50 protein-coding genes (2 of these 50 running past the window's edge) are annotated in these 57,169 nt (G+C 66.1%); 17 read left to right on the top strand and 33 right to left on the bottom strand.

The window, feature by feature from the left end:
- Both ACI1V7_RS09425 and ACI1V7_RS09420 read right to left on the bottom strand, forming a co-directional pair.
- On the bottom strand, positions 1-1,485 hold the 5' portion of the coding sequence (locus tag ACI1V7_RS09425; protein ID WP_014703524.1) for a ParB/RepB/Spo0J family partition protein. The gene continues 573 nt to the left of window position 1, outside the view; 1,485 of the gene's 2,058 nt are visible here — the first part of the coding sequence; the start codon lies at positions 1,483-1,485; its stop codon lies beyond the left edge, outside the window.
- Between the two features lie 74 nt (positions 1,486-1,559).
- Positions 1,560-2,390 carry a DUF932 domain-containing protein gene (locus tag ACI1V7_RS09420; protein ID WP_023110659.1) on the bottom strand — a complete coding sequence of 277 codons (831 nt, stop codon included), beginning with the start codon at positions 2,388-2,390 and terminating at the stop codon, positions 1,560-1,562.
- 414 nt (positions 2,391-2,804) lie between these two features.
- Here ACI1V7_RS09420 and ACI1V7_RS09415 point away from each other — a divergent pair, with 414 nt between their 5' ends.
- Complete coding sequence (locus tag ACI1V7_RS09415) at positions 2,805-3,173, top strand: hypothetical protein (RefSeq protein WP_014703521.1); 369 nt, start codon at positions 2,805-2,807, stop codon at positions 3,171-3,173.
- 5 nt (positions 3,174-3,178) lie between these two features.
- Here the strand turns inward: ACI1V7_RS09415 and ACI1V7_RS09410 are convergent, their stop codons facing one another.
- The 6 genes from ACI1V7_RS09410 to mblB form a co-directional block, all read right to left on the bottom strand.
- Complete coding sequence (locus tag ACI1V7_RS09410) at positions 3,179-3,568, bottom strand: hypothetical protein (protein WP_014703520.1); 390 nt, start codon at positions 3,566-3,568, stop codon at positions 3,179-3,181.
- Positions 3,569-3,836: 268 nt separating this feature from the next.
- Positions 3,837-4,343: a JAB domain-containing protein gene (locus ACI1V7_RS09405; RefSeq protein WP_014703519.1), complete on the bottom strand. Its 507-nt coding sequence runs from the start codon at positions 4,341-4,343 to the stop codon at positions 3,837-3,839.
- Positions 4,344-4,744: 401 nt separating this feature from the next.
- Positions 4,745-5,602: a DUF6685 family protein gene (locus tag ACI1V7_RS09400; protein ID WP_270798158.1), complete on the bottom strand. Its 858-nt coding sequence runs from the start codon at positions 5,600-5,602 to the stop codon at positions 4,745-4,747.
- Between the two features lie 351 nt (positions 5,603-5,953).
- Complete coding sequence (locus ACI1V7_RS09395) at positions 5,954-7,024, bottom strand: ComEC/Rec2 family competence protein (RefSeq protein ID WP_014703517.1); 1,071 nt, start codon at positions 7,022-7,024, stop codon at positions 5,954-5,956.
- A 45-nt stretch (positions 7,025-7,069) separates the two neighbouring features.
- Complete coding sequence (gene cap2-3, locus ACI1V7_RS09390) at positions 7,070-9,325, bottom strand: anti-phage 6A-MBL system cap2_3 protein (RefSeq protein WP_014703516.1); 2,256 nt, start codon at positions 9,323-9,325, stop codon at positions 7,070-7,072.
- Complete coding sequence (gene mblB / locus ACI1V7_RS09385; RefSeq protein ID WP_023110661.1) at positions 9,322-10,515, bottom strand: anti-phage 6A-MBL system MBL-fold protein; 1,194 nt, start codon at positions 10,513-10,515, stop codon at positions 9,322-9,324. Before mblB ends, cap2-3 begins: the two co-directional genes overlap by 4 nt.
- Before the next feature lie 88 nt (positions 10,516-10,603).
- Here mblB and ACI1V7_RS09380 point away from each other — a divergent pair, with 88 nt between their 5' ends.
- The gene (locus ACI1V7_RS09380) at positions 10,604-11,506 is read left to right on the top strand and encodes a WYL domain-containing transcriptional regulator (protein WP_014703513.1); all 903 of its coding nucleotides are present in this window, start codon (positions 10,604-10,606) and stop codon (positions 11,504-11,506) included.
- A gap of 6 nt (positions 11,507-11,512) precedes the next feature.
- The gene (locus ACI1V7_RS09375) at positions 11,513-12,301 is read left to right on the top strand and encodes a hypothetical protein (RefSeq protein ID WP_014703512.1); all 789 of its coding nucleotides are present in this window, start codon (positions 11,513-11,515) and stop codon (positions 12,299-12,301) included.
- Positions 12,302-12,378: 77 nt separating this feature from the next.
- On the opposite strand, the gene ACI1V7_RS09370 is transcribed toward ACI1V7_RS09375, so the two are convergent.
- The 6 genes from ACI1V7_RS09370 to ACI1V7_RS09345 all read right to left on the bottom strand — a co-directional run bounded on the left by ACI1V7_RS09370 (position 12,379) and on the right by ACI1V7_RS09345 (position 17,576).
- Complete coding sequence (locus ACI1V7_RS09370) at positions 12,379-13,662, bottom strand: hypothetical protein (RefSeq protein WP_014703511.1); 1,284 nt, start codon at positions 13,660-13,662, stop codon at positions 12,379-12,381.
- Positions 13,663-13,675: 13 nt separating this feature from the next.
- Positions 13,676-14,494 (bottom strand): TIGR02391 family protein, encoded by an 819-nt coding sequence (locus ACI1V7_RS09365; protein WP_014703510.1) that lies wholly within the window; start codon positions 14,492-14,494, stop codon positions 13,676-13,678.
- Between the two features lie 22 nt (positions 14,495-14,516).
- Positions 14,517-14,819: a helix-turn-helix domain-containing protein gene (locus tag ACI1V7_RS09360; RefSeq protein ID WP_014703509.1), complete on the bottom strand. Its 303-nt coding sequence runs from the start codon at positions 14,817-14,819 to the stop codon at positions 14,517-14,519.
- A complete protein-coding gene (locus tag ACI1V7_RS09355; RefSeq protein WP_014703508.1) occupies positions 14,803-15,186 on the bottom strand; it encodes a type II toxin-antitoxin system RelE/ParE family toxin in 384 nt (127 codons plus the stop codon). The genes ACI1V7_RS09360 and ACI1V7_RS09355 overlap by 17 nt, the downstream gene beginning before the upstream one ends.
- A 138-nt stretch (positions 15,187-15,324) precedes the next feature.
- Entirely contained in the window at positions 15,325-16,527 is a 1,203-nt protein-coding gene (locus ACI1V7_RS09350; protein WP_023110663.1) for a tyrosine-type recombinase/integrase, read from the bottom strand.
- Positions 16,528-16,736: 209 nt separating this feature from the next.
- Positions 16,737-17,576, bottom strand: a complete 840-nt coding sequence (locus ACI1V7_RS09345; RefSeq protein ID WP_404531474.1) for an outer membrane protein assembly factor BamD — start codon at positions 17,574-17,576, stop codon at positions 16,737-16,739.
- 129 nt (positions 17,577-17,705) lie between these two features.
- On the opposite strand from ACI1V7_RS09345, the gene ACI1V7_RS09340 reads away from it, so the two are divergent.
- On the top strand, positions 17,706-18,710 hold the full coding sequence (locus ACI1V7_RS09340) for an RluA family pseudouridine synthase (protein ID WP_404531473.1): 1,005 nt from the start codon (positions 17,706-17,708) through the stop codon (positions 18,708-18,710).
- Positions 18,710-19,495: a peptidoglycan editing factor PgeF gene (pgeF, locus tag ACI1V7_RS09335; RefSeq protein ID WP_404531472.1), complete on the top strand. Its 786-nt coding sequence runs from the start codon at positions 18,710-18,712 to the stop codon at positions 19,493-19,495. Before ACI1V7_RS09340 ends, pgeF begins: the two co-directional genes overlap by 1 nt.
- A 15-nt stretch (positions 19,496-19,510) precedes the next feature.
- Here pgeF and ACI1V7_RS09330 read toward each other — a convergent pair whose 3' ends face one another.
- Complete coding sequence (locus ACI1V7_RS09330; protein WP_404531471.1) at positions 19,511-19,714, bottom strand: hypothetical protein; 204 nt, start codon at positions 19,712-19,714, stop codon at positions 19,511-19,513.
- 48 nt (positions 19,715-19,762) lie between these two features.
- On the opposite strand from ACI1V7_RS09330, the gene phaC reads away from it, so the two are divergent.
- The 4 genes from phaC to ACI1V7_RS09310 all read left to right on the top strand — a co-directional run bounded on the left by phaC (position 19,763) and on the right by ACI1V7_RS09310 (position 25,192).
- A complete protein-coding gene (gene phaC / locus ACI1V7_RS09325) occupies positions 19,763-21,574 on the top strand; it encodes a class I poly(R)-hydroxyalkanoic acid synthase (protein ID WP_404531470.1) in 1,812 nt (603 codons plus the stop codon).
- A 183-nt stretch (positions 21,575-21,757) separates the two neighbouring features.
- The gene (phaR, locus tag ACI1V7_RS09320) at positions 21,758-22,321 is read left to right on the top strand and encodes a polyhydroxyalkanoate synthesis repressor PhaR (RefSeq protein WP_404531469.1); all 564 of its coding nucleotides are present in this window, start codon (positions 21,758-21,760) and stop codon (positions 22,319-22,321) included.
- 197 nt (positions 22,322-22,518) lie between these two features.
- On the top strand, positions 22,519-23,922 hold the full coding sequence (rimO, locus tag ACI1V7_RS09315; RefSeq protein ID WP_404531468.1) for a 30S ribosomal protein S12 methylthiotransferase RimO: 1,404 nt from the start codon (positions 22,519-22,521) through the stop codon (positions 23,920-23,922).
- A 103-nt stretch (positions 23,923-24,025) separates the two neighbouring features.
- Positions 24,026-25,192: a cystathionine beta-lyase gene (locus tag ACI1V7_RS09310; protein ID WP_404531467.1), complete on the top strand. Its 1,167-nt coding sequence runs from the start codon at positions 24,026-24,028 to the stop codon at positions 25,190-25,192.
- 98 nt (positions 25,193-25,290) lie between these two features.
- On the opposite strand, the gene ACI1V7_RS09305 is transcribed toward ACI1V7_RS09310, so the two are convergent.
- The gene (locus tag ACI1V7_RS09305) at positions 25,291-25,653 is read right to left on the bottom strand and encodes a DUF4870 family protein (RefSeq protein WP_404531466.1); all 363 of its coding nucleotides are present in this window, start codon (positions 25,651-25,653) and stop codon (positions 25,291-25,293) included.
- A gap of 65 nt (positions 25,654-25,718) precedes the next feature.
- Positions 25,719-26,162, bottom strand: a complete 444-nt coding sequence (gene trxC, locus ACI1V7_RS09300) for a thioredoxin TrxC (protein ID WP_404531465.1) — start codon at positions 26,160-26,162, stop codon at positions 25,719-25,721.
- Positions 26,163-26,263: 101 nt separating this feature from the next.
- Here trxC and ACI1V7_RS09295 point away from each other — a divergent pair, with 101 nt between their 5' ends.
- The 3 genes from ACI1V7_RS09295 (at position 26,264) to ACI1V7_RS09285 (ending at position 28,293) form a co-directional block, all read left to right on the top strand.
- Positions 26,264-27,013, top strand: coding sequence for a DUF72 domain-containing protein (locus ACI1V7_RS09295; protein ID WP_404531464.1), 750 nt, complete (start codon positions 26,264-26,266; stop codon positions 27,011-27,013).
- A 10-nt stretch (positions 27,014-27,023) separates the two neighbouring features.
- Positions 27,024-27,779, top strand: coding sequence for a Mut7-C RNAse domain-containing protein (locus tag ACI1V7_RS09290; protein ID WP_404531463.1), 756 nt, complete (start codon positions 27,024-27,026; stop codon positions 27,777-27,779).
- A 103-nt stretch (positions 27,780-27,882) separates the two neighbouring features.
- A complete protein-coding gene (locus ACI1V7_RS09285; protein ID WP_404531571.1) occupies positions 27,883-28,293 on the top strand; it encodes a hypothetical protein in 411 nt (136 codons plus the stop codon).
- A gap of 30 nt (positions 28,294-28,323) precedes the next feature.
- Here the strand turns inward: ACI1V7_RS09285 and ACI1V7_RS09280 are convergent, their stop codons facing one another.
- Entirely contained in the window at positions 28,324-29,625 is a 1,302-nt protein-coding gene (locus ACI1V7_RS09280) for a TonB family protein (protein ID WP_404531462.1), read from the bottom strand.
- Positions 29,626-29,828: 203 nt separating this feature from the next.
- Between ACI1V7_RS09280 and ACI1V7_RS09275 the strand changes: the two genes are divergently transcribed.
- Entirely contained in the window at positions 29,829-30,395 is a 567-nt protein-coding gene (locus tag ACI1V7_RS09275) for a hypothetical protein (RefSeq protein ID WP_404531461.1), read from the top strand.
- Positions 30,396-30,431: 36 nt separating this feature from the next.
- Here the strand turns inward: ACI1V7_RS09275 and ACI1V7_RS09270 are convergent, their stop codons facing one another.
- Both ACI1V7_RS09270 and ACI1V7_RS09265 read right to left on the bottom strand, forming a co-directional pair.
- Positions 30,432-30,881 (bottom strand): PucR family transcriptional regulator, encoded by a 450-nt coding sequence (locus ACI1V7_RS09270; RefSeq protein WP_404531460.1) that lies wholly within the window; start codon positions 30,879-30,881, stop codon positions 30,432-30,434.
- Complete coding sequence (locus ACI1V7_RS09265; protein WP_404531459.1) at positions 30,860-31,591, bottom strand: CdaR family transcriptional regulator; 732 nt, start codon at positions 31,589-31,591, stop codon at positions 30,860-30,862. Before ACI1V7_RS09265 ends, ACI1V7_RS09270 begins: the two co-directional genes overlap by 22 nt.
- 237 nt (positions 31,592-31,828) lie before the next feature.
- Here ACI1V7_RS09265 and ACI1V7_RS09260 point away from each other — a divergent pair, with 237 nt between their 5' ends.
- Positions 31,829-33,166, top strand: a complete 1,338-nt coding sequence (locus ACI1V7_RS09260) for an MFS transporter (protein ID WP_404531458.1) — start codon at positions 31,829-31,831, stop codon at positions 33,164-33,166.
- Positions 33,167-33,176: 10 nt separating this feature from the next.
- The gene (locus tag ACI1V7_RS09255) at positions 33,177-34,418 is read left to right on the top strand and encodes a glycerate kinase (RefSeq protein WP_404531457.1); all 1,242 of its coding nucleotides are present in this window, start codon (positions 33,177-33,179) and stop codon (positions 34,416-34,418) included.
- Here ACI1V7_RS09255 and ACI1V7_RS09250 read toward each other — a convergent pair.
- The 7 genes from ACI1V7_RS09250 to ACI1V7_RS09220 all read right to left on the bottom strand — a co-directional run bounded on the left by ACI1V7_RS09250 (position 34,393) and on the right by ACI1V7_RS09220 (position 43,497).
- Positions 34,393-35,271, bottom strand: coding sequence for an EamA family transporter (locus tag ACI1V7_RS09250; RefSeq protein ID WP_404531456.1), 879 nt, complete (start codon positions 35,269-35,271; stop codon positions 34,393-34,395). The two genes, ACI1V7_RS09255 and ACI1V7_RS09250, sit on opposite strands and share 26 nt — an antisense overlap.
- Complete coding sequence (locus ACI1V7_RS09245) at positions 35,261-35,989, bottom strand: ABC transporter ATP-binding protein (protein ID WP_404531455.1); 729 nt, start codon at positions 35,987-35,989, stop codon at positions 35,261-35,263. The genes ACI1V7_RS09250 and ACI1V7_RS09245 overlap by 11 nt, the downstream gene beginning before the upstream one ends.
- 9 nt (positions 35,990-35,998) lie before the next feature.
- Positions 35,999-37,963: a branched-chain amino acid ABC transporter ATP-binding protein/permease gene (locus ACI1V7_RS09240; RefSeq protein ID WP_404531454.1), complete on the bottom strand. Its 1,965-nt coding sequence runs from the start codon at positions 37,961-37,963 to the stop codon at positions 35,999-36,001.
- A gap of 2 nt (positions 37,964-37,965) precedes the next feature.
- The gene (locus ACI1V7_RS09235; RefSeq protein ID WP_404531453.1) at positions 37,966-38,856 is read right to left on the bottom strand and encodes a branched-chain amino acid ABC transporter permease; all 891 of its coding nucleotides are present in this window, start codon (positions 38,854-38,856) and stop codon (positions 37,966-37,968) included.
- 105 nt (positions 38,857-38,961) lie between these two features.
- Complete coding sequence (locus tag ACI1V7_RS09230; protein WP_404531452.1) at positions 38,962-40,131, bottom strand: ABC transporter substrate-binding protein; 1,170 nt, start codon at positions 40,129-40,131, stop codon at positions 38,962-38,964.
- Positions 40,132-40,362: 231 nt separating this feature from the next.
- The gene (locus ACI1V7_RS09225; RefSeq protein WP_404531451.1) at positions 40,363-40,806 is read right to left on the bottom strand and encodes a hypothetical protein; all 444 of its coding nucleotides are present in this window, start codon (positions 40,804-40,806) and stop codon (positions 40,363-40,365) included.
- 186 nt (positions 40,807-40,992) lie between these two features.
- Entirely contained in the window at positions 40,993-43,497 is a 2,505-nt protein-coding gene (locus ACI1V7_RS09220; protein ID WP_404531450.1) for a TonB-dependent receptor plug domain-containing protein, read from the bottom strand.
- A 343-nt stretch (positions 43,498-43,840) separates the two neighbouring features.
- Between ACI1V7_RS09220 and ACI1V7_RS09215 the strand changes: the two genes are divergently transcribed.
- Positions 43,841-46,801 carry a hybrid sensor histidine kinase/response regulator gene (locus ACI1V7_RS09215; RefSeq protein WP_404531449.1) on the top strand — a complete coding sequence of 987 codons (2,961 nt, stop codon included), beginning with the start codon at positions 43,841-43,843 and terminating at the stop codon, positions 46,799-46,801.
- A 275-nt stretch (positions 46,802-47,076) separates the two neighbouring features.
- Here ACI1V7_RS09215 and serB read toward each other — a convergent pair whose 3' ends face one another.
- From serB to ACI1V7_RS09185, 6 genes are all read right to left on the bottom strand, one after another.
- Positions 47,077-47,925 (bottom strand): phosphoserine phosphatase SerB, encoded by an 849-nt coding sequence (gene serB, locus ACI1V7_RS09210; RefSeq protein WP_404531448.1) that lies wholly within the window; start codon positions 47,923-47,925, stop codon positions 47,077-47,079.
- Positions 47,926-47,938: 13 nt separating this feature from the next.
- On the bottom strand, positions 47,939-51,397 hold the full coding sequence (mfd, locus tag ACI1V7_RS09205; RefSeq protein ID WP_404531447.1) for a transcription-repair coupling factor: 3,459 nt from the start codon (positions 51,395-51,397) through the stop codon (positions 47,939-47,941).
- A gap of 91 nt (positions 51,398-51,488) precedes the next feature.
- Positions 51,489-52,484 carry an HDOD domain-containing protein gene (locus ACI1V7_RS09200; protein WP_404531446.1) on the bottom strand — a complete coding sequence of 332 codons (996 nt, stop codon included), beginning with the start codon at positions 52,482-52,484 and terminating at the stop codon, positions 51,489-51,491.
- A gap of 163 nt (positions 52,485-52,647) precedes the next feature.
- A complete protein-coding gene (locus tag ACI1V7_RS09195) occupies positions 52,648-52,899 on the bottom strand; it encodes a hypothetical protein (protein WP_404531445.1) in 252 nt (83 codons plus the stop codon).
- 178 nt (positions 52,900-53,077) lie between these two features.
- Positions 53,078-55,477, bottom strand: coding sequence for a penicillin-binding protein 1A (locus tag ACI1V7_RS09190; RefSeq protein ID WP_404531444.1), 2,400 nt, complete (start codon positions 55,475-55,477; stop codon positions 53,078-53,080).
- A 207-nt stretch (positions 55,478-55,684) separates the two neighbouring features.
- Complete coding sequence (locus tag ACI1V7_RS09185) at positions 55,685-56,614, bottom strand: NAD-dependent epimerase/dehydratase family protein (protein WP_404531443.1); 930 nt, start codon at positions 56,612-56,614, stop codon at positions 55,685-55,687.
- A 157-nt stretch (positions 56,615-56,771) separates the two neighbouring features.
- Between ACI1V7_RS09185 and ACI1V7_RS09180 the strand changes: the two genes are divergently transcribed.
- Positions 56,772-57,169: the beginning of a LysR substrate-binding domain-containing protein gene (locus tag ACI1V7_RS09180; protein WP_404531442.1), read on the top strand. The gene runs 514 nt beyond the window's last position; 398 of the gene's 912 nt are visible here — the first part of the coding sequence; its start codon is at positions 56,772-56,774; the stop codon falls past the right edge of the window.

The raw sequence follows: 57,169 nt of genomic DNA, 5'->3' as shown, positions 1-57,169 counted from the left end.
CAAGTCGTGGCCGTAGTGGCTGCCCTGCAAAACGGTCTGCACCATGCCATGCACCACGGCGGCCAGCGCGGCTTGCGGATGCCGGGCGACTTCGATTTGCAGCGCGGCGGTGCGGTGGGCGCTCAACTTCTGCGCCAGCCGGTCGGACATGGCGGCGGCCTTGGGCTGCCTGTCGTCGTCTCCGTCCTCGCCTTCCTCGTCGTTCGCGGCTTCGCCTTCGCCGCCGAAACCCTGCCGAATCCTTTCCAGTGTGCGCAGCGCCTTGGCTTCGGCTTCGCGCATCAGGCCGCGATGAATGACGGCCTCGCCGTTGCGGTCGATGGTGACGATGGCTCCGGCTGCGGCCTTCACGTTCGCGCCGTAGTCTTGCAAGCCATCTTCTAGCGCTTGCAACTGCTCGCCCACGGCTTCGCCTTCCTCCTGCAAGGCATCGGCCTTTTCCTCGTCGTCGGCGTCCAATGCGGCATCCACGGCTTCGGCCAGTTCGTGCATCCGGGCTTGCAGCTTCTCGATGCGTGCGGCTTCGCGCTTGTTCGGTTCGCGGCGCTCCCTCGGGGCGCGTTGGAAGGTGTGCAGGTCGGCATGGGTCGCGCCCGGCGTGGCATCCACCCACGCCCAACCTTCGGCGCGAACATTGGCGGCAATGCCTGCCAGCCGGGTTTGCGCCAGTCGTTCCAGCAGCGCGGCATCGGTCAGATACACGCCCGCATCGCCTTCCGCAAACAGGTCGCGGCGGATGCCACCGCCTGCGGCTTCGTAGGTGTCCAGCCCTACGAACCGCACCAGCGGATGCCGGTAGGCGTCGATTTCGCGCTCGGTCAGGCGTTCGCGCAAGTGGGACGGATGCCGCTGCCACTGCGGGGCATCGTAGAACGCGGCTTCCTGTGCGGCGTGGTCATCGGTGATGGCAAGCGCCATCAACTGATCGAGCGTGACGGCATCGGCGCGATAGTCGGCCATCAGGCGCGGCGACACGTTCGCCAGCTTCAAGCGGCGTTGCACCACCAGCGGCGTGACGCTGAAATCCGCCGCAATGTCCTCGATGGGCCGGCCTTCGGCCACCAGCGCGGCGAATGCCTCGAACTGGTCGGCGGGGTGCATGGCTTCGCGCTGTACGTTCTCGGTGAGGCTGGCCGTGCGGGCGGTGCCATCGGCTACCAGCAGGCAAGGAACCTCCCATTCCTTGCTGATGCGGTGCTTTTTCGCCAGCAGCTTCAACGCGGCGAGGCGACGGCCACCGGCGACGACTTCGTAATGCTCGCCATCGGCGGATGCAATCACGATCAGGTTTTGCAGCAGGCCGACACGCTGGATGGATGCGGCGAGTTCGGGGATGGACATGCGCGGGGTCTTGCGCACGTTGCGGCCCGTGGGGCGCAACACCAGCCGCGACAGCGGAACCAGAATCAGGTTCTTGGTCGGGTCGGCAGCTTCCAGCGCGGGGGCTTGGATGGCGCGGGCTTCGGTAGTGGTAACGGCGTTCATGGTGTATCTCCAATCAAGTGAAACAAGGGAATGGAGGGGAACCGCCCCTCCGGCGGGTAAAAGATCGGAAGGGTTCAGGCTTTCAACTGGCGCAGGCCATCGGCCAGCATCCAGAGGGCGCGATTGAGGCGCACATCGGAATCAATGCCTTGCACCGGGCGGGTCTGCTGGCGGCGCCCGTTGGCGCTGCGGCCATGCAATCCGCCTTTGGTCAGGTTTTCTTGGGTGCGGTTGAACACGCTCCACAAGTCCGGGCGGCGGTCGTCGAACCGGCGCGGCATCAGGATTTGCGATTCGGTGATGGGCGCTGGCTTGTTGTCGGTGGGGTCGTACTTGAGGGCCAGCGCGGAACGGGCGAACACTTCGGCCTCGCCTTCGTCCAGCGTGATCGCGCGCATGGCATCGCGGGATTCCTTCACCCGCTCGAAGCCGCTCAACACCTCGAAAGCGCCTTCGATGACGGAGCCGGCTACGTCGCCTTTGTGGGGCACGCGCACGTCCGCCACGGTGTCGCCGCAGACAAGACCATTGCTGCACACGAACCGGAACATGCCGGCCAGCATCTGATAGCTGCTGGTGCCGTCATGCGAGTTCAGCAGCACGATTTCGTTAGCCTCCGCGCCGTTGATCTGGCTGGCGTGGCGCAGGCGAATCATGTGTTTCGTGTGCTCGCGCTTGCCTTCATCGCGCACGCGGGTCTGCGTCACCATGAAGGGCTGGAAGCCTTCTTTCCGAAGCTCGGTCAGCACGGCGGCGGTGGGGATGTAGGCGTACCGCTGCGAACGGCTCTCATGCGGGGCGTCCGCGAAGATGGACGGCGCGACACGGTGAATCTGGTCATCGGTCAGCGGGTATTCGCTGCGCAGTGCCGGGGAACGGGAAGCGAAACGGGATGCGAGTTGCATGGTCTTTCTCCTGACAAAAAGAGGTTTGCTGTTCACACCGCACACCGGATTCCTAGATTCGGAGCCCAGCCTTTCAGCTGTTCGGTGCGGTCGGCACGAGGAACCCGGTTAGCCCTGTTGCCACCGTCTTTCCTGAGTTCATCGCCCGCGACGGTCAGGAGCGCGCGAACGGGTGCCGTCAAGGAGGCAAGCGCAGGGTTGGTGCGGCCCGCAGGCGCAGCCGAGGACACGGCCCTGCGTGCCTTGACGGCACACGGGCGCGGGCTACAGTCGCAGACAAGGTGATGAGGTCAGGGAAGACGGCTGGACATGGCAACGGCCATCCCTATGTGCCGAACCGCACGGCAAGCGAAGCGCGCAGGCCCGGATCTAGAAGCCGGGCCGGAGGCGTCAGCCGAGCGGAGCGAGGGAACGATGGAAGCCCGTCAGGGGCGAGACGCCGCAGGCGGCTCGATGCGCAACGCGCACGACAGCGCGACCGGCCATGTCTTCTTGGCCGGGGACGCCCTGACTTCGATGCTCGATGAACATCACGCCCAGGACAGCCCTCATGCACAAGGCATCGAGAAATTGCTTCTGCTGCTGGGACTGCGATTGGCTTCTGGCCGATCCGGCGCAGCCGGTTCGGCGGTCTTCCAGGGGCGCCAAGCATCGCGCGGCGGGGATAGCCCGCAGGGCTTTCCCCTGGAGGCAAGCGAAGCGCCGCGGGCGCGAAGGCATCGGCATCGGGCGCAGCAAAAAGAATGGCGCGTCGCCCGAAAGGACGACGCGCCGGGTTGTTAGCGCGATCAGCTCGTCGCCGGCGACACCATCGCTTCAAGCTGCTCTATGACGCCCGGCTTAACGAAGACGCAAGGCTGGTTGGCCTCGATCGGCACGTTGAACACCTTGGCGAACACATGATGCTTCAGGTGCGCCAGCCGGCCCGTGCGATAAGCCTGCTCGGGCTTCAGGCGGCCACCCGGCGAGCCGCTGCGCTGCGGGTCGCATTCGACTAGCGCGACGAAACCATCGTCGGCCAGCTTCTGGTGCTCGGGGCATAGGCCCCAGCCCGTCTTCGTATGGTGCTCCATGCTTGCACGCAGGCGCTTGTCGAGCAGGATGGTGCCGGTATCGAACGCTTTGCCGCAGACCAGGCAAACGTGCTGTTCGAGGGAAACATGTGATTTATCGTTCATGACGATCTCCGGTTACACAGGCGGAATTGCCCGGAACCGTCACCAGCACGGCGCAGCGCAAGCGGTCAGGGGTCAAGGACGGCCGGGAGGCCGCAAGCGTGCTTGCACGCGCAGCCCTTGACGGCGAGAACGCCGTGATACGGTGAAGGGAACAGCAAGACCGCCTCACACCACCACCTACGCACACCTGTCTTCAGCAAGCGCAGGCCCGCGAGGGCCGTAGCTGCGCCACCGGGCGCAGCAAAAAAGGGGCCGCAGCCCCCCTGTGTCAGATCAGGCCACGCTCAGCGAATGACGTAGTGGCCTCGCCGCCGACGACGATGTGATCCAGCGTGCGCACGTCCACCAGCGCCAGGGCTTCCTTGAGGCGTTGGGTCAGCAGCTTGTCCGCCTGGCTCGGCTCGGAATTGCCGCTCGGATGATTGTGCGAAAAGATCACGGCCGCTGCGTTGTGTTGCAGTGCCGTTTTCACGACTTCGCGCGGATACACCGATGCCTGGTCGATGGTGCCGCGAAACATCTCCACGTATTCGATCAGACGGTTCTGGCTGTCGAGGAACAGCGTAGCGAAAACCTCATGCTCGAAGTTGGCCAGCTTGGTGCGCAGGTAGTCCTTGACCAGCGCCGGCGAAGTGAACAGCGTCCCGCGCGGAGTTTTCTGGTCGATAACGTACCGCGCAGCTTCCAGAATTTGGTCGGCAGTCGCCGGCAGATAGCGCCCCTGGTCGTCACGCACCAGCAGCGAGGAATCGAGAGACAGAGAAAGTTGCGACATGATCATGCTCCGGTTGCTCGGGCGGAATTGCCCGGAACCGGCCTCAGCACGGCGCAGCGCAAGCGGTCAGGGGTCAGCGACGGCCGCCAGGACGCAAGCGCGCAAGGCGCGCGCAGCCCTTGACGGCGAGAACGCCGTGATACGGTGAAGGGAACAGCAAGACCGCCCACACCCCGCCCGCAGAGACGACGGATGGGCAAGCGCAGCGCGCAGGCCCACAGGGCCGGAGGCGTCAGGGATCAAAGCCGGATGGCCATGACTCGGTACGAGGCATGGGGCGTAGCCCGCGAGCCCGACGGCGGAACGCCGGGACGCTCTTTTGTCGCTAAGTTCCTATGAAATGTGGAGCTTCAACTCGCGATCTATAGGTAACGACGTGACCACACGCATTTAGAGCATCGTCAGCAGGTTGGAGATGAAAATTGCTTTGTCCATAGAGCCGTCGATTCAGTCAAGAACCGCTGTTGCGCAGTCAGCGCTTCCCTCAAATCATTGCCCAAATCGTGGTGCCCCTGACTCAATAGTTCTGCCATCACGGACTCGGCGATTTGCGAACCCCGGGGGAATGCCAAAAGCGTGCCTTCGGCCAGTACAGGCGGGAACTCCATGTTCGAACCAGAACCTACCAAGCTCTTCACAGTCCATAGCATCTGTCCGGCCAAATCCTTGGGGAGCAATACCAGATGAAATCCATCGAGCAGCCATTGCACAGTCAAATGGTTGCGCTGGTAGAGATAGAGTTTCGAGGCGAGGTGAATGCGCGCGCCAATGCGCTTAGCGACATGCACGGCGCCCGCAAGATGGTGAGATCCGCCACTGTTGTCAAGGAACAAACGGCCATCCCAAGCTCGCACGCTAAACGTGTCGGAGCCACGTCCGTGCAGTAGCCGAATTTCGCCATGAGAACAAAGCTCTTTTAAGCTCGCATCATCCAGTCCGAGCGGGGGCTTTCCTTTTCTGGCATATCGATTCTGCTCATCAATATAGTAGGCACCAAAGACATCCACACTTTCGTGTGGCATATCTGCCGACTTGCTTGCGGAGATGCCCTCTATATCGCTTGCGTCGCATTCAAAGTGAGGCACCATCGTCACTTGCACTAGCGATCCATGAGGACTTTGGAAAGCCTCCTTAGCGCCCGAGGCTAAGCCCGAAAATCGGCTCCGCAAAGTAAAGTTGCTGCGATTAAGATTGTCCAGGATGTCCCATCGACGGCGTGAGTCATCAAAAATCTTCGATTTTGCGGTGTTGAGGAGCACATTTTTTCCTGCCGACTCCTTGAGCCCCAATAGCTCACGCCAAGCTTCACACCGCTTCCGTACAAGCGCCGGCGGTCGATTCCAAAATCTTCGCCACCACGGCCATGTGTGGAGTTCAAGCACAGAAATTGGAAACTCAGAGAGCGACATCGCATGCATAGGTTGCAAGTACCTGGTAGTTAGGCAAGCGCAGGCCCGCAAGGCCGGAGGCGTCAGGAATCAAAGCCGGGTGGCCGCGACTCGGCATGAGGCGCGGGGCGCAGCCCGCGAGTCCGACGGCGGAACGCCGGGACGCTCATAACGTAGGCGGCAGAAAGCCAATGAACAGCACGTCACGCTCAAACTGCCCGCTCAACTCTCTTGCTCTTCGGGGTACTCTGCTTGAGGAATTGATACCCAGCCATCGCGGGTAATGCCCGCCCCAATGCGGAGATTCTTGCTTTCGGTTGCCGCCCAGTGCCCACCCCGGTGCAATACAGCGCGAATTACGGACTTCCGCGGGTGATCCTCATCGGCTTTGGCAGAACTGCAAATGGCATTCCAGGTATGCTTGTCCGGCATGCTGTCCAATCGTGGACCAACCAGTTGATCCAGAATTTCAGTCGAGACATTGTGTCGCCCGCCATGATGAGGCACCTGGAAATACCGAATGCCTGGCAACGCGAGTCCGGCAAAAGGCGCGTAGTCAATAACCTCTTGCAGCGCTTCACGCCCGGCATCGCCAGTAAGCATGACACGATGACCGTTCAGAACAGCCGACTGGACCACACTCATTTCATTTTCACGGCTGGTAGGCTCCGGCGGAAAATATTCCTCGCCCCACAGGGACTTGATGTAGGCGGTCGCGGCCTTCACCACCCGGAATATGCTGCTCAGCGCGCTATCCAAAGCACTTTCTTCAACAGCTTCCGGTGTCTTCGCGGAGTCCACGATCAGGTCGAAGTAGCGATCTAGTGTGGGTGCCATCACCATGAAGGGACCGATGTTCTGCCCCTGAAGAGGGGCATGGATTGGAATTCCCTTCTCAACCGCAAGATCCTCAAGAATTGCCGTGGCATCGTAGATGGAGCGCAATTTCCGTCTCAGTGCTTCAACTGATTCATAGGTCTCGAATCGATCAATCAACTGATCTGCATAGATCCACGGCCTGTTGATCCAGAGATTTTTGACTGTGCATTGCTCCAGGACTTTTCGCAGCCCATTGGCGTGATCGCGATCGGGGTGTGTGAGGATCACATGGTCGATGACTGTTGTTCCATAGTACGTCTTCAGGTGCTCGACGAGCTGATCTCCCGTATCCAGATACCCACCGTCAACGACGTGCACGCCCTCTGTGCCATTCACCGAATAGCGTAGCGTGATTGCATCCCCGCTTTTCGCTGTTTCGACGCCAAGAAAATCGATCTCGAAGTAGTCAGCCATACATCCCTTTCGTTTTATGCCAAGAAAGTGCCGGCGGCTTTGCCTTTACCAGCGATCCACCGCACACCTGAGTCCTGTCGGAGTCCATACCAACGACACGGCGGGAAGGCCGCCAGCATCCTCGGCGATGCCGCGCAACGTATTTCGGTCTATGCCCGAATGTGCGCCGCCTTTCGGGTGGCTATGCCAAGTGCCGATGAAGGCCAGATACCCCAAAGAGGTTCCATTCGCTGTGCGCAAATTTTGAACAAGCCCATTCGTCCCAAGGACGAAGCGGGCGGCCTCCCGAATGCTGTCAGGCGGCGCATCCACGAGGCCAGCAATGGTGATGGTTCGATTCTCAAACGAGATACGACCGACCAAGGCTCCACCTGTTTCCAGAGCGCCCCAGCGCAGCGCATCAGCATGGATCGCTTGCACGACAGGGTGCAGAATCCGAATGTTCCAGCCACCATCGTCTGCTACGTTGAGCACAGTGGTCGGGCCGAGGCTGGTGCTGGTCCATGCCATGCCGAGGCCTTCGGTATCCGAGACCCCGGCGCAAAGCGTCGCCTCCTTCGGGAGTCCGCCAACGAGCCAGCGTTCCAGTTGCAGGCCAGCTAATGAAGCAGAACGCGAAACAACGGCATCGGACATTGGCATCGTCAGTGAACGGCAGTTGTCGCCCACAAAAATACGCGTCGGCTCAGACGTATCGCCAGCAATCGACGCCCGCAGTTCCGGCACAAACCGACAGCACTCGAACAAGAATGCCGTAAGATCGTCAACCCGACCGGCGCGACCAGGCCCTTCAAGCAAAACCGCGACACAGCGCCCCTGGCCATACATGACGATCCGTGCCAACCGCGCAGGGGATTGGTTCAGCGCCGTTGATTGCGTTTCTGCGGCCAACACCTGAAGTGAGGCTGTCGCATCCACGATGAGGGCCGCATCCTGCGGAACGGTTGCAGCAAACTGCGCAGCATCGACCAAGAGAGTCACTGCGTCGGTGTCGAACGCTTGCGATTGAAGATGCGACAGCGACTCAAAGGCCGTCTTCATCAGCGCCGACTTCCGAGGTGGGACCAGCACCGATGCCCGCTCAATGAGTGCATGCCGGGCCGCGTTGTGAGGCGACATGGACTCGTTATCGACGAAGGTCATTGAGCCGAAACCCGCTCGCCCCAGTTGCATCGCGATTTTCGACCCCACGCTTCCGCAGCCGAGCAAGACCAGCGGCTGCGATGTGGCCGCAGATGGAATGCCGGACGTTCTTGCCAGCAGTTCGGGAGACAACGCATGTGCGTGAAAAGCCGGGTGAACCGTGGCGTTTCGCTCCAGGAGCGATTGAGCGTTGAGTTCATAGCGCACCACGTAGGGCAATACCTCGATACTTCTCCCCGGTGAGCCCACAAGCGACGCTGGCCTTTGAACAGTCAGAATCACAATCGCATACAAGCCATGCGTCCAGCCACGCGAGTCTTGCTGCATATCCAGAATCGAACGTCCATAGTAGCCGTCCAAGCCTTGAGCCAAAGCGTCACGATCGACGCCGAGTTCCGCTGCTCGATCAAGCAACGTCGCGAGATCGACAACCGTCTCGGGTTGATAGTGGCCGACCACATGCGGGTTGCCGTCGGTTATTGGAGCCCGCGCAATGAAGGCTGCGGTATGGCCATTTCCCCATTTACCCAACTTGTCGTTGTGAACCTCCTGATAGAACACAGGATCGACTTGAGCAGTCAGTTCGGCATTGACGATGGCGTATAGCCCGCCATCAATCGTCACGTAGCCTGCGGGAACCACCAAAATCGTGCCGTCAGCGGGAGCGGCGGCCGCGACATTCTCGGCACTGAATACAAGGGTCGAAGGACAACTGTCTCGACGAGTCGGCTCCCACCCCTGTTCAAGGTCCAGCAACGTCCCGGCTGCGGCCTTGTGCAACCAAACGATCAACTGATCGACGATGGCGTCCAGACCAAACCGATGCAGCAGCTCGTCCAACGATCCCTCGAACAGACAAGGCGAGACCAACTCGCCTTCGCGATGAGGATTGATGTGCGGCAAGTTGAGTGGGAAGTCCGCACGCAAGAAAGGCTTGGGTGCAGACATGGGCCAGTCACTGCCGAATACCAGAACGCATGTCTCGACCGAGCGCACTCCGGTCCCGGATACGCCATTGCGCCGAGACCTGCTCGGCAATTCAACAGCAACATCGACTTCAATCTGCGTCGATTCACCACTTTTCCTTGGCTCGCCAACGCGGACAAGGCCCCTGTGCCGCTGAAGTTGATGCAGTGCGTCCGCGATGGTGCCCGTCATGATGCCCCGTGTGGCATGGGCGCGCGCGCGGAGGTGATCACGGCGGCGGCCTTCGATCCGGCTTCCTTCTTCGAGGGAGGCTGCACACCCTGAGCGGTGACGGTGAAAACGAGGGGCTCCACGGATTTTTCGCTCGGATATTCGCCCGTGCAGTAAAAGTCGCCTTTTACTTCGTCCACGATTGCTACGTATTCACGCTTTGCGCGGATGCAGGGCGGATCGCTGTCGTCGTCTGCGATCGGCTTGCAACTGGCGACGATGACGGCACCGTTGCGGGTCTGCGAAAGCGCCTTGCGAGCGTCGGCATCAAGTTTGGCCTTTTCGCGGTAGTCCGACCAACTGTCATAGGACAGCGAATGCCAGGAACAGTGATGTGGCGCCTGCATGATGTCGTACTCAAGCACATCGGCTTCGGCCTTGTGGCGCTGCCACTGGCGGTTCCAGATAAATACTTCGGCATCGCCACCAGTAAGGAATTTTGCGCCATCCGGCGTCTGAGCATCAGCGGCCAATGTGAAGTTCAAGATCACGCTGGACTGGTTCTTGACCAGGCACTCTTCCTCTTCTTCGTCGTCCTGGGCGTCCAAGGGTGCCAGAAGAATCGCGGAGAAGAATGCGGAACTCTTGCCATTGATCGTCGAGAAGCGCGTGTCCACCTTCCGCACAATCGAGGTGAGATCATCGGTTTTTCCGTCGATGTCCTCGCCCATGATCTGAATGCGGTCGCCGTTCCCGACGACGAAATTCTTGTCGCGGTTCAGCTGTACGCGCCGACGCGCCTCCGTGTTGAATGCCTTGGCGTCGTCACTCAAGGTGTGCGTCTTGCTGGCGCGTCGAAACACGATCGGAGACGACCATATCTCGCGGATCACGATCTTCTTGTCCTTGTCGTCCTTCTTGTCATCCGGATACTTGTCCAGCGGCCCCAGGTGGAAGTGCCGCGTCAGGCCTCGGCAATGGTCCTGGTCCGGGTGGCTCAGCAGGAACGCATCGACATACGGCCTGCCGTTCTCATCTTTCTTCAGTCGGTCGCGCAGATCCTTGGCGACATCGCGCGCCTCACCGTCAGGGTCGTCGGCGTCTTGCCTGATGTTTACGTCGATCAGCAGGGTGGTTGCGTCGAGGTCGCCGAACTTGATGAGGGTCATGTCCCCGTTGTCGACGGGAAAAAACGTGATGGTTGTGGGCATTGGGGCTCCGGGTAGACGACCGAAGGATGATCGCGTATAGTTAATGTACGACTATTTTTTATATCCGTCTACTTTTTAGGCGCAACTGATGCAAGAGCCCTCTGTCACTGCCGCCAATCCTGCTGAGCCCAAAGGGCTAAGTTGGGGGTTGGAAAGCAGACTTCAATTCATCGATTTCCGTTTGCGCTGGGAACGGCACATTAATCGAATGGATCTCACTGAGCACTTCGGCATATCGGTTCCCCAGGCGTCACTGGACATTGCCAAGTACACGGAGTTGGCGCCGAGCAACCTAACTTACGACCGCAGTTCCAAGACCTACACGGCAGCGCCGAGTTTTCACCCGCTTTACCAACGAAGTTCGGCGCAACACTATCTAGCGGAGCTGCTGGCCACCAAGATGGGAGTCATCGAGCCTGCGGCCAGCTTTATCGGCTCAGCACTTGAGGCAGATTGGGCGCCGTCCCCCTGGCGCACGATCAATGAACAGACCGTCGAAGCAGTGGTCCGGGCAATTCGGCAGCAGGAAGCCATTTGGGTGAGCTACCAGTCCATGACGTCCATGGACGAATCGGTTCGTCTGCTGTCTCCCCACGCCCTTGGTAATGACGGTTTTCGCTGGCACATGCGCGCGTTTTGCCACAAACGCCAGCGCTTCAGTGATTTCGTCCTCGCCCGAATCCTGCGCATCGACGGCTTCGAAGCGAGCCAAGTGGACGCCAGCCAAGATTCGCACTGGCAAACTCTCTTGACGCTGGTGCTTGCACCGCACCCCGATTTGCCCGCTGCCAAGAAACGAGTCCTGGAGTTGGACTATGGAATGGAAGACGGACAGGTCAAACTTCCATGCCGCCAAGCGTTTTTGTATTACACGCTGAGGCGTTTGGGCTTGCATACTAAGGAAGCACCCGACCCTCTCGCGCAGCAGATCACTTTAAAGAACCGCGATGAAATTCAACCCTATATTGATGCCTTGTCGGCCCAAAGCTGAACGCCCATGACAACTATTTTTGAACTGGTCAAAGACCCCTATGAGCGCAAGGCGCGCGTAATCCCAGGACTTCTTGTAGCGTTACCGCTGCTCGTTCCTTTGTTGTGCGTCTACGGCGCAAAGCACCCGGTACTTACAGGCGTGATCGGCTTGCTTGGTGGCTGCGGTGCCATTTATGCGCTTGCGAGCGTAGCTCGCGGGCGCGGGAAGAAGCTTGAAGAGATCCTGGTTGCAAGGTGGGGCGGTATGCCGACAACCATCGCGTTACGCCATCGCGACAAGTTTCTCGATGGTGTCAGCAAGCAGCGCTACCACACGGCGATCACGGCCAAGCTGGGCATCGCCATGCCAACGGCAGAAGAAGAATCAGCAAGCCCTGACAAGGCAGACGACATCTACGTTGGCGCCACAAAGCGGCTTCGCGAACTCACGCGTTCCAACAAGCAGCTCTTGCTGAAAGAGAACATCGCCTACGGATTTCACCGCAATATGCTGGCAATGAAGCCTGCCGGCATCGTGTCGTGCCTCCTGGGCATCGTCTACGGATTGCTGATTGCAAAGATTCTGCAGGTAGTACCTCCTCATTTTAACCTAGAGCACCTTGCCGATCCGGGGCTTGCCGCAGGCTTGACACTGCTCATTTCGCTGGCATTACTTGCCGCTTGGCTGCTGTATTTCGATCAGGGCGCGGTCAGACGGATGGGGTTCGTCTATGCAGAACGCTTGTTTGAGTGCTTGCCGTCTTTGCCTTCTTCGGCCCCGCGGAAAAGAGCCTCAAAACCGACTACGGACTGAGATTCAATGCTCTTTGCAAATAGGCGCGTAACTCCGCAGGAATGCTTGCCTATCGGCTGACTTCCGACGGGGGATGGTCACGCCTCTTGGCTGGCAGCCGCGTGATTGCGATGCAGGTCCGAAACCACCGCGATCAATCTGTTGATCGGTTCAGCCAGCCGCTTCGGCAAGACGCGATGCTGGGTATGGGTTTTCAAGTCGGCGATCCAGCGATGCGCAACCCACACGTCTTCTTCAGGGTGGTGGTTGTCTACGCCGTTGCAATACTTGTAGCCAACGAGCGAATCAGTGTGCGACAGCAGGATGCGCGCCATCGTCATGTGGAAGCGATGGGCCTGGAGATCCGCCGGGCCTTTGGGACGCGGCAGGGTCAGTCGTAGGCATCGCTGGCCGTTGAACTCGCTCCAGTCGGGGCCAACGACTTGTCCCGCGCGTTCCAGCATCTTGCGCGACTGTTCGTTCTTGCCATTGACCAAGGCAACGGCGACCGTACCCTTCGGGTACTCCAGCTTTTCGGCGAGCAGGTTCATCCAGCGCACCAACTTGTTCAGGGTCTCATCGTCGGCAAACACAAGGAACTGATGGCGCTGCTCGTCGTCCAGAAACGCCGGCAATTGCGCGTAGAGGGGGTACAGCAGGTCGTGGAGATAGATGTAGGTCTGCCGGCGTCCTTGCTCGTGGCTCCGCGTGGTCGCAGTCAATACCTGCCGTGCCCACTCGGGCGTGAGTTCGTCCAGCGTCATCTCGGTGATGTCGATGGAGATGAGCGGGAATCCGAGCGACTTCCCGATAAGAGCCTTGCGCCCGTCGAAGGCGTGGCCGAGTTCGATTTCAACGCCGCCCAGCACCATCGGTTCAGCCTGGACCGGGGGGCCGAGCACGGCAACGTCGAGCCGGAATTTGCTGCCGAATGGCGTCTCCAGGGGATGCTCGGTTGCCACCTGGTCGGCGCCGAGCAACAAGTTGCCTTCCAGCGGATAGTCCGACGCATCCATATCCTTGAACGCCCACGGCATCGCAAGCCCGGCATTCAAACGTCGTGAGAGTTCGGCCGCGACAAGTTCTTTCGCCCGCCGGTGTTCAGGACTTTCCTGCACGGCGCGCCATCGGCTGGCTTCTTCATCGTCGAAGTGCGCTTTGGGGTTAAAGGTGTGCTGGGCAGGAAGTACGCGGAAATGGGATCGCCGACGCAGCTTCCCGCTTTCAAAGGAGGGGCTGACCCATGTCACCATCTGGCGCTCTGCGCCTGGAGACACCAAGGGCCACAGCTTGCGCGCATGTTCCCGGCTGCGAACGTCGCGCGCGGCAATCGTGGTCTGGAAAATCCCTTTTCGAGAGAAGACAACGATCGCCTCGTCCATTCCTGTCTCTCACTTACGGCGATACGGCCGCTAATTTCGTGGTGCCATCCAGCTTGCGGTGAATCAGCGATACCAGCGTCAGGATGTCCAGTGCGTCCTGTTCGGACATGGGCCAATTCGTCTTGGGCGCATGGGCCAGCGGATTGCGCACGGCGCCAAATAAGCCGATCAGCAGGTTGGCAAAGCCTTTCTGCTCGCTCTTTTCGGACTCGGTGGTGAGCGGTCCCAAGGCGAGAACGGGTTGCTGGCCTGCGAATGCCTTGTTCACCAAGTCCGCGCCGTCGCCGTTCAGGCCCGACAGCAGGCGAATCCGCTCCGCAACACCTTTCGTTGCCTCGAACACGGCATGGAAGTAGTTTTCCTCCAGCAACTCGGCGCGGCAGTAGTTCAGCACTTCCGCATGGACGACGCGGCTTTCCAGTGCGGCCTTGAGTCGTCCCGCGCGGGCGCGGGCGGCATCAAGCGTCGTGGCCTTATCGGCGTGAGCAACCTTGCCGTCATCGCGCACGTAGAAACCGGAGAAGGCAAGGACGACATTGAGTTCGTCGCGCCGCCAAGCGAACGTCGCGGGATCGCGGGCGTAGTTCACCGGGTTCATCGCGCGGTTGATGAACATGATGAGATGGTTGCCGATCTGGTGGTGGTTCTGCGCACCGGCCAGCGCATTGAACAACCGCTTCCACTTTGTCATGCCGGGCGACGTGTCGGCAACCTCGATTTCCTGCAGCAGCCGCTCGATCTGTGTACCGCTCAGACCGCGTTCGGTATCGGCGAGCACGCGGCAGGCGGCTTCAAGATGCTGTGAGTTGAAAGGGGTAATTCGCGTCGCCAATGCCTGTCTCCCTCGTCAGGCATCAGATGATGGCCTGCAGGCCCTTGTCGGCGATGACGTTGAGCAGTTTGAGCGCTGGCCCCGTGGGATGGGTTTCGCCTTGTTCCCACTTGCGCACGGTCGAGGCCGACGTGTGTAGATGAAGAGCGAACACCGGCTGGCTAAACTTCAAGGCTTCACGCAGCCGCTTGATATCGAAAGCACTGAACTCCCGCACCGGCGGCGGGCAGATTGCGTCGAACTCGCGCATCGTTACCTTGCCGATCGCTCCCGCTTCGTGGAGCGCGGCCAGATCGCCACGCAGGGATTCAATGATCTTGCTCACAATGCACCTCCAATAACACGCCTGACTGCAACGCCTTCGACAATGCTTCGGCGGACAGTTCCAGGAACACCTTGCCGGCGAATTGCAGTGCCTTCTTCTCGTCCTGCGTAATGTTCGCCTTGTCGCTCTTGGGGAACCCATGCAGGAACACATAGCGGCTGCCGATCCGGGCCGACAATAACGTGCGGTAGCCGCCACTCTTGCCACCACCAGGGCGGGCAACCCGTTTCTTGTAAAGGAAGCCGCCCAAGTCCGCGTCAATCAGACCGCTTTCCATCTCCTGAACCGCTTTGCACAAGGCGGCATCGGACAGCTTTTCGCCCGCCTGCCACCGCGCAAAATCCTTTCGTTTGAGGATGCGCGTCATCTTGACCTTCAAACTATACCCGAAACGGGCACACTTTTCCAGTGCTTAGTACGATACGCAGGCGGTGATGGCCACTGAGCCAATTGTCGTAGCGGTGATACGACAATTGGGGCGGCAAGGTGGATTGCTGGCCTCTGATCATGCGGTCACCTCTTTCGGTTCTTGATGCATGCTGACGACCGACTTGCGTCGATTCGCCACCAGTTCGGCGGCTTCCCGCACGGGCTTGTCCTCGGTGTGGACGTAGCGCATGAACATCACCACGGTCTTGTGCGCCGTCAGGGCCATGCCGACCTTGACCGGGATACCCGAATTGGCAATGTCGGTCGCCGAGCGGTGGCGGATGCCGTGCGTCCCCACATGCGTTGCCCCCGCCGCTTTGAGCGCACGGCTCCAGCCGCCGTAATACTCGCCCGTGGTCAGGTGTTGCCCTGGATGGCGCGGCGACGGCAGGACGTAAGGATTGCCTTCCTGCCTCGGCGCCGTCGAAAGCAGCCGGTAGGCTTCCTCGCTGATGGGCTTGGACATACCGCCGGTCTTGCTGTCAGGCCAGACGACGCGGCGGTTTTCCAGATCGATCCATTCCCATTCGAGCGAGACGATTTCGCCACGGCGGCCGGCAAACTCGAATTGCAGGCGGATCGCCAACGGGATGACGTAGTTCTCCAGCCCCTCGGCCTCGATCTTGTCGAGCTGCCGGAAAAGTTTTCCCATGTCCTCGTCGCTGATAAGGTGGGTGGACTTGCCGGCAGGGAACATTGGGACATGGCGGCAGGGATTGGTGCCGTCAGGCCGATAGCCCCACACCTCAGCCAAATTGAACATCTTGCGCAGGATGCTGAACGCCTTGTTCGCCTCGGTCTGCTTGTAGGAAAGCTTTTCCATCAGTCCGGCAATGTCAGGCCGCTTCACGTCGTGGACCTTCTTGCGGCCCAACAACGGGATGATGCAGCGGTCGATGACACCTTGATAGCCGACTCGGGTGCTGGGCTTGTTGCGCTTCTTGGAGTGGTCCTCCATGAACTTCTTGCACAACTCTTCGACGGTGGGCGCTTTGCGTGCTTCCGTCTTGGCTGCGCCGGGATCACCACCCCGGCGTACCTGGGCCAGCCATTCTTGCGCGAGCGAACGGGCCTGTTCGACGGTCAGTTCCCCGTACTGACCCAAGGCGGGCTTGCGGCGCTCGCCAGCGTTCGTCCGGTACTGGAGCATGAACACCTTGCGGCCCGACGGGGTAATCTTGCACAAGAAGCCGGGAACCAACGTATCCCGGAGTTCGACGGCCTGCGCCTGGGGGTGTGCCGCATCGACAGCGGACTTGGTGAGTTTGATTTTTGCCATGATGACTCCTTGGAAAGACCCGGTTCCCAGGAGCCTTCTAGGGGCCAGTAGAGGGAAAGTCAGGTCAAGTTTCGGAAAGCACCGGCATATGATGAACTCGCCTAAGTCATTGATAAACCTGCTGTATCAAGCCTTGGCGTAGTCCAGCGCAGTACCGGGCTGGAGTCATGGTGAAATAAAAAATGCCCGCATCTGCGGGCATTGTATGTTTACTTCACGGCGTCCTTCGGACCCGGCTGCGAGCCCCACTTGGCCCAGAATTTCCACCACGGCGCGTCGCCCGTGCCCTTGCCGCCCATGAAGCGGCTGTCCGGGTAGTTCTGGGTGAACACGCGCTGGGTGTCGTCGCGCAGTTCCGGCATGCCCAGCTTGTCGTAGCAGCGGATCATGATGAATAGCGCTTCCTCGCGCGCAGGCGACTGGCTGAACTGGGTGACGGCGCCTTGGGCGCGGTTCAGCGCAGCCAGGTAGGCGCCGCGGCGGTAGTAGTAGTTCGCGACGTGGACTTCGTACTTCGCCATCGCGTCGACCAGGTAGTTCATGCGGTCGCGCGAGTCCGGCGCGTATTTGCTGTTCGGGAACTTGTCGACCAGTTCCTTGAAGGCGGCAAACGCTTCGCGGGTCGCCTTCGGGTCGCGCTCGGACGGATCCTGCGAATAGATGATGCTCAGGAAGCCGATCTGGTCGTTGAAGTTGATCAGGCCGCGCAGGTAGTACATATAGTCCACGTTCGGGTGGTTCGGGTGCAGCTTGATGAAGCGCTCCACGGCCGCCAGCGCCTCGGCCGGATCCTGGGCCTTGTAGTGGGCGTAGGCGATTTCCATCTGCGCCTGGGCGGCGTAGGTGCCGAACGGGTAGTTCGATTCGAGGCGTTCGAACAGCTTGATGGCGGCTTCGTAGTGGCCGCCGGCCATTTCTTCTTGCGCGTCAGCGTATAATTTCGATGCTGACACGTTCTTGTTTTCGTCGGTTCTCTCCGGTAACAAACCGCAAGCGGACAAACCTAGCAGGGCGCCAGTCACTACCAATACAGACAATTTTTTTTGCATAAGCGTTTTGCAAGAGAATTTTACCGAGAGGGCGTCGACCGATTCCGGCACGCCCTGAGCATCAACGAACGGCTGATTATAGCCGATGGAACCGACGTGATATTACCTGCTGCGCCGAATTCGGCGGAAATGCCTTTTGATACCGACCTGGACGATGATCTGGACACCGAGCTGGACACCGGCTCGGGCGCGCCCGACTATTCCCCGATCACCCTCGCGCTGGAACCCGAGCACTGCGGCCAGCGCCTCGACAAGGTCGTGGCCGGCCTGGTGCCGCAGTTCTCGCGCAGCCGCCTGCAGCAATGGTTCGAGGAAGGCCACATCACCGTCGACGGCAAGCCGGCCAAGGGCAAGGGGACGGCCTACGGCGACGAGACCGTCGTCGTGACGCCGCAGCCGGCGCCGGAAGACACGGCGTTCGCGCCGGAAGCGATGGCGCTGGACATCGTCTACGAGGACGAGGCGATCATGGTGATCAACAAGCCGGCCGGCCTCGTCGTCCATCCCGGCTCGGGCAACTGGTCGGGCACGCTGCTCAACGGCCTGCTCGCGCATTGCCCGCAGCTGGTGTCCGTGCCGCGCGCCGGCATCGTGCACCGCCTGGACAAGGACACGAGCGGCCTGATGGTGGTCGGCAAGACGCTGGAAGCGCAGACCGACCTCGTGCGCCAGTTGCAGGCGCGCACCGTCAAGCGCGAATACCTGGCGCTCGTGTGGGGCACGCCGCGCCCGTACGGCACCATCGATTCGCCGATCAGCCGCGACCCCAAGGACCGTGTCAAGATGGCCGTGTCGAACGCGCCGATGGCCAAGCCGGCCATCACGCACTACGAGCTGCTTGAATCGGGCGAGCTGGATCGCCGTCCGGTCAGCCTGGTGCAGTGCCGCCTGGAGACGGGCCGCACCCACCAGATCCGCGTGCACATGCAGTCGCTGGGCTACAGCCTGGTCGGCGATACGGTCTACGGCAAGCAGCACCTGCGCTCCTTCTTCCACCGCCAGGCGCTGCAGGCGCGCCGCCTGGGCCTGACGCATCCGGTCACGGGCGAGCACGTCGAATGGGTCGTCCCGCTGGCGGCCGACTTCGCCGGACTGCTGGAACAGGCAGGCATCCCCGAGCCGGAAGCCGTCTGATGGACAGCCTCTTCGCCGCCGGCGGCGTGCTGGTGCCCGACTGGCCGGATGCGCCGGACACGATCGGCGCGCTGGCCACGACGCGGCGCGGCGGCACCAGCGCAGCGCCCTGGGACGACGGCCGCGGCAGCGGCGGCCTGAACCTGGGCCGCCACGTGGGCGACGATCCGCAGGCGGTCGAGGCGAACCGCGCGCGCTTGGGGGCGCTGCTGCCGGGCCGCCCGGCCTGGATCGCGCAGGTGCACGGCTGCGACGTCGTCGACGCCGCGCTGGTGGGGCCCGATGCGCCGGTGCAGACGGGCGATGCGAGCATCGCCACCGGCGCCGGCATCGTGTGCGCGATCCTGACGGCCGATTGCCTGCCGGTGCTGTTCGCCGACCTGGAAGGCAAGGTGGTCGGCGCCGCCCACGCGGGCTGGCGCGGCCTCGCGGGTGGCGTGCTGGGAACGACCGTGGCGGCCATGCGCCGTGCCGGTGCCGGCGAGATCACGGCCTGGCTCGGGCCGGCGATCGGGCCGGATGCCTTCGAGGTCGGGACCGACGTCCTGGCCGCGTTCGAGGTGGCCCTGCCTGGCGAGGCGGCACACGCCTTCCGTCCCTATCCGGGGCGAGAAGGTAAATATCTCGCCGACATGAATGCGCTGGCGCGGCGCATGCTGGCCCGCGACGGCGTGACCCGCGTGCACGGCGGCGGGCGCTGCACGGCGAGCGAAGCCGACACCTTTTATTCCTATCGCCGCGATGGGGTCACGGGCCGCCAGGCCAGCCTGATCTGGATCAAATGATCCGTCGGCGAACGTTCATTCCTCCGGGCGTTCGCTATGCTGCGTGTCTTTGCCCGCCTGTCGGCGCCGCGCGCGCCGGCCGGCGCCCATGAGGTAGAGCACGAGCGACAAGGGCAACACACCGTAGCCGAAAAAAGTCATAATGCCCCCAACAACAGTGGGCTCAGTCGCCGCCATCAGGGTTACGACGTACATCCATCCTATGACCACGATCCACATGCGATTCTCCTGCTGCTTGATCAACCGATTCTACACAATGGATGCCCGATGAATTCGACCGACGCTTCGCAGATGTTCGCCGCACCCTGGATGTCGCAGTTCGCGCAGTTCACCGATCCCGCCGCCTGGCAGGCGTGGATGCCCCTGCCGCAGGCCGCCAACGGGGGAGGGCAGGCGCCGGGGATAGGCGCGATGCCGGGCGCAATACCGGGAACAATGGCGGGTCCGATGCTGGGCATGCTGGGCGATATCGGCGCCAGCCTGTCGCCGGCCAAGCTGGAGGCGCTGCGCGACGATTACCTCAAGAAAGCGATGCAGTTGTGGCAGGATTTCATGGTCGGCAAGCTGCCCGAACTCCATGACCGCCGCTTCTCCTCGTCCGAATGGACGTCGAACCCGATGTCGGCCTACAGCGCCGCCACCTACCTGCTGAATTCCACGTTCATGCTGGCGCTGGCCGATGCCGTCGAGGTGCCACCGAAAGACAAGCAGAAGATCCGGTTTGCAGTGCAGCAGATCGTCGATGCGCTTTCGCCCGCTAATTTCCTGGCGACGAATCCGGAAGCCCAGCACAAGATGCTGGAGACGAACGGCGAGAGCCTGACCAAGGGCTTGCAGAACATGCTGGCGGACATGCAGAAGGGCCGCATCTCGCAATCCGACGAATCCGCGTTCGAAGTGGGCCGCAACGTCGGCGTCACGCCGGGCACGGTCGTGTTCGAGAACGCGCTGTTCCAGCTGATCCAGTACACCCCGAGCACGCCGACCGTGCATGCGGTGCCGCTGCTGATGATCCCGCCCTGCATCAACAAGTACTACATCCTCGACCTGCAGCCGGAAAACTCGCTCGTGCGCTATCTCGTCGAGCAGGGCAATACCGTGTTCATGATGTCATGGCGCAATCCCGACCAGGGCCTGGCCGGGACTACCTGGGACGACTACGTCGACCAGGGCGCGATCCGCGCGCTGGACGTGGTGCGGGAGATTTCCGGCCAGGACAAGGTGAACGTGTTCGGCTTCTGCGTGGGCGGGACCATCGCCGCGACGGCGCTGGCCGTGCTGGCGGGGCGCGGACGCCACCCGGCGGCGAGCCTGTCGCTGTTCACCACGCTGCTGGACTTCTCCGACACGGGCGTGCTGGACGTGTTCGTCGACGACACCCAGGTCATGCTGCGCGAACAGCAGCTGGCGCGCGGCGGGCTGATGCCGGGCCGCGACCTCGCGACGACGTTCTCGTCGCTGCGCCCCAACGACCTCGTGTGGAACTACGTCCAGCAGAACTACCTGAAGGGCAAGACGCCGCCGGCCTTCGACCTGCTGTACTGGAACGCCGACAGCACGAACCTGCCTGGCCCCATGTACTGCTGGTATCTGCGCAATACCTACCTGGAAAACAAGCTGAAGGTGCCGGGGGCGCTGACGGTGGCCGGCGTGCCCGTCGACCTGGGCGCGATCGATTGCCCGACCTTCATCTATGGTTCGCGCGAAGACCATATCGTGCCATGGGAAGCGGCGTTCGCCTCGATGGGCCTGCTGAATCCGAAGAAGGGAAAGGCGGCGGGCAAGCCCAATCGCTTCGTACTGGGCGCCTCCGGCCACATCGCCGGCGTGATCAATCCGGCCTCGAAGAACAAGCGCAGCTACTGGGTCAATGAAGCGGGCGGCAAGAACCGTCCGAAGACGGCGCCGGAGTGGCTGGCCGGGGCGGAAGAACGAAAAGGCAGCTGGTGGCCGGAATGGGCCCGCTTCCTGGCCGAATACGGCGGCGCGGACGTGGCGCCGCCGGTCCAGCCCGGCAGCACGGCCTACGGGCCGATCGAGCCGGCGCCGGGCCGCTACGTCAAGCAGCGTGCGGATTGAATGCACGCGATTCGAGATTGCGAAAAAAATAACTGACTTGCACGCGATACAATGCGGAATATGCTGCGTCGCAATGCGCAACGTGGTATTTTTAGGAATATCCTCTTGGAATCGGAGACGCCACGAACCCCGTTCGTGGATGCCAGATAATAAATGCGCCACGGCGCTGTACATGGAAACGAGATGAGCAGTACGAAAAAAAGCACCGACCGCCTGATCAAGAAATATCCGAACCGCCGGCTCTACGATACGCAGACGAGCTCCTACATCACGCTGTCCGACGTCAAGCAGCTCGTGCTGGACGCCGATGAATTCACCGTCGTGGACGCCAAGACGAACGAAGACCTGACCCGCAGCATCCTGCTGCAGATCATCCTGGAAGAGGAAGCGCACGGCGTGCCGATGTTCTCCAGCAATGTCCTGGCGCAGATCATCCGCTACTACGGCCATGCGATGCAGGGCATGATGGGCTCCTACCTGGAAAAGAACGTCCAGGCCTTCACCGATATCCAGAGCAAGTTCGTCAACGCGTCCACGGGGGCGCTGGAGGGCAAGCCCTTCAATACCGAGATGTGGACCCAATTCATGAACATCCAGGGCCCGATGATGCAGGGCATGATGAACAGCTATATCGACCAGAGCAAGAACCTGTTCCTGCAGATGCAGGAGCAGATGCAGAACCAGAGCAAGGCGATGTTCGGCGCGGCGTTTCCGTTCGTGCCGCCGACGGGGCAGGAAAAGAAATAGATGCAGCGTCGCCCCTGCGAAGGCAGGGGGCCAATTTCTGCGCGTTCGACAGGTAGCGCGAGAAATTAGGCCCCTGCCTTCGCAGGGGCGACGGCTGGGCGTGGTGCCCAGCCGTCAATTTTTACCCCGCTCCACCTGCAATACCCCTCTTGCTGTAAAATCGCGGATTGCCCAAAATTTTTTGCCGCACTCCGACAATGCAAGAACTCCGCCGCAATCCTCTCCCCACGACCCTGGACGCCACCGGCACCGCCGTCCCGCCGAAGGTCGGCTTCGTCTCGCTCGGCTGCCCGAAGGCGCTGGTCGACTCCGAGCAGATCCTGACGCAGCTGCGCGCCGAAGGCTACGAGACCGCCAAGTCCTATGCCGGCGCCGACCTGGTGATCGTCAATACCTGCGGCTTCATCGACGCCGCCGTGCAGGAGTCGCTGGATGCGATCGGGGAAGCGCTGGCCGAGAACGGCAAGGTCATCGTCACCGGCTGCCTGGGCGCCAAGAAGGATGCCGCCGGCGACGACATCATCACCAAGGTGCACCCGAAGGTGCTGGCCGTGACGGGCCCGCACGCCGTCGCCGAGGTGATGGAATCCGTGCACACGCACCTGCCCAAGCCGCACGACCCGTTCATTGACCTGGTGCCGGACCACGGCGTCAAGCTCACGCCCAAGCACTATGCCTACCTGAAGATCTCGGAAGGCTGCAACCACCGCTGCAGCTTCTGCATCATCCCGTCGATGCGCGGCGACCTGGTGTCGCGCCCGATCCACGAGGTGCTGCAGGAAGCGGAGAACCTGTTCAAGGCCGGCGTGAAGGAACTGCTCGTCATTTCGCAGGACACCAGCGCCTACGGCGTCGACGTCAAGTTCCGCACGGGCTTCTGGAACGGCCGCCCCGTCAAGACGCACATGACGCAGCTGGCCGAAGCGCTGGGCGTGATGGCGAAGCAGTACGGCGCCTGGGTGCGCATGCACTACGTCTATCCGTACCCGCACGTCGACCAGGTGATCCCGATGATGGGCGAGCACGTGCTGCCCTACCTGGACATCCCCCTGCAGCACGCCCACCCGGACGTCCTGAAGCGCATGAAGCGCCCGGCCAGCGGCGAGAAGAACCTGGACCGCATCCTGGCCTGGCGCAAGATGAACCCGGACCTCGTGATCCGCTCGACCTTCATCGCCGGCTTCCCGGGCGAGACGGAAGAGGAATTCGAATACCTGCTGGACTTCCTGCGCGAGGCGCAGATCGACCGCCTGGGCTGCTTCGCCTACTCGCCGGTCGAAGGCGCCACCGCGAACGAGATCGCCAACCCGGTGCCGGAAGCGGTGCGCGAGGAACGCCGCGCGCGCGTGATGCTGCTGCAGGAAGAGATCTCGCTCAAGCGCCAGCAGGCCAAGGTCGGGAAGACCCTGCGCGTGCTCGTCGATGAAGTGGGCCCGCGCGAAGCGATCGGCCGCACGGCCGCGGATGCGCCGGAAATCGACGGCGTCGTCCACATCAAGCGCGCGCTCGCGCCGGGCAAGGCCAAGCCGGCCGTGGGCGAGTTCATCGACGTCGTGGTGACCAAGGCGGACGCGCACGATCTCTGGGCGACCGTCGCCTGAACCCCGTCGTCCCTGCGCAGGCAGGGATCCAATTTTCTTGCCGGTCACGCAAAATTGGGTCCCCGCCTGTGCGGGGACGACGCGTTGTAATGGAGCTTCCAACGTGACCAAGAAATCCATCCAGACCCAGCTCGTCCGCAGCGACTACACCCCGCCGGCCGGCTTCGCCGCCTATCCCACCGCCATCCACCACGCGTCCACGGTCCTGTTCAAGGACGTGGCCAGCATGCGTTCGGGCGACTGGAAAGACAAGAGCGGCTACACCTATGGCCTGCACGGCACGCCGACCACGTTCACGCTGGAAGCGCGCCTGGCCGCCATCGAAGGGGGCAGGCACTGCCTGCTGGCCCCGTCCGGCCTGGCCGCGATCGCGATGATCGACCTGGCGCTGCTCAAGGCCGGCGACGACGTCCTGCTGCCCGATAACGTCTACAACCCCAACCGCGAGCTGGGACGCTGGCTGACGGGCGACTTCGGCATCACGGCGCGCTTCTACGATCCGCTGGTCGGCGCCGGCATCGCCGACCTGATCCAGCCGAACACGAAGCTGATCTGGACCGAGGCGCCTGGATCCGTATCGATGGAAGTGCCGGACCTGCGCGCGATCTGCGCCGCGGCGAAGGAAAAGGGCGTACTGGTCGCGCTCGACAACACCTGGGCCGCCGGCCTGGCGCTGCGCGGCTTCGACGTCGGCGCGGACATCGTCATGCAGGCGCTGACCAAGTACCAGTCCGGCGGTTCGGACGTGCTGATGGGCGCCGTGATCACGCAGGACGAGGCGCTCAATGCCCGCCTGGCCGCATCGCACATGCGGCTCGGCATGGGCGTGGGCGCGGACGACGCCTACCTGGTGCTGCGCGGCCTGGAAACGATGAAGCTGCGTTTCGATGCACACGACGCCGCCGCGCGCAAGGTGGCCACGTGGCTCAAGGGACGGCCGGAAATCGTCAAGGTGCTGCACCCGATGTTCGAGGAATGCCCGGGCCACGCTTCCTGGAAGCGCGACTTCACGGGGGCCGCCGGCCTGTTCTCCGTGATCTTCGACGCGCGCTATACGGAAGGGCAAACCGACCGCTTCGTGGACAGCCTGGCGCTGTTCGGCATCGGCTTCAGCTGGGGCGGCACGCACAGCCTGGCCGTACCGTACCGGATGCAGGGCATGCGCCAGGACTGGACAGACGCTGGCACGCTGGTGCGTTTCAATATCGGCCTGGAAGATCCGGACGATCTGATTGCCGACATCGAGCGGGCATTCGCGGTACTGGCGTAGTCCGCGGCGGCATATCGGGGTCAAATACCGGAGTCAAATACCGGGGTCAGCGTCCAACCTTCAACACCGGACTCCGACCCCTCCCACCATGTCGCCCATTACACGGGCATCGGCCGGTTGTTATTCAGGTCCACGAAGCCGCGGATGATGCGGTAGGCCATCCACAGCCACACGAGCGGCGTCACGATCCACACCACCAGGATGCCGATCAGGCTGACCCACAGGAGGCCGATCACGATCCACCACACGAGGTACCACCAGAACGAGCGGATCATCCACGTGTGGTGGCTGTACACGATGGTGCCCGCCGTGGCCGGCCGCTTGATGTAGTTGGCGATCAGCGGCAGGATCGACAGGGTGCCGAGCGAGAAGAAGAACGTGATGGCATGGACCACGTACATGATGCGGGCGAACTGCTTGGCGTCCTCGGTGCTGTTTTCGTAGACGAGTTCCTGGTTCATCGATTTCCTCCCGTTGTGTTGTTGTTGACTCCATGATAACAGGGTCATGCCCGGCAGCGGCGCATTCAGGCGGGGCGGGCGGTCCGCTGTACCCACGCGACCAGGTTGCCCGCGTCCATCGCCCCGGCCTGGCGCCCGATCTCGCGTCCGCCCTGGAACAGCGCGATGGTCGGGATGCTGCGGATCGCATACCGGGCGGCGAGGTCCTGCGACGCTTCCGTATCCACCTTCAGCAGGCGCGCATGCGGTTCCAGGCGGGTCGCGGCCTGGGCGTAGGCGGGCGCCATCATGCGGCACGGTCCGCACCAGGCCGCCCAGAAGTCCACCACGACGGGGATGTCGTTGCGGCTCACGTGGCGGTCGAAGCGCGCGCTATTGACGTCCAGCGGCTTGCCGACGAAGAGCTCCTGGGCGCACTTGCCGCAGACGGGCTTGTCGGCCAGGCGCTCGGCGGCGACGCGGTTGACGGCGTCGCAATGCGGACAGACGATGTGGAACGGATCGGCCATGCTTGTTCTCCTGCTGGTTCGGTTGTCTGGAAGGGTGCGCCATCGAAGGGCGCGCCGGCATATCATCGGGTGCCGGGCATCTGCCCCCAACATGGGATCCAATGAGCAAATTGCAATCCACCGGTCCCGGAAGGCGCCTGGTCGGCTGCGCCGGCTGGAGCATTCCGAAGGACGCGGCGGCCGCGTTCCCGGCCGACGGCAGCCACCTGGAACGCTATGCGGCCGTGTTCCCGGCCGTCGAGATCAATTCCTCGTTCTACCGTCCGCACCAGCCCAAGACTTATGCGCGCTGGGCCGACAGCGTGCCCGACGATTTCCGCTTCTCCGTCAAGCTACCCAAGGCGATCACCCACGAGGCGCGCCTGCGCGACGCCGACGAGCTGCTGGACCGCTTCGTGCGCGAGGCGGGCGAACTCGGACCCAAGCTCGGCTGCGTGCTCGTGCAGCTGCCGCCCAGCGGCGTATTCGACGAGGACGTGGTGCGCGACTTCCTGCCGCGCCTGCGCGCGCGCTTTCCCTGCATGCTGGCGCTGGAAGGACGCCATCCGACCTGGTTCGGCGACGCGGCCACGGCCGTGCTGCGCGAGCACGGCGTGACGCGCGTGTTCGCCGATCCCGCCGCCGGCCAGCCGGGCGAGCACGTGCCGACCGCCGCCGCCAGCTACATCCGCCTGCACGGCACGCCGCACGTCTATTACTCCAGCTACCCGCGCGAGGCCTTGCGCCGCTTCGCCGGCCAGGTCGACGCGGCCGCCGAGCGGGGGGACGTGTGGTGCATCTTCGATAACACGGCGGAAGGGCATTCGGTGCCGAACGCGCTGGACGTGCTGCAGGGCGTGCCGGAGGAGTGAAAGGAACGTCATGGTCCGCGCCACCTTCCGCTTCTACGCCGACCTGAACGACTTCCTCGCGCCGGTCCGGCGCGGCGCGGCGTTCACGGTGCCGTGCGCGGAAAACGCCACCACCAAGCACATGATCGAGGCGCTCGGCGTGCCGCACACGGAGGTCGAGGTCATCCTCGTCAACGACCGGCCGGCGGGACTGGACGCGCTGCTGGAAGAGGGCGACCGCGTGGCCGTCTACCCGCGCTTCGTGACCTTCGACGTGGCCGACCTGGTCCGCGCCGACACGATGCCGGCGGGGCGCCTGCGCTTCGTCGCCGACGCCCACCTCGGCGGCCTCGCGCGGCTGTTGAGAATGGCGGGGTTCGACACCATCTACTGCAATACGCTGCGCGCGGGCGAGATCGAGGCGGTCGCGCTGGAGGAAGGGCGCGTCGTGCTCACGCGTGACCGCGAACTGCTGAAGCGCCGTGGCATCGACCACGGCGCCTGCGTGCGCGCCCGCAAACCGCAGGACCAGCTGGCCGAGGTGTTCGCGCGTTTCGACCTTGCCGAGCGCGCGCGGCCCTTCACCTTGTGCCTGGACTGCAACGCGCCGCTGCGGCCCGTCGCCAGAGAAGACGTGAAGGACCTGCTGCCGCCGCTGGTGCGCGCGGGCCAGGACGAATTCCGCCGCTGCGACTGCTGCGGCCGGGTGTTCTGGAAGGGCACGCACTGGGAGCGCATGCGCACCATGCTGGACGCCGCCGCCGCGGGCCTGCAGCCGTACGCCTGACGTCGTTGCGTGGCTTGCGCAACGGTGTCGGCGCCCGCTTGATATACACTACTTCTCCGTACGAGTCGCAATGATAGACAGCGTGTCCCCGACCACTGATTCCATGTTGCAAAGAGTATCGATTCCCATCATGCGCGCCGAGTGTCCGCCCGGCGCCTGCGTCTGCGAGCGCGACCAGCTGCTGGACGATCCCGCGGCCGACCTGCGCCCGCTGCAGCTGACCCGCGCCGAAGAGGAGCGCCTCGTCGCGCGCATCGAGCGCGTGGAAACCTTCGAGGAACTGCAGCGCGTGCAGAAGGCGATCCGCCGCAACCTGGGCACCGTACTCACCATCGAACCGGGCCCGAACGAGGTGCGCACGCTGCGCGGCATCGTCATCCGTCTCGAGGACCGCCCCGGGCTGTGCCGCAAGGTGCGCCAGTCGGTGCCGGCCGCGGTGCGCCGCGTGCTGGACCAGCGGCCGGAGATCGCCTGGGCGATCCTGGATGCCGGGGGCTTGTTCGGCTCCCCGTAAGCGTCAGCCGGCGGGCCGTACCGCCAGCCTTTACAGCACGGGCGGCGGAGCGGGAGACGACGTGCATGCCCGCGCGGCCCGGTCGCGGAAGATGCCCACGGAGATCTCGTCCGATCCGCCCTCCGTCCTGCGCGCCTGCACGTATTTCCGGGCGGCGTCGCAGTCTCCGAGCTGCGCACCCTGGAAGTACACCGCCGTCGCCAGCTGGTCGTCGCCGCGCTGCTCCAGCAGCAGGCCGTAGCGATAGAAAGCGGCCGGATAGCGCGCCTGCATGGCCTTGCGGTACAAGGCGGCCGCTTGCTCCTGGTCGGCCGGCCCGGCGCGTCCGGCCTCCACCAGCATGCCGAGCGCGGTGTCGGCGCGGCCGTCGGTCGTGTCGGCTGCCTTGCGGTACAGTGCCGCGGCCCGTGCGTCGTCCTGGACGTTGCCGAGACCCAGTTCGAAGGTGCGGCCCAGGTAGTAATCGGCGAACGCCTGGTGCTGGTCAGCGGCGCGTGCGAGCCATGCCGCGGCCGCAGTGCGCTCCGCGTCGGACGCCGCATGCTGCATCAGAAGCAAGCCAAGCCCCAGTTGGGCGAAGGGGAGGCCTCCTTCGGCGGATTTGCGCATCCAGTACAGCGCCTTGTCGTGGTCCTGTTCCCCGGCCGTCCCCGTCTCGTACATCCCGGCGAGATGCATCTGCGCCCAGCCATGCCCTTGCTCGGCCGCCCTGGCGTACCAGTCGGCGGCCTGCCGCGGGTCGTACGGCACGCCGGCGCCGCGGCCGTACAGCATGCCGAGGCTGTTCTGGGCGGCGGCATTGCCGCCTTCCGCCGCCTGCCGGTACCAGCCGGCCGCCTGCGCGAGATCCGTGGTGCCGTAGGTGCCGCGCTCGAGCCAGGCGCCCAGCTGGTACTGCGCCGCCGCGTCCCCGGCCATGGCGCGCGCCGACGTGCTGGCGTACAGCGCCTGGTCGGGAACGTCCTTTTTCTTCGTCGCGCCGGGGATCCAGACATACTGTGTCTTGAGCCAGCCGGTCGGCACCTGGCCGTTGGCGAGCACCGCGGGGAACGGGCACGCCCGGATCCCCGCCAGCGCCGCCTCGTCGAGGTCCGTCCTGCCGCTGGACGCGGCGATGCGTGCCTCGGCGACGCGGCCGTCGACGCCGATCCTGACCTCGACCGTCGTCTTGCCGCCCGCGCCGGATGCGAGCGCTGCCGCCGGGTAGGAGGGGCGGTAGCAGGCATTCAGGTCGATCACCATGACGTCCTGTGGATCCTGAAGGCGGGCGGCGCCGGCACCGGCGGGGAGGAGGGTGGCCACGGCGGCCAGCAGGGCGAGCGAGGTTTTCATACGGCTAATGTACGCTGCAATACCGCGCCACAAATGCGCGGATTGTCACTGCTACGGCCGCAGGCTTCCATATTGCCGGTGGCACGTGGAGGTAGCGCGCGCCGATGCCCACGGTGCCGCGACACCGTACGATCGCATGGATCGTCGACGTCCGGAAGATGGTTGGCCAGAATGCGCCGTCATCATCCTGCATCGGCCATGCCATGAAACCACCCGCCGTAGCCCTGTTTCTTGCCGTCCTGTTTCGCTGCACCACAGCCGAAGCCGTAACCGTCCCCGTCATCGAGCAGGGCATTTATCGACCGGCGCCCCCTTTCGTCGACCTGAAGCAATCGATCTATGTACGCGAACGCGAACGGCCGGTATTGGGCATGGTGACGGACGCGAGCACCTCCATCGTCCGCTACCTGTTGGAAGTCTTTGCCTCGACCCTGCATGCAGGTGCCCCGATGCCGCACGTGCTGCCGGAGGCGCGCGCTGCGATGCGCTTACCGCCCCTTGTCAGTACCGGCGGCCCCGGCAGATACGTGGCGATGACCTTGTACTGCTGGACCAGCGACCCCGACACCCGGTTGAGCTTCCTGATCGAATGGGCCGACATCACGACGAACGCGCGCTACACGGATTCTTACGTGTTCGAACGGCGTGGCGGGACGTGGTTTTTCGCGGGACACGGGAATATCCGCCCTTGGCACTGGACGCAGACCGAACGCTACTTCCAGCGCGCCTGTCCGGTCGAGGCCAGCAATCCTCACGCCGGTGTGCCGTGAGTCGGGCTGGCGCGCGCGGCCTGCCCGATCGGCGGCTCAGGACGACTCGCCCAGCAACGCCGACACATACAGCAGCAGCCTGTCCTCGCTCCTGCCCAGGTCCAGCCCCGTCAACTCCTCGATCCGGCGCAGCCGGTAATCCAGCGTATTGCGGTGGATGTGCAGGGCGCCGGCCGTCGCCGTGGCGCTTTCGCCGTTGGCGAACCAGGCGTCGAGCGTGCGGCGCAGCTGGCCGCCGCTGCGTTCCCGGGACAGGCGTGCCAGCGGCTCGCGCAGGCGCTCCGCCTGCCAGCCGGAGGCCAGGCTCGATAGCAGCACGGGCAGCGCCAGGTCGTAGTAGCTGGTGTGCTGGCCGCCGGTCACACCCGTCTGGGCGTCGCGGCGGCGGCCGATGCGGGCGGCGCTGCGGGCGCTCTGGCAGGAGATGGCGGCCGCGTCGATGCCGGGCAGCGCCAGTCCCATCGTCAGGCGGAAGGCGTGTCGCACAGTTCCCGCAGCAGCGTGCCCAGCGCCTGGTGGCGGCGCCGCGCCTGCTGCTCGGCGGACACCGGCTCGGCATCGAGCACGTCCAGCAGCACGAGTTCGTCCGTGCCCGTGGCGGCGCTCAGCAGGCCGGGCTCGCGCCCCAGCAGCGCCAGCTGCAGGCTTTGCAGGCTGGACAGCGCGGCGTCGCCGTCGTCCTCGTCCAGCTGGACGAGAAAGACGACCTGCACGCGGGTGAAGTCCAGGCCCAGGCGCCGGGCCCAGGCCTGCAGGTCGGGGCGGTCGCCCGGCTCGTCGCGGATCAGGTTCAGCACGAAGGCTTCGCGGTGGCGGCTGTCGCGCTGCAGTTCGCCCGCCAGGCTCGCCTGTTCCAGGATCATCTCGGCGGTCAGACGCACCAGTTCGCCGAACTGGCGCACGGCGTCCGGTTCGCCTGACAGGCCGACGGCGCCGCACAGCTGCCCGCCGACGACCAGCGGCAGGTTGATCCCCGGCCTGGCGCCGTGCATGCGCGCGGCGGCGGCGCCGTCGACCTCCACCGTCGCCTGGCGGCCCAGCGCCAGCAGGGCGCCGTCGTGCAGTGCGCCGACGCGGCTGGCATCGCCGCTGGCCAGGATCACGCCGCGCGCGTCCATCACGTTGACGTTGAACGGGATGATGCGCATCGTGCGGGTGACGATGTCCTGGGCAAGTTGCGGGCTGATGTCGATCATGCGATGGGGCGGCGATGGGAATGATCCGGCCACTCTAACGGATCGCGCCAGTTGTGCCAAGTGCCGAGCCGCCTGGACGGGATTGGGGCAAACGCGTAACAGCTTTGTGCATTTGCCTGAGAGCGATGCTTGAGTTTCCTGCAACAATCGTGCCGTGCGCTGAGGCTTTGGCGACGCGGGCGGAGGATAATGCCGGTATCGTCCGCCGTGATGGCGGATATATCGGAGACACATATTATGAGCAACTGCATGAGCGCCGGCGCGCCGCGCGAGGCCGCCACGCCCGATCCCGGCATCCTCGAACGGGGCTACCGCAAGGCCACCTGGCGCCTGATCCCCTTCATCTTCGTCTGCTACCTGTTCAATTACCTGGACCGGGTCAACGTCGGCTTCGCCAAGCTGGAAATGCTCGATGCCCTGAAGCTGAGCGAAACCGTGTACGGCCTGGGCGCCGGCATCTTCTTCGTCGGCTACGTGCTGAGCGGCGTGCCGAGCAACCTGATCCTGCACAAGCTGGGCGCGCGCCGCTGGATCGCCGTCATGATGGTGCTGTGGGGCGCGCTGTCCGCCGCGATGATGACCGTCAGCAGTCCCGCGTCGTTCTACGTGCTGCGCTTCCTGACGGGCGTGGCCGAGGCCGGCTTCTTCCCCGGCATCGTGTTCTACCTCACCAACTGGTTCCCGTCGCAGAAACGCGGCCAGGTGATGGCGCTGTTCATGTCCGCGATTCCCGTGTCGGGCGTCGTCGGCGGGCCGCTGTCCGGCTGGATGCTCGCCCACTTCTCGGCGGGCCAGGGCGGCCTGGCCGGCTGGCAGTGGCTGTTCCTGCTGCAGGGGCTGCCCACCGTGGTGCTGGGCCTGGCCGTGCTGTTCGTGCTGTCCGACGGCCTGCGCCAGGCGCCCTGGCTGAAGCCGGAGGAAAAGGCGGCGATGCTCGCCGAACTCGAGGCCGACGAGGCGTCGCGCCGCGCCAGCTCGCACGCCGTGCACTCGTTCTCCGCCGTGCTGCGCAACGGCCATGTATGGATGCTGGGCCTGATCTATTTCAGCATCCAGATGGGCGTATATGCCATCAACTTCTGGCTGCCGTCGATCATCAAGGGCCTGGGCGTCGGCGATGCCACGACGGTGGGCTGGCTGTCCGCCATTCCCTACCTGTTCGCCGGCGTCTTCATGGTCGTCGTCGGGCGCTCGGCCGATGCGCGCCGCGAACGCCGCTGGCACGTGTCCGGTCCCATGTTCGTGGCGCTGGGCGGCCTGCTGCTGGCCGCGAACTTCTCCGCCAACATCGTCATCGTGATGGTCGGCCTCGTGCTGGCGACGATGGGCGCGCTGTCCGCGCTGTCGATGTTCTGGCCGCTGCCGGCCGCCTTCCTGGGCAGTGCCGCCGCGGCGGGCGGACTGGCGCTGATCAATTCGCTGGGCCAGGTGGCGGGCTTCGTCAGTCCCTTCCTGGTCGGCTGGATCAAGGACGCCACGGGCAGCACGGATACCGCCCTGTACATCCTGTCGACGGTGATGCTGGTGGGCGCCTTCCTGGTGCTGCGCATCCCGGGACGCCTGGTCAACCGCTGAGGAGGCAGCCATGAAGATCGTGATCGCGCCGGATTCGTTCAAGGAAAGCCTGACCTCGCTGCAGGTGGCCGGCGCCATCGAGGCCGGGTTCCGCGAGGTATTCCCGGACGCGGACTACGTGAAGGTGCCCGTCGCCGACGGCGGCGAGGGGACTGTGCAGGCCATGATCGACGCCACCGGCGGACGGCGCGTCGCGCAGACGGTGACGGGGCCGCTGGGCGAACCGCTCGCCGCCTTCTACGGCCAGAGCGACGGCCTGGCCGTGATCGAGATGGCCGCCGCCAGCGGGCTCGAGGCCGTGCCGCGCGAGCGGCGCGATCCCTTGACGGCCACCAGCCGGGGCACCGGTGAACTGATCCGCCTGGCGCTGGACGCCGGCGCGCGCCGCTTCGTGCTGGGCGTGGGCGGCAGCGCCACCAACGATGGCGGCGCCGGCATGCTGCAGGCGCTGGGCGTGCGGCTGCTGGACGGGGACGGCCGCGAACTCGGCCCCGGCGGCGCCGCGCTGGCGCGCCTGGCCCGCATCGACGTGGCAGGGCTGGACCCGCGCGTGCGCGACGCCGAGTTCCACATCGCCTGCGACGTCCGCAACCCGCTGGTCGGCCCGGGCGGGGCGTCCGCCATCTTCGGGCCGCAGAAGGGCGCCACGCCCGAGATGGTCGTCCAGCTCGACGCCGCGCTGCGCCACTACGCCGCCATCATCCGGCGCGACCTGGGCCAGGACATCGCCGACCTGCCGGGCGCGGGCGCGGGCGGCGGCATCGCGGCGGCGATGGTCGTGTTCCTGGGCGGGCGCCTGCGCCCCGGGATCGAGATCGTCACCGAGGCCGTGGGGCTGGACGCGGCCGTGCGCGACGCCGACCTCGTCGTCACGGGCGAGGGACGCATCGACGGCCAGACCGTGAGCGGCAAGACCCCGATGGGCGTGGCGAACGTGGCGGCGCGCCACGGCAAGCCGGCGCTGGCCATCGGCGGCTCGCTGGCGCCGGATGCTGACGCCGTCCATGCGCACGGCATCGCCGCCGTGTTCGCGGCCGTGGCGCGGCCATGCACACTGGCCGAGGCGCTGGCCGCGGCGGACGTCAACGTGCGCCGTGCCGCGCGCAACGCGGCCGCCGCGCTGGCGCTGGGCATGCGGATGGGCGCTGCTGGGGGAATAAACGCGGGAACACACGCGGGAACACACGCGGGAGCGCCTGCGGCACCGCCCGCGGCCAGTGCCGCCATCACGCCTTCCTTGCAGTCAGCGTGACCCAGGCGACGCCGCCCAGCGTCGCCAGTCCCGATAGCGCGCTCCTGGCCGTGACGTGTTCGCCCAGCAGCAGCACGCCCAGCAGCGCGCTGATCACCGGCACCGACAGCTGCACGGCGCCGGCGCCGATCGCCGTCATGCGCGTGCGCACCCAGTACCAGACCGCATAGCCGAGCCCCGACGTGATGCTGCCGGAGACGAGCGCACAGGCGACGCCGGCCGGGTCCGGGCGCAGGCCGCCGGGGCCCGTCAGCCATGCCGCGAGGACCAGCACGGCCGCCAGCGGCACGGCCAGGAGGAAGCTCGTGGCCGTGTTGGCGATGGGCGCGCCGCTCGCCTTGCCCAGCAGGGAGAAGCCGCCCCAGGCGAAGCCGGCCAGCGCCATCAGCGCGGCCGGCAGCAACGGCGGCGCCGACGCCGACGGCGCCAGGAACACGGCCAGCCCGCCCAGTGCCAGCAACAGGCCCCAGGGACTGGCGCGCTCTCCCCGCGACAGGCCATACGAAATCATCAGCAGCTGCGCGCAGGCGAACAGCACGAGGGCGCCGGCGCCCGTGCCGATGCCGCGGTAGGCGAAGGTGAACGCCGCCACGTAGGCGAACAGCAGCAGCGCCGACAGCCAGCCCGTGCGCGTGCGCTCCAGCCGGCCGCCCTGCAGGCGCAGGATCGCCAGCAGCGTCGCCGCGCCGCTCGCCACGCGGATCGCCGTGAACGAGGCCGCGTCGATGCCGGTGGTCTGCAGGGCCGCCCGCGTGAGCAGCGAATTGGCCGCGAACGCCACCATCGCCAGGCAGGTCAGCAGTCCGACGGCAAGCGTCGCGCCCCGTACCTGCGCGGCGGCCTCAGTGCGCATGGCTCCCGCCGAGGTAGGCGGCGACCACCTTCGGATCGGTCTTGAGCTGGTGGGCGGGGCCGTGCACGGCGATGCGGCCGTTTTCCAGCACGTAGCCGTAGTCGGCCACTTCCAGCGCCGCCTGCGCGAACTGCTCGACCAGCAGCATGGTGACGCCGTCCGCCTTCAGGCGCGCGATGATGCGGAACACCTCGTCGACGAGGATGGGCGCGAGGCCCATCGACGGCTCGTCCAGCAGCACGACGTCCGGGTTCAGCATGACCGCGCGCGCCATCGCCAGCATCTGCTGCTCGCCGCCGGACAGGGTGCCGGCCAGCTGCTCGCGCCGCTCTTTCAGGCGCGGGAAAAGTTCCAGCGCCCGCTCCAGGTCGTGCGCCACGTCGCCGCGGGCCCGCTTGCCCGTCAGGCGCGGAAAGGCGCCCAGCAGCAGGTTGTCGGTGACGCTCATGGTGGCGAACACGCGCCGCCCCTCTGGCGAATGGGCGAGGCCGGCGCGCGCGATGCGGTGCGCGTCCAGCCCCGTGATGTCGCGCCCGCCCAGCGTGACGGTGCCGGCGCGCGGCCTGATCATGCCGGAGACGGCGCGCATGGTCGTGGTCTTGCCGGCGCCGTTGGAACCGATCAGCGTGACGAGGCGGCCCTGCGGCACCTCCAGCGATATCCCGTGCAGCACCTCGACCTTGCCATAGCTCGCGTGCAGGTTGTGGATCGACAGCATGGTGGTCTCCTAGACGGTGGCGGCGGCGGGCGCGGGCGAACCCTTGGCGCCGCCCAGGTAGGCTTCGATCACGCGCGGGTCGGCCTGCACCTGGGCCGGCGTGCCCTCGGCGATCTTCTGGCCGAAGTCGAGCACGGTGACGGTGTCCGAGATCGCCATCACGACGTCCATGTGGTGCTCGATCAGCACGATGGTGATGCCGTGGTCGCGGATCTTGCGGATGATCGCCATCAGCTCGCGGATGTCCGGCGCCGTCAGGCCCGCCGCCGGCTCGTCCAGCAGCAGAAGGCGCGGATCCAGCGCCAGCGCGCGGCCGATTTCCAGCAGGCGCTGCTTGCCGTAGGGGAGGTTGCGCGCCTCTTCCATCGCCAGGTCGGACAGGCCCACGAAGGCGAGGATCGCGGCCGCCCGCGCACGCGCGATGCGTTCCTCGCGGCGCCGGCGCGGCGTGCCCAGCATGGCGTCGAACACCGTGGAACGGAAGCCGTGGTGCAGGCCGACGAGGATGTTCTCCGTCGCCGTCATCTCGCCGAACAGCTGCACGTTCTGGAAGGTGCGGGCCACGCCCAGCAGCGCGATCTGCGCCGGCGTGCGGCCCACGAGGGGCGTGCCCGCGAAGTCGATGCCGCCCTCGGTCGGCCGGTAGATGCCGGTCAGGACGTTCATCATCGTGCTCTTGCCGGAGCCGTTGGGGCCGATCAGGCCGTGCACGCTGCCGCGCGCCACCTGCAGGTCCACCTTGTTGAGCGCCTTCAGGCCGCCGAACTGCATCAGCACCCCGTCCAAGCGTAGCAACGGCGAATCAGCGGTGGCGCCTGCGGCGGCGCGGCCGTCGGCCTGGCCGCCGAACGGAGCGGCGCCGGCGCCGGCGTCGAGGGGGCGCGCGTGCCGGCGTCCCCGTCCCGCGAGCGTGCGCACGAAGCCGACGATGCCGTCCTGCAGGTAGTAGACGACGAACAGCGTCATGAGGCCGAAGATCGTCAGGCGCCAGTCGACCATGTTCTCCAGGCGGTAGGAAAACACGGCCAGGCCGACCGTCCCCAGCACGGGCACCGCGGCCTTGCGCACGGTGGTGCGGCGGCGGGCCAGCAGCAGGGCGGCGCCCAGCAGTGCGAGCACGGCGCAGACGACGGCGATGTGGCGGAACAGGTCGATGTCCGCCAGCAGGCTGGGCAGCATGATGACGATGGCGGCGCCGATCAGCGCACCGGTGCGGCTCTTCCTGCCGCCCATGATCACGGCCAGCAGGAACAGGATCGTCAGTTCGAAGTTGTAGGTATTGGGCGCGATGTACTGTTCCGAATAGGCGTACAGGCTGCCCGCCAGGCCGGCGAAGGCGGCGCTGATGACGAAGGCGTACACCTTGTAGCGATACACGGACACGCCCATGCAGTCGGACGCGATGGGGCTGTCGCGCAGGGCCTCGAAGGCGCGGCCCAGGTGCGACTTGAGCAGCAGGTGCACGGTGCCCAGCGACGCGGCGGTCAGCAGCGCAACCATGTAGAAATACTCGGTCTCGTCCAGCGCATGGCCGAAGAAGGTCGGCTTGCTCAGCGTGATGCCCATCGGCCCCTGCGTGAGCCAGGACATCTCGTTGATGAGGATCTGCACGATGGTGCCGAAGGCCAGCGTGACCATGGCGAGGTACGGGCCCGTGACGCGCAGCGCCGGCAGCGCGAGGATGGCGCCGAAGCCGGCCGTGACGACGACGCTGGCCGGGAGCGCCAGCCACCAAGGCGCGCCCAGGTGCAGGATGAGCGTGCCCGTCACATAGGAGCCCACGCCGAACAGGCCGGCGTGGCCCAGCGAGACCTGGCCCGTGTAGCCGACCACGATGTCCAGGCCGAACAGCAGGATCGCATAGATGAGGATCGTCTCGGCCAGGTGCACGTAGTAGGGGTTCGTGACGAGCAGGGGAAACAGGGCGAGGGCGGCCAGGCCGGCGAGGCCGGGCGCGAGGCGGTGGAGGGTCATGGTCACACCTTCTTGATCGTGGCCTTGCCGAACAGGCCGGCGGGCTTGACGGCGAGGACCAGCAACAGCAGCACGAGGCCCGGCACGTCCTTGTAGCCCGTGGAGATGTAGTAGCCGGCCGTGGTCTCCGCGATGCCCATGATCAGGCCGCCGACGATGGCGCCCATGCCCGAGGTCAGCCCGCCGATGATCGCCACGGCGAAGGCCTTCAGGCCCAGCGAGGCGCCCATCGTCGCCCCCGTCAGCGTGATCGGGGCGACGAGCGCGCCGGCGAAGGCCGCCGTGGCCGAGGACAACGCATAGGACAGCGTGATCACCCGGCCCGTGTCGATGCCCATCAGTCCGGCCGCGTCGCGGTCGTTGGCGGTGGCGACGACGGCCTTGCCGTGGATCGACTTGCGGTTGAACACCTCGACCGCCAGCATGATGAGGAGGGCGCCGCCGATGACGACGAGCTGCATCGGCTGCACGTTGGCGCCCAGCACCTGGACGGGCGCCGTGTCCAGCGGCGAGGGGAAGGGCATGTCTTCCTTGCCCCAGATGTTCTCGGCGACGTTCTTGAAGATGATGGCCAGCGCGATCGTCGACATGATCCAGCCGAACTCGGACTTGATCCGGATCGCGGGACGCACGCCGATCCATTCGACGAAGGCGCCCTGGAGGGCGCCGAACAGGATCACGATGGGGATCGCGAGCCAGTAGTTCAGGTACGGCCCGCCGTGCACGCCGCCGGCGAGGCTGAGGCCCACGAGGGCGCCCAGCATGAGCGCCTCGCCCTGGCCGAAGTTCAGCGTGCCGGACGTGGCGAAGGTGAGTTGGTAGCCGAAGGCGATGACGGCATAGATCATGCCGAGCGCGATCCCGCTGAAGACCAGCTGCAGAAGAATGTCCATGGTGTCTCCCGTGACGGCATGAATACGTCGCCCCCGCGCAGGCGGGGGCCCAATTTCCCTGACCTGGAAGGAAAATTGGGCCCCTGCCTGCGCAGGGGCGACGGTTTACTTGGCGAGCACCACGCGCCCGCCCCGTACTTCGCCGAAGCGCGTATTCTCGAAATTGATCGCCTCGTGGTCGGTCTTCGAGTAGGGCTTGTTGTAGGTGGTGACGACGCCCTCGACCTGGCCGTTCAGGTTTTCCAGCGCTTCCCGGATCTTCGGCCCTTCCGTGCTGCCCGCCTGCTTGATGGCGGCGGCGAGCAGGTAGACGGAGTCGTAGCCCTGGGCGGCGGAGACGGCCGACGGCATGCGGCCGCCCGGCGGGTTGTAGGCCTTGACGTAGGCGTCGATGAAGGCCTTGCGGCGCGGGGTGTCCGGTTCCTGGATGAAGGCCTGCGGCATGCGCGTGCCCTCCGCGTTCTTGCCCGCGTTGTCGATGAAGTTGGCCATGGCCAGGGTCCAGCTGCCGATCATCGGCACCTTCCAGTTCAGCTTTTCCATGCCGTTGGCGATCTGCGCCAGTTCGGGGCCGATGCCGTAGGTGAGCACGGCCTCGGCGCCGGCCTGGCGCGCCTTGAGCAACTGCGGCGTCATGTCGACGTCCTTCAGGTTGTACTTCTCGACGGCGACCGGCTTGATGCCCTTTTTCTCGAGCGCCTTCTCCAGGTCCTCGCGCCCGAGCTGGCCGTAGCTGGTGGAGTCGGCCAGGATCGCCACCTTCTTGAAGCCCCTGCGGGTGACGGCTTCCTCGACGATCATGACGGACTGGATGGCGTCGCTGGCGGAATTGCGGAAGATGTAGTTCTCCGGCTGCTTGGCGAACTGCTGGGTGATGACGGAGCCCGTGGCCACGTTGTTCAGCACGGGAATCCTGGCCTGCTGGTAGAAGCGCTGCGAGGCCAGCGCCACGGTCGTGTTGATGTAGCCGACGGTGGCCACGACCTTTTCCTTGTTGATCAGCTCCTGGGCGATCTGCACCCCCCGTTCCGGTTTCGCTTCGTCGTCCCGCTCGACCATCTGCAAGGGCCTGCCCAGCACGCCGCCCTTGGCATTGATCTCGGCGACAGCCAGCTTGACGCCGTCGCGCATCGACACGCCCATGGGCGCCGATCCGCCCGTGAAGGGCCCCGCCACGCCGATCCTGATCGGTTCGGCGGCCATGCCGGCGGCCGACCAGCCCAGCGAGCAACCCAGAACCACACCTGCAACCAATGCTTTCGGTTTGAAATCCATTGCTGTCTCCGTTGTGTTTTTTGTGTCGTACGGTGGACGCCGGCGGGACCGGCGTGCGGGTCCATCCGGGCCGATTGTAGGATAGCAATCCGTCAACAGCAATGCATTGTCATGACGCGACGCACCATGCGTCATCCATGCCAATGCGTAAGAAAAGCGTAAGGTAGGGGGCGTACAGGCGAAAAAAAAGCTGCGCCGAGGCGCAGCCTTTGTCGCGATGCGACGGGACGGTCAGCGGTGACCGCGCGGGCCACCGTGCCAACCGCCACGGCCGCCGCCGTGCCAGCCGCCGCGCGGACCGCCGTAGCGGTGGCCGTGGCCCCAGTTGCTCCAGCTGAAGCCCAGGCCGATCGAGATCGGCGGGTACCAGAACGGATCGGCGTAGATCGGCGCCGGCGCGTACACGGGCGGGGCCACGTAGACGGGCGCCGCGCCGTAGGCGACGACGGGTGCCTGGCTGTAGGTGGTGACGGGCGTCGACGTCACGACGCCGCCGTTCGCGGAACTGGCTCCGGTACCGACGGGAACGGGGGTGACCGAGACGACCTGCCAGCCGTCGGCATCCGGCTGGGCAGCGGGAACATAGGCGCGCGATCCGTAGTTGGCCGGGCCCGGGTAGGTGGTGGCACAGCCGCTCAGGGCGGCGAGCGAAACGATGATGGCTAGCGTTTTCATGGCGGTTCTCCTCACCTGCTAGTGTACGGATTTTCGCCCGCCGCGCGCGCTCAATTACAGGCTGTTACACCTGCTGCATCAACGGAAATACATGTCGTCGTCCCTGCGCACGCAGGGCCCCAATGGCTGACGTGCCGTTGCCGGGCACACTTGGGTCCCCGCCTGCGCGGGGACGACGGGTTGGGGTCACAGGGTCACGTCGACGCGCGCGTACCAGGAGCGTCCGTTGATGCCGAACGGGCAGGTCTCCCAGCAGTACGTGAAGCCCATCTGCGGGAACGGCGCCGCCCGCACGGGATCCCAGCGGGTCGGGAAGGTATTGAAGATGTTGTTCGATCCCACCGTCAGGCTCGCATTCTTGGTGAACGCATAGCGCAGCGTGGCGTCGGCGATCCACTTGCCTTCCCAGGTCTGCACGAACGGCGCCGTGAAGCCCTGGCCCTGGACTTCGCCGTACCAGTTGGCGCGCACCGTGCCGTTCCAGGCGCCCTGGCTGTAGTCGGCCGACAGCACGTGGTGCTGGCGCGGCTGGCCCCGTTCGATCAGCGTCACCTGGGCGTCGTCGAACAGCTGGGCGCCGGTCAGCACGGGCGAGAGCGAGTGACGGCCCTTGACTTCCGTGCGGTTGAAGTCGAACTGGCCGGACAGCACCAGCGTCGACCCGGTCCACTTGGTCGTGTGCTCGGCCACGATGTCCAGGCCGCGCGTGCGCGTGTCGATGGCATTCGTGAAGAACTGGGCCTGGCCCACCTTCAGCGGATCCAGAATCGCGCGGATCGGGCAGGCGGCCGGTGTCGGGCAGGCGCCGGACTCGGGCGCGATGTTCGACGAGAACACGATGCGGTCGTCGATGTCGATGCCCCACACGTCGGCCGTCAGCGAGAAGTTCTGCGCCGGGCGCAGCACGATGCCGACGCTGGCGTTCTTCGACGTCTCCTCCTTCAGGTTCGGGATGCCGAAGGCGCGCGTGACGGCGCTGCCTTCGCGCGCCGTCAGCGTCTCGGTCAGGACGCCGGCCCCGTTCAGGTTCGTGGACACGGAGCTGTAGAACTTCTGCTGCACGCTGGGCGCGCGGAAACCCGTCGACACGGTGCCGCGCAGGCCCACGGTGCGGTTCGGATCCCAGCGCAGGCTCAGCTTGCCCGTCGTCGTGCTGCCGAAGTCCGAGTATTTTTCCCAGCGCGCGGCGGCGCCCAGCAGCAGCTGCGGGGTCAGGTTGTGCTCGACGTCCGCGTACAGCGCCACGTTGTGGCGGCTGTCGTCGACGACCGTGGCGGGCGTCCAGCCGGGGAAGCCCTGGGTGCCGGACGCCGCCACGCCGCCCGCCTGGTCGCGGATCACGATGGCGGGATTGTTGGTGCGGCCATACTGGTAGGAGACGGGGTCGCCGGCCTCGATCGCGTAGCCGTCGCGCCGGTACTCGAAGCCGGTGGCGAACGACAGCTTCCGGCCGAATAGCTCGACGGGCCCGCGCAGGTCCGCGTTCACCGTCGTCTGGCGGAATTTCAGCGCGCCCGTATCCGCTTCCAGCGGCGACTCGGCGTAGATGCCGCCGCCCGGCTTCGGCTCGTACCAGTAGCTGACGTTGATCGTGTTCCCTTCGCGGAAATCGAGCTCGCTGCGGCCGTGGTTGATGGACAGGTCGAGTTTCCAGTCGGCGGGCAGGTCGCGCCGCCAGCCGAAGGCGGCCGACGCATCCTTGACCGTGGTGCGGATGGCGGGCAGGAAGCCGTCCGGATACACGGCCGGCACGTTGCGGCCATCCTCGGCGGGACGGAAGAAGCCGGCCGAGTCGCCCGTGCGGTGCGAGATGCCGCCGAAGGCGTAGAACTCGCCGCCGCTGCCGCCCGCGAGGGGCAGGCCCGCGTTCCACCAGAAATACTTGTCCTTGGCCAGGCTGTCGCCGATGCGCTGGGTCACGCGCGGCGGGTCGACGCGCAGCGTGTCCACGCCGGCCCGGTTGGTCTCGCCGCGCCGGCGTCCTTCCACGGTCAGGTTGACGAAGCCGCCGTCGCCGATCGTCCAGCCGGTGTTCGCGCTGCCGGCCGCCAAGTGTCCGCCGCCCTCGGTGGCGCCGCCGGCGCTGGCCGACAGCTGGGTCGATGTACTGTCCTTGAGGACGATGTTGATCACGCCGGCGATGGCGTCCGAGCCGTACTGGGCCGCGGCGCCGTCGCGCAGCACCTCGATGCGCTGGATCGCGGCCATGGGGATCGCGTTGATGTCGGTGCCGGCGGAGCCGCGGCCGATGGTCTGCTGCACGTTGACGAGGGCCTGCTGGTGGCGGCGCTTGCCGTTGACCAGCACCAGCAGCTGGTCCGGGCCCAGCGAACGCAGGGTGGCAGGGCGGATGATGTCGGTGCCGTCGCTGATGAAGGTGGTCGAGAAGTTGAACGACGGGTCCAGGGTCTGCAGCAGCTTGCCCAGTTCCTGCGGGCCGGCCATCTGCATGTCCTTGGCGCCGATCAGGCCCACCGGCGCGGCCGAGTCGAGGGCCGTGCGCGCCGCCGAGCGCGAGCCGAGCACGACGACGGAGGCCATATTGCCTTCGGCGGCCGCCGCCTGGGCGGGGCGTTCCTGGGCAGGCGCTTCCTGGGCGAGCGCGGGGGCGAAGGCCAGCACCAGGGCGGTGGCGAGGGCGGTACGCCGCAGCGTGGGCATGGGCATGGGAATGGCGCGGTGTTCGAGCATCCTGTCTCTCCTTGTGGTCGTTATGGTCGTGATGGTCGTGATGGTCGTCCGTCTGCACCGCGACGGTGCAGACGAGTGCGCGGACCAGCATAGCCACACTGGACAGGTATGCACAATTGTGAATTTCTTGACTGTTGTTAATTTGGTGACATTCGGCCAATGTTGCTTGTTACACTAGACTGTGGCGGGCTATGCTGGGGAACATGCGCCTCCTGCGGCTCGAACGGGCCGCGACGCCATGTCACAAAATTGTAGGAAGGTTATCTGCTGGCCGAGCAAGACGCCGCCTTGCCGACCGAGCCGCTAGAATGCTCGTTCGCCGCCCCACCGTCCCTGCTCCCCGATGCCACCCACCGACCCCGCCCGCGAATCCGGTTCCGAATCCGGTTCGGATCTCCGCTCCGACACCCGCCTCGACGCGATGCACCGGCGCCTGTTCGACGCCTCGCCGAATCCCTACCTGGTGCTCGACCGCCGCCTGCGCATCGTGACGGCCAATCCGGCCTACCTGGCCGTCACGGGGCGGTCGCTGGACGACCTGGTGGGACGCTGCCCGTGGGAAGCGTTTCCGGCTAGTCCGGACACGGAGCGCCAGGTGCGCGAATCGTTCGAGCGCGTGATCGCCACGGGGCGCGAGGACACGGTGGCGCTGCTGCGCTTCGACATTGCCCGGCCCGGGGGCACGGGCGAAGTCGAGGAACGCTGGTGGACGATCACGCACACGCCGATCGCGGGTGCGGACGGCGCTGTCGAGATGATCCTGCAGCACCCGATCGAGGTCAGCGCCGTCGAGCGCCTGGGTGCCGTGCCGGCCGGCGATGCGCTGGCCGAGCTGGCGGCCGGGCCGTCGGGCCTGATCGACCGCGCGCGCCGCGTCTACGAGACCAACCGCGACCTGAAGGCGGACGTCGAGCGACTGCAGTCGCTGTTCCGCAAGGCGCCCGGCTTCATGGCCGTGCTGCGCGGGCCGCGCCACTTGTTCGAGTTCGTCAACGATGCCTTCGTCGGCCTGCTGGGCGAGCGCGACTACCTGGGCCGGACCGTGCGCGCCGTGCTGCCCGACCTGGAAGGGCAGCGGGTGTTCGAGACCCTCGACTGGGTCTTCGAGCAGGCGCGCGAATTCGTCGGCTACGACCTGGCCGTGCACGTGCGCGACGGCGGGCGCAACGAGCGCCGCCGCATCAACCTGATCTATTCGCCGATCGTCGAGCAGGGCACCGTGGCCGGCATCTTCGTCGAGGGCACGGACGTGACGGAACAGCACCGCGCGCGCGCCATCGTCGAGGAGCAGCTGGTGCAGCTGCGCCGCGCGGAGCACCTGCAGGCGTTCCAGCTGGCGCTGTCCGACTGCCTGCGGCCGTTGACGTCCGCCGAGGAGGTCATCGGCGCCGCCAGCCGCCTGCTGGGCGAGCGCCTGGACCTGGCGCGGGTCGTGTTCGCCGAGGTGGCCGTGCCGTCGATGCGGGTGACGGTGCGGCGCGACTGGTGCCGCGCGGGCCTCGCCGGCGTGGCCGGTCGCGACACGACGCTCGACGACTTCGGCCCCGACATGGCCGATGCGCTGCGCGCCGGCCACGACGTGCTGGTGGCCGACGTACGGGACGACCCCCGTACGCTGTCCCACCAGGCCGCCTACGAGGCGATCGGGGTGCGTGCCTACCTGACGATCCCGCTGCTGAAGGGGGGCGGCCTGCGCGTGGCGCTCAGCCTGCACGCCACGGCGCCGCGCGCGTGGAGCGCGGACGAGCTGCGCATCGCGCGCGAGACGGCCGAGCGCACCTGGGCGGCGGTGGAAGTGGCCCGCGCCCAGGCCGAACTGCGCGCGGAGCGCGACGAATCCCAGTATATCTTCGACACGATGACGGAAGGCTTCGGCCTGATCGACCGGGACTGGCGCGTGGTGCGCATGAACAATGCGGGCCTGCAGTTGGTGCAACGCAGCCGCGCCGAGGTCGTGGGGCACAACCACTGGGACGTGTTCCCCGCGGCGATCGGCACCGAGATCGAGCGCATGTGCCGGCAGGTGTACGCGGAGCGCCGCGCCGGCAGCGTCGACTACGGTTATCCGCTGCCCGAGGGCGGCACGCGCTGGATGGAGGTGCGCGCCTTCCCCGCCATGGACGGCGGCCTGGCCGTGTTCTTCCGCGACGTGACGGCGCGCCACGAGGCCGAGGACCGCCTGCGCCTGGAAGCGCACCGCAAGGACGAGTTCCTGGCCATGCTGGCGCACGAGCTGCGCAATCCGCTGGCGCCGATCAGCGCCGCGGCCGACCTGCTGGCGCTGGGCAGTCCCGACCCCGCGCGCATCGCCCGCACCAGCGCCATCATCACGCGCCAGGTCGGCCACATGACGAGCCTCGTCGACGACCTGCTGGACGTCTCGCGCGTGACGCGCGGCCTGGTGGCACTGGAGTGCGTGCCGGTCGACGTCAAGGCGATGGTGGCCGACGCCGTCGAGCAGGTGCGCCCGCTGGTCGAAGGGCGCCGGCACCGCCTGGAGCTGCACCTGGCGCCCGAGCATGCCGTGGTGATGGGCGACCGCAAGCGCCTCGTGCAGGTGCTGGCCAACCTGCTGGGGAACGCGGCCAAGTACACGCCGGAAGGGGGACGCATCGCGCTGCACATGGAGGTCGAGCCGGAGCCGGACGACGGCAGGGTCGTGCTGTGCGTGATCGACGACGGCATCGGCATGACGCCCGAGGTCAGGCAGGGTGCCTTCGAGCTGTTCACCCAGGCCGAGCGCACGCCGGACCGGTCGCAAGGGGGCCTGGGCATCGGCCTGGCGCTGGTCAAGAGCCTCGTCGAGCTGCACGGCGGCAGCGTGACGGCGCACAGCGAGGGGCCGGGACGGGGCAGCCGCTTTACCGTGTTCCTGCCGCACGCCGCCGCGCCGATGCCGGGGCCGGGCGCGCCGCGCGATGCGGGCGGCATGGCCCTGGCCCGCGCGGGGAGCGGGCGCAGCGTGCTGGTCGTGGACGACAACGTCGACGCCGCCCAGTTGCTGGCCATGCTGCTGGAAACCGCCGGCCACCGCGCCGCCGTCGAGCACGCGCCGGGCGCCGCCCTCGCGCGCGCGCGGGCCGAGCCACCCGAGGCCTGCATCCTCGACATCGGCCTGCCCGACATGGACGGCAACGAACTGGCCCGGCGCCTGCGCGCGCTGCCGGGCATGGCGGGCGTGCTGCTGATCGCATTGACGGGCTACGGGCGGCCGCAGGACCGCGAGGCGGCGCTCGCGGCCGGCTTCGACCACCACCTCGTCAAGCCGGTCGACGTGCAGCAGCTCCTGGGCCTGCTTGGCTAGTCTTGCGGGACTGGCGTGATGCGAGCGTCCGGTGGGCATGTGGTGCCCACCCTACGATATGTCCCTTCGCGTAGAAAAACCTGTCGTAGGGTGGGCACCACGTGCCCACCTGGGCCGGTCAACCGAACAGCGCCGCGAGCCGCACCGCGCGCGCCATCCGCTCGTACCCGGCGTCGTTCGGGTGCAGGTGGTCGCCGCTGTCACGGCCGCCAGCTGGCGCGCAGGCCGGGCCGGATCGATGGCGGTGTCGTCGTTGCGCCGGCGCGGAGTCCGGTTCAGCCGAGCACGGTCAGCAAGCCGTCGAGACCGCTGAAATTGAGCGCCACGTCGGCCTGGGCGCGCACGACGGGCTTGGCGCGGAACGCGACCGACAGGCCGGCGATGCCCATCATCTGCAGGTCGTTGGCGCCGTCGCCCATGACGATGGCGTGGCGGGTATCCATGCCGAGCTCCGCGCACACGCGCTGCACGGTGCGCATCTTTTCCGCCGCATCGACAATGCCGCCCGCCACCCGGCCGGACAGGACGTCGCCGTCCGCCTCGAGCACGTTGGCATGCGCGTAGTCCAGGCCCAGGCGCGCCTTCAGGCGCTCCGTGAAGAAGGTGAAGCCGCCCGAGACGAGCAGCGTCTTCAGGCCCGCCGCCTGCACGGCCTGCAGCATCGCTTCGCCGCCCGGCGAGATGCGCAGGCGCTCGTCGTAGACGCGGCCCAGGGCCGCGGTCGGCAGGCCGCCGAGCAGGGCGACGCGGCGCTGCAGGCTCTCGGAGAAATCGAGTTCGCCGCGCATCGCCGCTTCGGTGATGGCGGAGACCTGGGGCTTCAGGCCCTGCATGTCCGCAATTTCGTCGATGCACTCGATGGTGATCAGCGTGGAATCCATGTCCATCGCCACCAGGCCGAAGTCGGCGAGGGTCAGGTGCGCGTCGACGAAGCTGGCGTCGATGCCGGCCGCGAACGCGGCATCGTCGACCTGGCGCTTGAGCTCCGGCGTGAAGTCGATGCCGTCGCAGCGCAGCGCGTGCGGGTGCAGCTCGGTGATGCGCGCCGGGGCGGCCAGGGCGGCGACGCGCGCGAGGACGGCCTGGTCCGCGCCGGGACCTTGCAGGATCAGTTTCTTGGACATGGCGAATACCGTATTACGCTAATAATTGTTTGATGGTCTGCTTGACCTGGTTCACGCGGCTGGCGAGGTCCGGCATGGCCGCCGTGATGCGCAGCTTGTCCTGGCCGGCCAGCTTGACGTGGCGGTTCTTCTGGATCAGCGTGATGATCCTGATCGGATCGATCGGCGGCTTTTCCATGAACTGCAGGCTGGCGGCCTCGCCGTGGGCGTCGATCTTGACGATGCCGACCTGCTTGGCCGCGATGCGCAGGCGGTGCGTCTCGATGAGGGCCTTGACGGGGTCCGGCATCTTGCCGAAGCGGTCGATCAGTTCCTCCTGCATGTCGTCGATGCGGTCCTGGGTCTCGCAATTGGCCAGGCGCTTGTAGATCGACAGGCGCTCGTGCACGTCGCCGCAGTAGTCGGCCGGCAGCAGCGCCGGCGTGTGCAGGTTGATTTCCGTCGTCGAGGACAGCGGCGCGCTCATGTCCGGCTCGCGTCCCGCCTTGAGCGCCTTGACGGCTTCGTTCAGCATGTCGGAGTACAGCTGGAAGCCGATCTCCAGCATCTCGCCCGACTGGTTCTCGCCCAGCACCTCGCCGGCGCCGCGGATCTCCAGGTCGTGCATGGCCAGGTAGAAGCCGCTGCCCAGTTCCTCCATCTGCTGGATCGCGTCGAGGCGGCGCTGCGCCTGCTTGGACAGGCCCAGCACGTCGTTCACGAGCAGGTAGGCATAGGCCTGGTGGTGCGAACGGCCGACGCGGCCGCGCAGCTGGTGCAGCTGGGCCAGGCCGAACTTGTCGGCGCGGTGCATGATGATCGTGTTCGCCGTCGGCACGTCGATGCCGGTCTCGATGATCGTCGTGCATAGCAGGATGTTGTAGCGCTGGGCCACGAAATCGCGCATCACCTTTTCCAGGTCGCGCTCGTGCATCTGGCCGTGGGCCACGCCGATCCGCGCCTCCGGGAGCAGCTCGCGCAGCATGGCCAGGCGGTTCTCGATGGTCTCGACCTCGTTGTGCAGGAAGTAGATCTGGCCGCCGCGCTTCAGTTCGCGCAAGCAGGCTTCGCGGATCACGGAGCCGTCCTCGCTGCGCACGAAGGTCTTGATCGCCAGGCGCTTCTGCGGCGCGGTGGCGATGACGGAAAAGTCGCGCAGGCCTTCCAGCGCCATGCCCAGCGTGCGCGGGATCGGCGTCGCGGTCAGCGTCAGCACGTCGACCTCGGCGCGCAGCGCCTTCAGCGCTTCCTTCTGGCGCACGCCGAAGCGGTGCTCCTCGTCGATGATGACGAGGCCCAGGCGCGTGAACTTCACGTCCGGCGACAGCAGTTTATGGGTGCCGATGACGATGTCGACGGTGCCGTCGGCCATGCCCTTGATGGCGTTGTTGATTTCCTTGCCGGTACGGAAGCGCGACAGCTCGGCGATGCGGACGGGCCAGTCGGCGAAGCGGTCGGAGAAGGTCTGCGCGTGCTGCTCGGCGAGCAGCGTGGTCGGGGCCAGGATCGCGACCTGCTTGCCGCCCATGACGGCGATGAAGGCGGCGCGCAGCGCCACTTCCGTCTTGCCGAAGCCGACGTCGCCGCACACGAGGCGGTCCATCGGACGGCCCGAGGTCATGTCCTGCATCACGGCCGCGATGGCGGCGCGCTGGTCCGGCGTCTCGTCGAAGCCGAAGCTCTGGGCGAAGTTCTCGTAGTCGACGTTCGAGTACTCGAACGCGTGGCCCTGGCGCGCGGCGCGGCGCGCGTACAGGTTCAGCAGCTCGGCGGCCGTGTCGCGCACCTGTTCGGCGGCCTTGCGCTTGGCCTTGTCCCACTGGCCGGAGCCGAGCGTGTGCAGCGGCGCATCCTCGGGCGAGGCGCCGGAATAGCGCGAGATGACGTGCAGCTGCGAGACGGGCACGTAGAGCTTGGATTCCTTTGCGTACTCGAGGTGCAGGAATTCCGTCTCGCCTTCGCCCAGGTCCATGCTCATCAGGCCCATGTAGCGGCCGATGCCGTGGTTGATGTGCACGACGGGGTCGCCGACCTTCAGCTCGGACAGGTCGCGCACCATCGATTCGACCTGGCTGCCCGCTTCCTGCTTCTTCTTGCCGGCGCGGCGCCCGCTGCCCGCGTACAGTTCCGTCTCGGTGATGAACACCAGGCGTCCGCAGGCCGTATCCATCAGCTCGAAGCCGGCCTGCAGCGGCGCCACGCCCAGTACGACGCCGGCGTCGGTCGCGCACAGGCCGGCGTAACCCTCGACGAGGGCCAGTTCGAACTTGTACTCGTTGAAGTACTGCTGCAGCGTCTCGCGGCGGCCGGCCGATTCGGCGCAGATCATGACCTTGGTTCCGGGGTCGTTCGCCGTGTGCGCGAGGTAGTTGCGCAGGTTGGCCAGCGGGTCGTCCAGGCGGCGGTTGACGGCGATGTCCGGCACCGGCGCCGAGAGTTCCGACGCGCCCGCCTCCGGATTCCGGGAGATGGCCCAGCGGCCGTACTGCTTGGCGTTCGAGAAGAACTGCTCGGCGCCGAGGAAGATTTCCTTCGGTTCCAGCACGGGGCGTTCGCGGTCGCTCTTGAGGAATTTGTAGCGCGATTCCGTGTCGACCCAGAAGCGCTGGATCGCTTCGTCGATGTCGCCGACGAGGGCCAGGCTGGCGTCCTGCGGCAGGTAGTCGAACAGCGTGGCGGTGGCGTCGAAGAACAGGGGCAGGTAGTACTCGATGCCGGCCGAGGCGATGCCGTTGCCGATGTCCTTGTAGATCGTCGAGCGCGTGGGGTCGCCTTCGAAGCGTTCGCGCCAGCGGCTGCGGAACGCCGTCCTGGCCCCTTCGTCCATCGGGAATTCGCGGCCCGGCAGCATGCGCACTTCCTTCACCGGGTACAGCGAACGCTGGGTGTCGGCATCGAAGGTGCGGATCGTCTCGATCTCGTCGCCGAACAGGTCCAGCCGGTAGGGCAGCGCGGAACCCATCGGGAACAGGTCGATCAGGCCGCCGCGCACCGAGTATTCGCCGGGCGACATCACCTGCGACACGTGGGTATAGCCGGCCAGCGTGAGCTGTGCCTTGAGCCTGGCCTCGTCCAGGCGCTCGCCCTGGCGGAAGAAGAAGGTATAAGCGGCCAGGAAGGACGGCGGCGCCAGGCGCACGAGGGCCGTCGTCGCCGGCACCACGAGCACGTCGCAGCGGCCGTTCTGGATCTCGTGCAGCGTGGCCAGGCGCTCCGACACGAGGTCCTGGTGCGGCGAGAACGCGTCGTAGGGCAGCGTTTCCCAGTCGGGCAGCAGGTGGCAGGCGAGCTTGCCGTCGGCGAACCAGGGAATCTCGTCGAGCAGGCGCTGGCCGTCGCTCGCATTGGCGACGACCACGGTCAGCATCTTGTTCTGGGCTTTGAGCACCAGGGCGGCCTGGGCGAGCGCATAGGCGTCGCTGGAGCCGTGCAGGTGCGGCAGGGCGAAACGGGTTCCGGTTTTCGGGAGGTGCTTTTTGAGATCGAAAGGCATTGACGCGTGCTGTCCAGGATCGGAAAAACGATGGTTCATTATAGTCGAACGGCGCCGTCGAGCCGCCCGGCGCGCGCGCCTGGGACAGGCGCTAGGACTCGTCCGCGCCCAGGCGTTCCAGGACGCGCGTCGAGGCGGCGCCCAGGCCGGCCAGCAGCGGGTCGCCGGGCGCCAGCAGCCCCGCGTCGAGCAGCAGGCGAAGCCTGGCCACCCGGTCGGCTTCGCCCAGCGCGGCGGCCAGCGGCTGGGTGGCCGGGCGGCCGGCGCGGACGATGGCGGCGGCGATCGTTGGCGGCAGTTCCCAGTGCAGCGCGATGCGCGCCGACAGCTCGCGCGCGCCGTCCAGCACGGCCGTGGCAAACGCCTCGTCCTGCGGCAGGAACGGGCCTTCCAGGATGCGGTCGGCCAGGCGGAACGCGACCACCAGGCCCATGTCGTGCATCAGCCCGGCCAGGTAGGCCTCGAAGGGATCGGCGCCGAGGCCGGGCGCCAGTTGCGCGCCGGCCCGGGCGCTGTGTTCGGCATGGCGCCACAGCCGCGGCGCGGCCTGGCGCGCGCAGCTGCCGGCGGCCAGTCCGATGACGGGGCGGAAGGCGACGCGCGCCAGCAGCATGCGCAAGCCGTTCTGGCCCAGCACCATCACGGCCGCGTCGACGGTGCGCACGGGCTTGGCGGGACGGTAGTAGGAGCTGTTTGCTTCGCGGATGGTTTCCGCGACCATGACGGGGTCGCGTCCCACCTGGCGCGCCAGCTCGGCGCCGGAGACGGCATCGTCGCGCAGGCTGCGCAGCAGGCGCGGGATCACCTCGGGCATGCGCGGCACCAGCTCGGCGGCGTCGCCCGGATGCTCGCCCAGCCGTACCAGCTCGTCCAGCATGCGCCCGTGGGCGGCATCCGGCGACTCGCCCGCGATGGGCTCGGTCAGCCAGCGCCAGTACGCCGCATCCAGCGACACGGGGGCGCCGGGATCGGAGATCGCGGGATGGGACGGGGCGGCCGCACCCGGGACGCCGGGCGCCGGCACGGCCGCGCCATCGCGGCGGGCGGCGGCAGCGCTGCCGAACAGTCGGGCGATCCAGTTTTTCATGGGAGCGGGGCGGGCGCAGTGGGAGGACGGCCATTGTAGCCGGGGCGCCGCCGGCGCGGATGCGGATTCGGATGCGGACGCGGACATGACAAGGCCTGCCCGGCGCCATGGGGCGCCGGGCAGGCCGCTTCCCCGAGGGGAAATGCCGCTGATCCGTGCGGGATTATTGCGTTTGCGTCGTGGTCGGCGGCGTGGTCGGGGTGGTGGAACCGGCGTTGCCGTTGTTGTTCCAGTTCTGCGAGCTGCCCTGGCCGCTGCCCGTGGTGCCGATCGAGCTGCCTTCCGACACGCCGCTCGAGGTGGCGCCGGCCGACGAGCTGCCGCTCATGTCGCTGCTGTTGGTGCCGGTCGAGCTGCAGGCCGACAGGGCGAATGCCATCATGCCGGCGACGAGGATGCCTTGATATTTTTTCATGATGCTCTCCTGTGTTGGTGGGTGGTTCCATCATGGATGGGTTGGCCCGCACGGGAAATAGGATCGCTACGGTCATCCATGTAGGATGTCGCGTACATACTGTTTATGCCGCCTTGCTCGCTGTCCTCCAAACGCCGACGGCCGCGCAGTGGCGGCCGTCGGGAGCGGATGCTTGTCGTCAGAACAGGCTGTTGACCGGCTGCGCAGGCTGCGGAGGCGGCGTGCCCGGTGCCGGCGGTGCGCCGGGCACGCCCGGCACGGCGGTGCCGTCCGCCGGCAGCGCGTTCGGGTCGGCCGGCTGCTGTTCGAGGTCGATGCCGCTGAAGGTCTGCGCGTCCGCGTATTCGGCGTAGACCCAGTCGTCGTTCTCGCGCACCAGGCCTTCCGGCTCTTCGCGCACCGTCTCCGGGCGCTTGGCCACGGCGACTTTCATGTAGTCGATCCAGATCGGCAGCGCCAGCGTGGCGCCGAATTCGCGGCCGCCCAGCGAGCGCGGATCGTCGTAACCCATCCAGGCGACGGCGACGACGTTGCCGGCGTAGCCCGAGAACCAGCCGTCGACGGCGTCCGACGTGGTGCCCGTCTTGCCGGCGACGTCGCCGCGGCCCAGCGCCTTGGTGGCGGCGGCGCCCGTGCCGAAGCGGGCCACGTCGCGCAGCATGCTGTCGGTGACGAAGGCGTTGCGCGCATCGAGCACGCGCTGTTCGTCGGTGCGCGCGGGCGGCTTCACTTCCTGCAGCACCTTGCCGTTGGCATCCTCGATCCTGGCGATCAGGTAGGGCTGCACCTGGTAGCCGCCATTGGCGAACACGGCGTAGGCGCCGGCCATCTGCAGCGGGGTGACGGCGCCCGTGCCCAGCGCCAGCGTGTAGTTCTTCGGCTGGCGCGCGAGGTCGAAGCCGAAGTGGCCGAGGAAGTCGTGGGCGAACGGCACCGTGACGGCGCGCAGCAGGCGCACCGACGGCACGTTCTTCGATTCCGCCAGCGCGCGGCGCATGGTGATCGGGCCGTCCCACTTGAAGTCGTCGTTCTGCGGCGACCAGGTCTTGCCCGCGTCCTCGCCGGCCATGTCCAGCGGCGCGTCGAGGATCTTGGTGGCCGGCGAATAGCCCTTTTCGATGGCGGCCGAATAGATGAAGGGCTTCATGCCGGAGCCCGGCTGGCGCCAGGCCTGGGTCACGTGGTTGAACTTCTGGAAGTTGTAGTCGAAGCCGCCGACCAGCGCGTGGTAGGCGCCCGTGTCGGCGTCGATGGCGACGAAGGCGGCGGCCACCTGCGGCACCTGGGTGACGGACCAGTTGTCCTTGGCATCCTTGGCCACCCGGATGATGGCGCCCGGCGCCAGGCGCAGGGTTTCCTTGGCGTTGGACGACAGGCCCGCCTGGGCGAACTTGACGCCGGCGCCGGACAGGTCGACGACGTCGCCATCGATGGTCTCGACCTTGATCGACTTGCTCGTGGTCGACAGCACGACGGCGGGCAGCAGGCCGTCGCTGACGGGCCGCTTGGCCAGGGCGTCGTTGATCGCGTCCTCGCGTTCGACCGGGTCGGACGGCAGGTCGATGCGGCCTTCCGGACCGCGCCAGCCGTGGCGCTGGTCGTAGGCGATCACGTTGCGGCGCACGGAGGCGTAGGCGGCGTCCTGCTCGTTCTTCAGGATCGTCGTGATGACCTTGATGCCGCGGGTATACGCTTCTTCCTTGAACTGGCTGTAGACGACCTGGCGCGCCAGTTCGGCCACGTACTCGGCGTGCGAATCGAATTCCTGGCCGCGCGTGTTCACGCGCAGCGGCTCGCGCATCGCGTCTTCGTACTCCGCGTCGCTGATGTAGTTCAGCGCGTGCATGCGGCCCAGCACCTGGTGCTGGCGCTCGCGCGCCTTCTTCGGATTGACGGCGGGGTTGTGGCGCGACGGGTTCTGCGGCAGGCCGGCCAGCATCGCCATCTCGGCGACGGTCAGCTTGTCCAGCGGTTTGCCGAAATAGGTGCGCGCGGCGCTGGAAAAGCCGTAGGCGCGCTGGCCCAGGTAGATCTGGTTCATGTACAGCTCGAGGATCTCGTCCTTCGACAGCGCGGCCTCGATCTTGTAGGCCAGGGCGATCTCGTTGATCTTGCGCGACAGGCGCTTTTCGCGCGACAGGAAGAAGTTGCGCGCCACCTGCATCGTGATCGTGGACGCGCCGCCCGAGCCGAAGCCGCCGCGCAGGTTGGCGCCGACGGCACCCAGCATGCGGCGGTAGTCGATGGCGCCGTGTTCGTAGAAGCGCGCATCCTCGATCGCCAGCAGCGATTTCTTCATTAGCGGCGGGATCTTGTCGATGGGGACGAAATCGCGGTGCTCCTCGCCGAATTCGCCGATCAGGACGTTGTCGGCGCTGTAGATGCGCAGCGGGATCTTGGGACGGTAGTCGGTGACGGCGTCGAGCGCCGGGACGTTCGGCAGCACGCGGAACACGACGTAGGCGGCGGCTGCGGCGCCGGCCAGGGCGATGATCGCGAGGACGATGCCGAGGCCCAGGAGGAGAAATCCGCGATCGCCGCGGTGGCGCAATCGCGCCGGCTTGCTGGTATGTGCCAAAACTGAACTCTCTCGATGCGGTCCACGGGACCAGGGAGGCGGGCGGCATCAGGGCGATGCGGCCCGTTGCGGCGCATTATAATCCGCTTTTCTTCCACTACGGCACGTGAAACCGTGCGGCTTCGGGGACGCATGTGCCGGCCCGTCCGGTACCGCGGGACGATACCTGACGGCGGTACGGAGCGGGCGCGGAAACGACGGGGACCGTCAGACGAAGGCCAGGTCGTGCTGCCTGATGGTGTCGTCGATCCAGTCGTCCACGTGGCCGAAGCGGTAGCCCAGTTCCGCGGCGCGCGTGGTGTCGAGCACCATCGGCGCCGGCAGGTCGAACGGCGACAGGCGGCCGGGCGCTGGCGGCGGCTGCACGCGGGCCAGGCGCACGCGGGTGTACAGCACCTCGCCCACGCGCTCGTGCAGGCCGGCGGCCGACAGCGCGCCGTCGCTGGCCGCGTTCACGGCGCCGGCGAAGCCCTGCATGCCGGTCCAGAGCAGGAAATCGGCGGCCGCCTGCAGGGGCATAAAGGACTGCACCGCGTCCTCCTCCGCGTAGTGCAGCGTGGCGCCGACGCGCGCCAGCTCGACGTAGTGGGCCAGGCGGCCCGTGAAGTCTTCGGGGCCGGCCAGCACGTGGGCCAGGCGCGGCACCACGAGGGGCAGGGAGCCGTCGCGCACCAGGTAGGCCTCGGCCTGGACCTTGCCGGCCACGTAGCACTCGGTGGCGCGGCACGGGTCGTGCCACGGATACGCGGTGTCGATCGGCTGGCTCTCGACGGCCAGGTCGGCTTCGCGCAGGGGTTGCGCGTGCTGGGCGCCGAGCGCGCGGTAGGCGTCGATGGTCGACGTCATCACGTAGCGGCCCGTGCGGCCGGCGAAGGTGCGCACGGCGATCGCCGCGTCGAGCGGGTTGTAGCACATCTGGTCGAAGACGATGTCCCACGGTCCGCGGCCGGCGAAGGCGTTGCGCATCGCCGTCTCGTTGCGGCGGTCGACGCGGATGCGTTCGATGCGGTTGCCGAACGGGTCGGGCGCGTAGCCCCGGGTGGCGATCGTCACGCGATGGCCGGCATGCAGGAGGCGCTGCACGAGCAGCTTGCCGATGAAACGGGTACCGCCGATCACCAGGATATTCTTGGACATGAGTTTTCCTTAGGCTCGGCCCCCTGCATCCTCGCAAGACAGGCGAGTGCACGGCGGGGCCTTGGTGAATCCTTTATATTGTCCATGCACGTTGGCAATCCTTCAAACAAGAAAAATATAGGCTAATGAATAAGAAAAACTTATGCAAGGTGGGGCCATGAAGCCGTTGCGCAGCCTGTCCGGCCTGGTCGACTTCGAGGCGGCCGCGCGCTGGGGCAGTTTCAAGCTGGCGGCGCAGGAACTGCACAAGACGCCGGCGGCCGTCAGCCTGCAGGTGAAACAGCTCGAGGAAGCGCTCGGTTTCACGCTGTTCGTGCGGCATCCGCGCCACATCGCCCTGACGGCCAAGGGCCAGGAACTGGCCATCACGGTCGGCCGCATGCTGGGCGAGCTGCGCGCCAGGGTCGCGGCCCTGCAGCGCGGCGACGACGAAGCGGTGCTGCGCATCTCGACCACGCATTCGTTCGCGATCAAGTGGCTGGTGCCACGCATGCCGCGCTTCACCAAGCTGCACCCGGAACTGGACCTGCGCATCGATTCGAACGACACCCCGGT

The organism is Massilia paldalensis, from assembly GCF_044901715.1.
Classification (GTDB): Bacteria; Pseudomonadota; Gammaproteobacteria; order Burkholderiales; family Burkholderiaceae_D; genus Telluria; species Telluria paldalensis.
Note: the sequence above shows the minus strand (reverse complement) of the source record. Positions and strands in the feature narration are given on the sequence as shown.

Coding starts and splice junctions, on each gene's coding strand:
- cap2-3 (WP_014703516.1), bottom strand. CDS start 9,325: ATGACGGGCACCATCGCGGACGCACTGCATCAACTTCAGCGGCACAGG.
- ACI1V7_RS09305 (WP_404531466.1), bottom strand. CDS start 25,653: ATGAACCAGGAACTCGTCTACGAAAACAGCACCGAGGACGCCAAGCAG.
- ACI1V7_RS09290 (WP_404531463.1), top strand. CDS start 27,024: ATGGTCCGCGCCACCTTCCGCTTCTACGCCGACCTGAACGACTTCCTC.
- ACI1V7_RS09355 (WP_014703508.1), bottom strand. CDS start 15,186: ATGACGCGCATCCTCAAACGAAAGGATTTTGCGCGGTGGCAGGCGGGC.
- ACI1V7_RS09255 (WP_404531457.1), top strand. CDS start 33,177: ATGAAGATCGTGATCGCGCCGGATTCGTTCAAGGAAAGCCTGACCTCG.
- serB (WP_404531448.1), bottom strand. CDS start 47,925: ATGTCCAAGAAACTGATCCTGCAAGGTCCCGGCGCGGACCAGGCCGTC.
- ACI1V7_RS09410 (WP_014703520.1), bottom strand. CDS start 3,568: ATGAACGATAAATCACATGTTTCCCTCGAACAGCACGTTTGCCTGGTC.
- ACI1V7_RS09235 (WP_404531453.1), bottom strand. CDS start 38,856: ATGGACATTCTTCTGCAGCTGGTCTTCAGCGGGATCGCGCTCGGCATG.
- ACI1V7_RS09370 (WP_014703511.1), bottom strand. CDS start 13,662: ATGGACGAGGCGATCGTTGTCTTCTCTCGAAAAGGGATTTTCCAGACC.
- ACI1V7_RS09340 (WP_404531473.1), top strand. CDS start 17,706: ATGCCTTTTGATACCGACCTGGACGATGATCTGGACACCGAGCTGGAC.
- ACI1V7_RS09275 (WP_404531461.1), top strand. CDS start 29,829: ATGAAACCACCCGCCGTAGCCCTGTTTCTTGCCGTCCTGTTTCGCTGC.
- ACI1V7_RS09250 (WP_404531456.1), bottom strand. CDS start 35,271: ATGCGCACTGAGGCCGCCGCGCAGGTACGGGGCGCGACGCTTGCCGTC.
- ACI1V7_RS09225 (WP_404531451.1), bottom strand. CDS start 40,806: ATGAAAACGCTAGCCATCATCGTTTCGCTCGCCGCCCTGAGCGGCTGT.
- ACI1V7_RS09420 (WP_023110659.1), bottom strand. CDS start 2,390: ATGCAACTCGCATCCCGTTTCGCTTCCCGTTCCCCGGCACTGCGCAGC.
- ACI1V7_RS09395 (WP_014703517.1), bottom strand. CDS start 7,024: ATGGCTGACTACTTCGAGATCGATTTTCTTGGCGTCGAAACAGCGAAA.
- ACI1V7_RS09220 (WP_404531450.1), bottom strand. CDS start 43,497: ATGCTCGAACACCGCGCCATTCCCATGCCCATGCCCACGCTGCGGCGT.
- mblB (WP_023110661.1), bottom strand. CDS start 10,515: ATGCCCACAACCATCACGTTTTTTCCCGTCGACAACGGGGACATGACC.
- pgeF (WP_404531472.1), top strand. CDS start 18,710: ATGGACAGCCTCTTCGCCGCCGGCGGCGTGCTGGTGCCCGACTGGCCG.
- ACI1V7_RS09230 (WP_404531452.1), bottom strand. CDS start 40,131: ATGGATTTCAAACCGAAAGCATTGGTTGCAGGTGTGGTTCTGGGTTGC.
- ACI1V7_RS09245 (WP_404531455.1), bottom strand. CDS start 35,989: ATGCTGTCGATCCACAACCTGCACGCGAGCTATGGCAAGGTCGAGGTG.
- ACI1V7_RS09330 (WP_404531471.1), bottom strand. CDS start 19,714: ATGTGGATCGTGGTCATAGGATGGATGTACGTCGTAACCCTGATGGCG.
- phaC (WP_404531470.1), top strand. CDS start 19,763: ATGAATTCGACCGACGCTTCGCAGATGTTCGCCGCACCCTGGATGTCG.
- ACI1V7_RS09265 (WP_404531459.1), bottom strand. CDS start 31,591: ATGATCGACATCAGCCCGCAACTTGCCCAGGACATCGTCACCCGCACG.
- phaR (WP_404531469.1), top strand. CDS start 21,758: ATGAGCAGTACGAAAAAAAGCACCGACCGCCTGATCAAGAAATATCCG.
- ACI1V7_RS09185 (WP_404531443.1), bottom strand. CDS start 56,614: ATGTCCAAGAATATCCTGGTGATCGGCGGTACCCGTTTCATCGGCAAG.
- ACI1V7_RS09200 (WP_404531446.1), bottom strand. CDS start 52,484: ATGAAAAACTGGATCGCCCGACTGTTCGGCAGCGCTGCCGCCGCCCGC.
- ACI1V7_RS09375 (WP_014703512.1), top strand. CDS start 11,513: ATGACAACTATTTTTGAACTGGTCAAAGACCCCTATGAGCGCAAGGCG.
- trxC (WP_404531465.1), bottom strand. CDS start 26,162: ATGGCCGATCCGTTCCACATCGTCTGTCCGCATTGCGACGCCGTCAAC.
- ACI1V7_RS09405 (WP_014703519.1), bottom strand. CDS start 4,343: ATGTCGCAACTTTCTCTGTCTCTCGATTCCTCGCTGCTGGTGCGTGAC.
- ACI1V7_RS09295 (WP_404531464.1), top strand. CDS start 26,264: ATGAGCAAATTGCAATCCACCGGTCCCGGAAGGCGCCTGGTCGGCTGC.
- ACI1V7_RS09215 (WP_404531449.1), top strand. CDS start 43,841: ATGCCACCCACCGACCCCGCCCGCGAATCCGGTTCCGAATCCGGTTCG.
- ACI1V7_RS09195 (WP_404531445.1), bottom strand. CDS start 52,899: ATGAAAAAATATCAAGGCATCCTCGTCGCCGGCATGATGGCATTCGCC.
- ACI1V7_RS09350 (WP_023110663.1), bottom strand. CDS start 16,527: ATGGCAAAAATCAAACTCACCAAGTCCGCTGTCGATGCGGCACACCCC.
- mfd (WP_404531447.1), bottom strand. CDS start 51,397: ATGCCTTTCGATCTCAAAAAGCACCTCCCGAAAACCGGAACCCGTTTC.
- ACI1V7_RS09280 (WP_404531462.1), bottom strand. CDS start 29,625: ATGAAAACCTCGCTCGCCCTGCTGGCCGCCGTGGCCACCCTCCTCCCC.
- ACI1V7_RS09415 (WP_014703521.1), top strand. CDS start 2,805: ATGGAAGCCCGTCAGGGGCGAGACGCCGCAGGCGGCTCGATGCGCAAC.
- ACI1V7_RS09345 (WP_404531474.1), bottom strand. CDS start 17,576: ATGCAAAAAAAATTGTCTGTATTGGTAGTGACTGGCGCCCTGCTAGGT.
- ACI1V7_RS09285 (WP_404531571.1), top strand. CDS start 27,883: ATGTTGCAAAGAGTATCGATTCCCATCATGCGCGCCGAGTGTCCGCCC.
- ACI1V7_RS09240 (WP_404531454.1), bottom strand. CDS start 37,963: ATGACCCTCCACCGCCTCGCGCCCGGCCTCGCCGGCCTGGCCGCCCTC.
- ACI1V7_RS09260 (WP_404531458.1), top strand. CDS start 31,829: ATGAGCAACTGCATGAGCGCCGGCGCGCCGCGCGAGGCCGCCACGCCC.
- ACI1V7_RS09380 (WP_014703513.1), top strand. CDS start 10,604: ATGCAAGAGCCCTCTGTCACTGCCGCCAATCCTGCTGAGCCCAAAGGG.
- rimO (WP_404531468.1), top strand. CDS start 22,519: ATGCAAGAACTCCGCCGCAATCCTCTCCCCACGACCCTGGACGCCACC.